Origin of the sequence: Ensifer sp. 22460, from assembly GCF_052044935.1 — a bacterium.
Classification (GTDB): domain Bacteria; phylum Pseudomonadota; class Alphaproteobacteria; order Rhizobiales; family Rhizobiaceae; genus Ensifer.
Window position 1 is genome coordinate 2,501 of record NZ_JBQENZ010000014.1, and the last position, 56,226, is coordinate 58,726.

Consider the following 56,226-nt stretch of genomic DNA (forward strand, 5'->3'; position numbering starts at 1 on the left):
GCGTGGTTCCAATAAAGCGACCGTATCGAACACGTCGATGGCATCTCATAAGGATTGGGTTGTAAAAGGTAACCCTTTCTGCCGCGTCCCTTCGGGACGACGGCTAATGGATGAGCATTGGCAATGAGAACGATCAAGTGAAAGAAGGGCATTTGGTGGATGCCTTGGCATGCACAGGCGATGAAGGACGTGATACGCTGCGATAAGCCGTGGGGAGCTGCGAATGAGCTTTGATCCATGGATCTCCGAATGGGGGAACCCACCTTAAATGCTTGGAAAATTTAAGTCGTACGCAAGTACGGCTTAGGTTTCCAAGTATTGTTTAAAGGTATCTTACTCTGAATACATAGGGGTAAGAAGCGAACGCAGGGAACTGAAACATCTAAGTACCTGCAGGAAAGGACATCAACCGAGACTCCGCAAGTAGTGGCGAGCGAACGCGGACCAGGCCAGTGGCACTGAGGAATAAAGTGGAACGACATGGAAAGGTCGGCCGTAGAGGGTGATAGCCCCTTACACGTAGAACACTCAGTGTCCTTGAGTAAGGCGGGACACGTGAAATCCTGTCTGAACATGGGGAGACCACTCTCCAAGCCTAAGTACTCGTGCATGACCGATAGCGAACAAGTACCGTGAGGGAAAGGTGAAAAGCACCCCGACAAGGGGAGTGAAATAGAACCTGAAACCGGATGCCTACAAACAGTTGGAGCCCGCAAGGGTGACAGCGTACCTTTTGTATAATGGGTCAACGACTTAGTGTGACGAGCAAGCTTAAGCCGATAGGTGAAGGCGCAGCGAAAGCGAGTCTGAACAGGGCGTTCAGTTCGTCGCATTAGACCCGAAACCGAGTGATCTAGCCATGAGCAGGTTGAAGGTTGGGTAACACCAACTGGAGGACCGAACCCGCATCTGTTGCAATAGATTGGGATGACTTGTGGTTAGGGGTGAAAGGCCAATCAAACTCGGAAATAGCTGGTTCTCCGCGAAAACTATTTAGGTAGTGCGTCGACCGAATACCCTCGGGGGTAGAGCACTGGATGGGCTATGGGGACTCACCGTCTTACTGATCCTAACCAAACTCCGAATACCGAGGAGTACTAGTCGGCAGACACACGGCGGGTGCTAACGTCCGTCGTGAAAAGGGCAACAACCCTGACCTCCAGCTAAGGTCCCCAAGTCATGGCTAAGTGGGAAAGGATGTGAGGATCCCAAAACAACCAGGATGTTGGCTTAGAAGCAGCCATCATTTAAAGAAAGCGTAACAGCTCACTGGTCTAATTAAGGGTCTTTGCGCCGAAAATGTAACGGGGCTAAAGCCATGCACCGAAGCTGAGGATACGTCGCAAGACGTGTGGTAGCGGAGCGTTCCGTAAGCCTGTGAAGGGATACCCGTGAGGGGTCCTGGAGGTATCGGAAGTGCGAATGTTGACATGAGTAACGATAAAGAGGGTGAGAGACCCTCTCGCCGAAAGACCAAGGGTTCCTGCTTAAAGTTAATCTGAGCAGGGTTAGCCGGCCCCTAAGACGAGGCGGACACGCGTAGTCGATGGGAACCACGTTAATATTCGTGGGCCTGGTGGTAGTGACGGATCGCTTAACTTGTTTGGACTTATTGGATTGTCCAGGCGGGGACGCGGTTCCAGGAAATAGCTCCACCATTATAGACCGTACCCGAAACCGACACAGGTGGTCAGGTAGAGTATACCAAGGCGCTTGAGAGAACTATGCTGAAGGAACTCGGCAAATTGCACGCGTAACTTCGGAAGAAGCGTGACCCTTTTTGACGCAAGTCAGATGGGGTGGCACAGACCAGGGGGTAGCGACTGTTTATCAAAAACACAGGGCTCTGCGAAGTCGCAAGACGACGTATAGGGTCTGACGCCTGCCCGGTGCTGGAAGGTTAAGAGGAGGGGTGCAAGCTCTGAATCGAAGCCCCAGTAAACGGCGGCCGTAACTATAACGGTCCTAAGGTAGCGAAATTCCTTGTCGGGTAAGTTCCGACCTGCACGAATGGCGTAACGACTTCCCCGCTGTCTCCAGCATAGACTCAGTGAAATTGAATTCCCCGTGAAGATGCGGGGTTCCTGCGGTCAGACGGAAAGACCCCGTGCACCTTTACTATAGCTTTACACTGGCATTCGTGTCGGCATGTGTAGGATAGGTGGTAGGCTTTGAAGCAGGGACGCCAGTTCTTGTGGAGCCATCCTTGAAATACCACCCTTATCGTCATGGATGTCTAACCGCGGTCCGTCATCCGGATCCGGGACAGTGTATGGTGGGTAGTTTGACTGGGGCGGTCGCCTCCGAAAGAGTAACGGAGGCGCGCGATGGTGGGCTCAGACCGGTCGGAAATCGGTCGTCGAGTGCAATGGCATAAGCCCGCCTGACTGCGAGACTGACAAGTCGAGCAGAGACGAAAGTCGGTCATAGTGATCCGGTGGTCCCGCGTGGAAGGGCCATCGCTCAACGGATAAAAGGTACGCCGGGGATAACAGGCTGATGACCCCCAAGAGTCCATATCGACGGGGTTGTTTGGCACCTCGATGTCGGCTCATCGCATCCTGGGGCTGGAGCAGGTCCCAAGGGTTTGGCTGTTCGCCAATTAAAGCGGTACGTGAGCTGGGTTCAGAACGTCGTGAGACAGTTCGGTCCCTATCTGCCGTGGGTGTAGGAATATTGACAGGATCTGTCCCTAGTACGAGAGGACCGGGATGGACATATCTCTGGTGGACCTGTTGTCCTGCCAAGGGCATAGCAGGGTAGCTATATATGGAATGGATAACCGCTGAAGGCATCTAAGCGGGAAACCAACCTGAAAACGAGTATTCCCTTGAGAACCGTGGAAGACGACCACGTTGATAGGCTGGGTGTGGAAGTGCGGCAACGCATGAAGCTTACCAGTACTAATCGTTCGATTGGCTTGATCGTTCCCATTGCTTGTGCTCATCACGTTCGGACGAATGCTTTTGCATTCGCCTTGAGATGAGCGACGTGTTCAAAACAACTGAAGTGAAAACTTCAACCAGCTTCTCATTCGGTTTGCGCCAAGCTAGGCGCAAATCTTGCGCTTTGCCGACCTGGTGGTTCTGGCGGGGTGGCTGCACCCGTTCCCATTCCGAACACGGCCGTGAAACGCCCCAGCGCCGATGGTACTTCGTCTTAAGACGCGGGAGAGTAGGTCGCTGCCAGGTCTGCAAAGCGCAAGAGAAACAACCGCCGCTCCCCTTCGAGGCATCGCCGAGAAGGATAAGGTAGCGGCGGAAACAAACCGAAATCTTCTCGACACACACTTCGGCCCTGCCGAACACGGGCCGCCACCAAGCGGCCCTTTTGTTTTGCTAGGCTGAAAATAATCAGTGCGTCCCTTACGCGAGACAAATCCTACCGATTTGCTCGGCACAGACAAACAACGGGATTTTGCTTCGCAAAACTCGGACCGGATTAAACGGGATTTTGCCTTCGGCAAAACCCGGAAAGAGCGGATAAATCCCATAGGGATTTACCGCGATGACGGATAAACCGCTTAGCGGTTTACCTAGATGGCGCGGGGTGGAGCAGCCCGGTAGCTCGTCAGGCTCATAACCTGAAGGCCGCAGGTTCAAATCCTGCCCCCGCAACCAAATCAAAAAAAGCCCGCGCGGAGAAATCCGCCGGGCTTTTGGCGTTCTAGCGCTACCCGGAGAGAACGGGCGAGGGCACGAAGCACAGCGAATATCAGGCGACGTCGGCGGCCGTGGCCCCTTCATGAGCCTCCGCCGAAAGCCAGCCGCGCGTCGCCTCGAGGATCTCGTTCGACAGGGCCGGATCGTCGGTCATCCTGGCCAGGATCAGCGCGCCGATCATGCTCGCCGAATTGCCGATCGCGGCACGGCGCCGCTGCTCTTCGTCCAAGCCCGGCGCTATTTTTCCCAGGCGCTCGAACTGACGTTTGAGAAACGCTGTCATTTCCGTGCGTGCTCCCTGGGGTTGCCGGCTCACTTCCGACGCCAGGGCGGCAAGCGGGCAGCCATGTGCGAAATCGTCTCGATGCTCCGCTGAAAGATAGCGCTGTGCGACGGCGGCCAAGTCCGTCGACTTTGGCTCGGCTTCTCCCCGGAGTCCGGCCAGGGTCTGGGCAATCAGATCATCCTTGGACTTGAAGTAGCCGTAGAAGCCGCCGTGGGTGAGCCCGGCCGACTTCATCACATCCGTCACTGTGACGGACTCGAAACCACGCTCCCGGAACAGCCGACCAGCCGCCTCCAGAATGGTTCGCTTGTTGTCTTCGACCTGTTGTCGGCTCACGCGCATCACCGTCTCCTAAATTTCGATTGACATTATACATGATGGCCGTCATATATCCAAATACATGATGACTATCATGAATAAATCAAAGGAGCACACCCGATGAGCAAGAAGCCTGCAGTCCTCGTAACCGGTGCTTCCACCGGTATCGGCGCCGTCTATGCGGAGCGATTTGCGCGCCGCGGTCACGATCTCATTCTGGTCGCACGCAATGCGGTGCGCATGGCAGAGCTTGCCGAGCGGCTGCGGAGCGAAACCGGCGTGAATGTCGACGTTGTGCCCGCCGACCTGACGGACGAGCAGGATTTGGCCAAGGTCGAGCAGCGCCTGCGCGAGGATGAGCGCATTGGTGTTCTGGTCAACAATGCCGGCACATCGATCCCGCGCGGCTTCCTTCAGCAAAAGGGCGAGGACATTTCGAAGCTCATCTCGCTCAATATTACTGCCGTCACCAGGCTGGCCCATGCCGTAGCGCCGCGTTTTGCCGAGAGGGGTGAGGGGGCGGTCGTCAACATCGCTTCCGTCGTCGGCCTTGCGCCGGAGATGGGTGCTACTGTCTATGGCGCGACGAAGGCCTTCGTGCTGTTCCTTTCCCAGGGGCTGAACGTCGAGCTGGCGCCCAAGGGCGTCTATGTGCAGGCGGTGCTGCCGGCTGCGACGCGCACCGAGATCTGGGATCATGCGGGCGTCGATGTCGAAACGCTTGCGGGCGTGATGGAGGCCGGCGATCTCGTCGATGCGGCACTAGTCGGCTTTGATCGCCGCGAGTTGGTGACGATCCCGCCGCTGCCGGACGCCGGCCAGTGGCATACGTTCGACGCCGCGCGCCAGGCGATGCTGCCGAATTTCGCACAATCCGAGCCGGCTGAGCGTTATCGGTCGGCTGCCTGATCAAACCGCTGGTCGTGGGCCGGGCGACCCTGTCGGCTCCCACGACAATAGGACAACAGCAAAGCGCTAGCGGGCAACCCGGCGCATTGCTCGTCTTCGCTACCCGCTTCGCACGATCGTCAACAATGCCCGAGGCGTTTGCCAAGCGCCCTCGGGCTGGTAGAGATTGAGGATCAAAGATTCGCTTCCGCAGCCAGTTGCGCCTGCGGGCGGAAATCCTCCTTCGAAACAATGTTGACGGTGCGAGCGTAATCCGATGAAAAAATTCAATCTGGGAACAACCGACCTCTCCGTTTCATCCGCCGTTCTCGGCCTGATGCGGATCGCCGATCTCAGTGATGACGCCATTGCCCGGCTCTATGGCAAGGCGCGGGACGTCGGCATCAACGTCTTCGATCACGCCGACATTTATGGCGGCGAACTGCATGCCTGCGAGCGTCGGTTCGGCGATGCGTTGCGGCTGAATCCTGCCGAGCGTGAACAGATCGTTATCCAGAGCAAGTGCGGTATCCGGCGCGGCTACTTCGATTTCTCCCGCGACCATATCCTCCAGTCCGTCGACCGCTCGCTTGCGGCACTGAAGACCGACTATCTCGATCTTTTGCTGCTGCATCGCCCGGATGCCCTGGTGGAGCCGGAGGAAGTGGCCGATGCCTTCGACAAACTGCAGGCGGGCGGCAAGGTCAGGCATTTCGGCGTGTCGAACCATACGCCGCGGCAGATCGATCTCCTGAAGACGGCCGTGAGCCAGCCGCTCGTCGCCAATCAGATCCAGCTCAGCATTGCCCACGCCCCCTCGGTCGCGTTTGGGATTGCCGCGAACATGGCGGGTCTCGAGCAGTCGATCGACCGCGACGGCGAGGTGGTCGTCTATTCGCGGATCAACCGCATGACGCTGCAGGCCTGGTCACCGTTCCAGCAGGGCTTTTTCGGCGGTGTCTTCGTCGGCGACGAAACCAATTTTCCCGAACTCAACCGGGTGCTCGACGAACTCTCCGGCAAATATGCGGTGTCGCCGTCGGCCATCGCCTACGCCTGGATCGCCCGGCATCCGGCCAACATCCAGGTGGTCCTTGGAACGACGAGCCCGGAACGGCTGGCAGACATCGCGCCCGGCGCGGATACCACGCTGTCGCGCGAAGACTGGTACCGCCTCTTTACTGCGGCCGGGCACGTGCTGCCCTGACGGCGATTTTGGTGCGCCGGACAGTAAAAAGGCCCGCTCGGATGTGAGCGGGCCTTTTCGTTTTTGGTTCTGGTGCCGATCGATCAGGTGCGCGGCTTCAGGTTCTCGGGGTCGTAGAGCGGCTTGTAGCCGATGCCGACGACTTCGACCGGATAGGTCTCGGCGAAGTATTCGACGTTCAACTTGCGGCCGACCTGGCAATGGGACCAGGGCAGATAGGCAAGCGCGATGTTCTTGCCGATCGTCGGCCCGAAGGCGATCGAGGTGGTGTAGGAGCGGCGGCCGAGTTCGTCGACCAGCACCTTGCCGGTTTCCGGATCCATCACCGGCAGGGTGCCGACCGGGTAGCGCTTCACGCCATTCTTGTCGGTATTCTCCGTCAGAACGAGCGTGCAGAGCATGGCGGGCTGGTGTTCGCGCGCCTTGTATTCGAGGTGCTTGGCCTTGCCGCGGAAGTCGACGTCCTTGACCTTCGGACGGGCAAGGTCGGCCTCGATCAGGTTGTACTGGGTGAGAAGATCGGCGTTCTGCAGGCGCAGGCTCTTTTCCATGCGGCGCGAGTTGGCATAGGTTTCGACGCCGAAGGCCATGACGCCGGTGGCGCGTAGCGCGTCCCAGACGGCAAGGCCGTCCTCGTACTTCATATGCAGTTCCCAGCCCTGCTCGCCGACATAGGAGATGCGGAAGGCGGTGACCTTTTTGCCGGCGATTTCGATCGGCTTGATGGCGGCGAAGGCGAAGTTCTCGAGATCGAGGCCCGCCGGATCGGCAACCACCTTCTTCAGCGTTTGGCGGGCATTGGGCCCCCAGATGCCGATGGTGATGAATTTTTCCGAAACGTCGGTGATGGTGACGTCAAGGCCGCGGTCTTCCGCGACGCGGCGCATGTACTGGAAGTCGCGCGGTCCGGCATCGGCGCCGTTCACGAGACGGCAGCGGTCGGCCATGCGGAAGACGGTGAAGTCGGCCCGCACCATGCCCTCGTCATCGAGGAAGTGGGTGTAGATGCCCTTGCCGATGTTGCCGTCGCCACCGATCTTGGCGGCGCAAAGCCACTCGAGCAGTTCGACATGGTCAGGACCTTCGATGTCGACCATGTGGAAGTGCGACAGGTTGACGATGCCGCAATCCTCGCTCATCGCCAGATGTTCGGCGTTGGACACGCGCCAGAAATGGCGGCTGTCCCACTCGTTCTCGCGCACCGGAACGCGGTCGCCGTATTTTTCGAGAAGATGTTCGTTGGCGGCGTAGCCGTGCGCGCGCTCCCAGCCGCCGAGTTCCATGAAGTAGCCGCCGAGCTCCTTCTCGCGCTCGTAGAAGGGCGAGCGCTTGACGTTGCGGCCGCTGGCATAGGGTTCGCGCGTGTGCACGGCGGGGTAATAGATCTTCTGCGCCGCCTCGAAGCAGCGGCCCTCGATGAACGTCTCCTCGAGCTGGTGCGGGTAGAAGCGGGAATAGTCGATCGAGGCATGGTCGATCTCGGTGCGGCCGTCGGTCATCCAGTCGGCGATCAGCTTGCCGTAGCCGGGGCCGTCCTTCACCCAGATGGCGACGCAGTACCAGAGGCCGCGCACCTTCTGGCTCTCGCCGCAGGAGGGGCCGCCGGCGGCCGATACCTGAAGCAAGCCGTTGAACGAGTGGCTCTCGTTATAGCCAAGCTCGCCGAGGATCGGCGTCAGCTCCATGGCGCGCTCGAGCGGCTCGATGATCTGCTCCATCTCGAGGTCGCGCTGTGACGGCGACAGGCGCGCTTCGTGCTTTTCGAGAATATGCCGGGGATGGCAGAGGCGCGGATTGGTGGTCTCGTAATAACCCCACTCGATCTGGCCGCCTTCGGTGGTCTTCGGGTCGCCGGTGTCGCGCATATAGGCGGAGTTGCCCTGGTCGCGCAGCAGCGGGAAACCGATTTCCTTGCCGGTGCCTTCGAACTCGTTATACGGGCCGAAGAAGGTGAGCGGATGGTCGACCGGCATGACCGGCAGATCCTCGCCGACCATTTCGGCGATCAAGCGGCCCCAGATGCCGGCGCAGACGATGACGTGGTCGGCCATGATCGTGCCGCGGTGGGTGACGACGCCCTTGATGCGGCCGTTCTCGACGATAAGCGACTTTGCCGGCGTGTTGCCGTAGACCTGCAGCTTGCCGGACTTTTCGGCCGCATCGACCAGCTTGCCAGCAACCGTCTGCGAGCGCGGGATGACGAGGCCGGCATCCGGGTCGAACATGCCGCCCATCACCTGGTCCTCTTCGATCAGAGGGAACATCTTCTTGATTTCGGCCGGCGAGACATAGTGCGCGCGGGTGCCGAAGGCCTTGGCGGAAGAAAGCTTGCGCTTGATCTCCTCCATCCAGACATCATCGCCGGTGCGGGCGACTTCCAGGCCGCCGATGCGGGCGTAGTGGCCCATCTTCTCGAAGAAATCGATCGAATACTGCGTCGTCCAGACCGAAAGATAATCGTGGCTGGTGGTGTAGCAGAAGTCCGAGGCATGCGCCGTCGAGCCGATGTCGGTCGGCACACCTGACTTGTCGATGCCGACGATATCGTCCCAGCCGCGCTCGATCAGGTGGTGCGCGATCGAGGCACCCACGATGCCACCCAGCCCGATGATTACGACCTTCGCCTTTTGCGGAAACTCTGCCATTGCTTGCGACCCTAGTTGGATTGGATGCCGGATTTTACGGCTTGAGACGCCCCGACTAGAGCCTGTCTACGACATAATCATCAAACTGCACGACCAGAGCCGAGCAATCTGTGGATCGTGGAACGAGAGCTATCGGGACGGTCATGCCACTGATTTCGTGAGAAAAAGCGCCGAGGAACATCGAAGCGATTTCTCTTAGCATACAGAAGACGCGGGCGCATTCGAATGCGTCATCGCATGGGGCACGAATGTCGGTTTTGCGGCGACGCCGCCCCCTCCGACGCAGGTGATTTACCTGGGGTGTCCCGGCATGCTCTGCGACCTGGCGATCAGGGTGCGGCGCCGAAGAAGGCGAGGCGGGTGAAGAGCACGTAGTGCGATTCCGAGACCATCAGCGCCACGAAGACCAGCACCAGCAGCGGCGGCAGCAGGATCGCGTAGATCAGTGCCAGTCGTTCCCAGGCCATGTGCATGAAGATCGCGACGATCAGGCCGGCCTTCAGCACCATGAAGAGCAGGATCAGCGACCATCTGAGATAGCCCTGCAGCCCGACATAGTCGACGAGATAGGAGAAGGTGCTGAGCACGAACAGCAGCACCCAGACGACCAGGTAGAGGCCGATCGGATGCTGCTGGTGTTGTTCATGCGCCGGTGCCCGCGACCCTGCCTGCGGTATCGTGTCGGTGTGTGCCGTCGTTTCGGTCATGGCCATGCCTCACCACAGATAGAAGAATGCGAAGATGAAGACCCAGACGAGGTCGACGAAGTGCCAGTAGAGGCCGGTGATCTCGACGATCTCGTATTGCCCCTTGCGGCTCGTGAAGAAGCCGCGCCTGCCGGTGTCGAAGTCGCCACGCCAGACCTTGCGGGCGATGATCAGCAGGAAGATGACGCCGATCGTGACGTGGGTGCCGTGGAAGCCGGTGATCATGAAGAAGGTCGAGCCGAATTGCGCCGCACCCCAAGGGTTGCCCCAGGGGCGTACGCCTTCGGTGATCAGCTTGGTCCACTCGAAGGCCTGCATGCCGACGAAGGTGGCGCCGAAGAGCGCCGTCACCACCATGAGCAAAGCGGTTTTCTTTCGATCCTGGCGGTAGCCGAAGTTGACGGCCATGGCCATTGTGCCGCTCGAGGTGATCAGCACGAAGGTCATGATGGCGATCAGGATCAGCGGCACGTCGGAACCGCCGATGTGCAGCGCGAAGACCTCGCTCGGATTGGGCCACGGAACGGCCGTCGACATGCGCGCCGACATGTAGGCGATGAGGAAACAACCGAAGATGAAGGTGTCGCTGAGGAGGAAGATCCACATCATCGCCTTGCCCCAGGAGACGTTCTTGAACGTCCTTTGATCCGAAGCCCAGTCGGCGGCGAAACCGGCAAGTCCCGCCGGGCGGTGGAGCGGTTCTCGGACAGGCGAATGTGTCTCGACGGACATGCCTTGGCTCCTTAGGTCAAGAGTTGCCGGCAGAGCTCGACGAAGTCGTTGGCCCAGCCGGAAAAGAGCGCGAAAAGCACCAGCCAAACGGCCAGCATGAAATGCCAATAGGTGGCGCAGAGCGTGATCGACAGCACGGCCCTCTCGTCCATCGGGCCGGCGCGCGTTCTCACGATCACTCGGGTGAGCGCGAAGAGGCCGCCGAGGATGTGCAGGCCATGCATGCCTGATATCATGTAGAAGAAGCTGTTGGCCGGGTTGTCGGCGATGAGAAAGCCGGCCTCGGTCAGTTCGCGCCAGGCGAAGACCTGGCCCGCGAGGAAGGCGAGCCCCGCGGCAAGCGCGGCGATCAGGGCCGTTCGGCTTGCCTCGTCACGGTGGTTCTCGGCGGTGACGCGCGCAGCGTGAAGCAAGAGGCTGCCGAGCCCGAGGATGGCGGTGTTCAGCCAGAGGACTTTCGGCATTGGCGTCGACCACCAGTCGGTGGATGCCATGCGCATGAAATAGGCGCTGATGAAAAGCGAGAAGAGTGCGGCGACGACGGCGAGGAAGACGCCGAGGCCGATTTTTGCGGGTGGGATCGAAGGACGACCATCTGGACGCGGGTCAAACGCGTGACCTACCTCCAGCCAGGGCTTTGAGAAGAGCCGCTGCCGGCTGAGCCACCAGCCGGCGATCGTGAGAATCACGGCCAGCAGGATCAAGGTGACGTTCATGAGGCACCCTCCGGCGCATGACCTGCGGAGCCCGGCTGGTTCTGCGGAATGAAATCCTCGGCCGCTCCCGGCACGCTGTAGTCATAGGGCCAGCGGTAGACGACCGGCAGTTCCTTCCAGTTGCCGTGGCGTGGCGGCGTCTCCGGTGTCTGCCATTCGAGCGTTGTTGCCCGCCAGGGATTGCCACCGGCCTCACGACCATGGCGAATGCTCCAGATGAGATTGAAGAGGAAGAGGAGCTGAGCGGCGCCGACGACCAGCGCCATGATGGTGATGAACTCGTTGAGCGTATGGGCAGAGGCCGGGACGAAGGCGGTTTCGCCCATTTCATAATAGCGCCGCGGCATGCCGATGAGGCCGAGATAGTGCATCGGGAAGAAAATCAGATAGGCACCGACGAAGGTGACCCAGAAATGGATCTGGCCCATCACCTCGTTGAGCATGCGGCCGGTGATCTTCGGATACCAGTGATAGATCGCGCCGAAGATGACGAGGATCGGCGCCACGCCCATGACCATATGGAAATGCGCAACGACGAACATCGTGTCGGAGAGCGGCACGTCGACGACGACGTTGCCGAGGAAGAGGCCGGTCAGCCCGCCATTGACGAAGGTGACGATGAAGGCGAGCGCAAACAGCATTGGCAGCGTCAGGTGGATATCGCCGCGCCAGAGCGTCAGCACCCAGTTGTAGACCTTGATCGCCGTCGGCACGGCGATGATCAGCGTGGTCGTCGCGAAGAAGAAACCGAAATAGGGGTTCATACCGCTGACATACATGTGGTGCGCCCAGACGATGAAGGAAAGCGCGCCGATGATGACGATCGCCCAGACCATCATGCGGTAGCCGAAGATGTTCTTGCGGGCATGGGTACTGATGAGATCGGAGACGATGCCGAAGGCCGGCAGCGCGACGATATAGACCTCCGGGTGGCCGAAGAACCAGAAGAGGTGCTGGAACAGGATCGGGCTGCCGCCGCCGTGCTGCAGCTGCTCGCCCATCTCGACGATCGCCGGCATGAAGAAGCTGGTGCCGAGCACCCGGTCGAACAGCATCATGACGCAGGCGACGAAGAGGGCGGGGAAGGCAAGCAGCGCCATGACCGTCGCGGTGAAGATGCCCCAGACGGTGAGCGGCATGCGCATCAGCGTCATGCCGCGGGTGCGGCCCTGCAGCACGGTGACGACATAGTTGAGGCCGCCCATGGTGAAGCCGATGATGAAGAGGATGAGCGAGGAGAGCATCAGGATGATGCCCCAGTCCTTGCCGCCGGGCGTGCCAGAGAGAACCGCCTGGGGTGGGTAGAGCGTCCAGCCGGCGCCGGTCGGGCCCCCGGGGGCGAAGAAGCTGGCGACGAGCACGAGCACAGCGAGCAGGTAAAGCCAGTAGCTCAGCATGTTGGCATAGGGGAAGACCATATCGCGCGCGCCAAGCATCAGCGGGATCAGGTAGTTGCCAAAGCCACCAAGGAAGAGAGCTGTCAGCAGGTAGATCACCATGATCATGCCGTGCATGGTGATGAACTGGTAGTAGCGCTCGGCGTCGATGAAGGCGAAGGCGCCGGGAAAGCCGAGCTGCAGCCGCATCAGCCAGGAGAGCACCAGGGCGACCATGCCGATGGCGATCGCGGTCGAGGCATATTGCACGGCGATGATCTTGGCATCCTGGCTGAAGACGTAGCGCGTCCACCAGCTATGGGGATGATAAAGCTCGACGTCCTCCACTTCCGCGGCGCCTATCGGTTCGCCCGTGCTATGCCGGATGTCGACCATCTGCGAGAACCTCCCAACACCGGATCATTTCGATCCAACGCATTGAACCACGCAATTCCGGACACCAACGCTGGAATTGCTTTCGCTCACGAGCGGGATGCGAGCGGAAAACCGCAAGCACTTTTCCTCATCCCGCTTTGGCCGTCGGGGCGCTTCTTACTGCGCCGGGGCGGCATTTCCTGCCTGCGCCGTTTCCTTCGTCCCTGCCTTTGCCTGCAGCTGCGAGAAGGTCTGCTGCTGCGAAAGCCAAGCCTGGTAGTCGGCGGCACTGTCGACGATGACGGTGCCGCGCATCTGTGGGTGACCGACGCCGCAGAGTTCGGCGCACAAGACCTCGAACGTGCCAGTCCGTGTCGGCGTCAGCCAGAAATAGGTGACCATGCCCGGCACCATGTCCATCTTGGCGCGGAACTCCGGCACGTAGAAATCGTGCAGCACGTCGACCGAGCGCAGGAGCATCTTGACCGGCTTGCCGACTTCGAGATGCAGCTCGCCGCCTTCGATGACGTAATCGTCAAGCGCCGCTGCGTCATTGCGGTTGAGGCCGAGCGAATTTTCCGGGGTGATGTCGCGGGTCTCGGAGGTGCCGAGCTTGCCGTCCGCGCCTGGGAGCCGGAAGCTCCACAACCACTGCTGGCCGACGACCTCGACCTCCGTTGCGCCATCCGGCACGGTCACGAACTGGTGCCAGACGAAGAGGCCGGGGGTCAGCATGGCGGCGACGCCGAGCGTCGTGCCGCCGGCAAGCCACCCTTCGAGCTTCCTGTTTTCCGGTTCATAGGCCGCCCGGTTTCCCGGGCGATGCCGAAAACGCAGGACGCAATAGGCCATGAAAAGCACCACGGCGACGAAGACGACGCCGGTAATCCAGAAGGTGATGATGAGCGTATTGTCTATGTAATTCCAGTTGGACGCGATCGGCGTCCACCACCACGGGCTCAACAGATGGAACAACACCGACCCAACGGCCAACAAAACCAGAATAACTACCACGGCCATTTCTGTCCCTCCTCGCCGCTGGCGGCTGTGGGCATGAATACGCAATCCGTAGAGCCTGCTGCATGTTTCCTTTAATCGTCTCCGATTAAAGGACAAAAACATGCAGGAATTCAAAGTTCTACAGCGACCTTTGCGCGTCTGATACGACGCGCGGCGCTGTACCTGCAATTATTGCACGAACGTTGAATAGTCGCAATTCGCCGTCTCCGTGCGGACGGCGCTTGCCTTTAGTCTTTTCAGCCTACTGCGAATACTGCTTGAGGTAGGCAATGAGGTTGGAGATATCCGTGTCGTCCTTCAGCCCGGCAAAGGCCATTTTCGTGCCTTTCACCTTGGTCTTTGGATTGTGCAGATAGTCGCGCAGATGCGCCTCGTCCCAGACGAGCCCACCCTTGCCGGCATCGATCATCGCCGGCGAGTAGCTGAAGTCGGCGTGGGTGCCGGCCGTTCGTCCGAACAGATGGTTGAGTGATGGTCCAACCTTGTTGGTATCGCTGTCGGCAACATGACAGACAGCGCATTTCTTGAAGACGGTGGCTCCGGCTGCGGCATCGCCCTCTTGCGCGAGGGTTGCGAACGGACAGAGCATCGTTGTCGAAAAGGCAAGGGCAACAACAAGAATTCGCATGACACTTCCTCAAAATCGCCGGGCGCAGGCAAGGAAGGCTATCGTCAATCTGTCGTTTTGGCGGTGCTTGCTTCTCTTAAGTTGGCGCCACGGCGGTTGATACTTGCGACAGGACGACCGTACGCCTCGCCTTGTGGAAGTCAACCGGCGCAGCCGGCAGGTCGCCGGTTGCGCCTAAATTTTCACCAGGGACGGTGCGCGCGATCAGACCCGATTGCCGGCGGCGTCGAAGAAATGCAGCCTGTCGACCGGCAGGCGCACGGCAAGCGAACCCGAAGCGGTGAGGAACCGGCGGTCGTTGGTAAAGGCCTTGAAGCCGGCGTGGCCGAAGGAGAGATGCAGGATGATGCCGAACCCGGTCGGCTCGACCAGGTCGACATTGGCGCTCAGCACATCCGGCCCTTCGACGCCGATCTCCACATGTTCCGGGCGAATGCCGAGGGTGGCGCGGGCGCCGTCGGCGAGCGGCGGATGCGGTTGTGCCGGGATGACAACGCCGCCTTCCGTCTCGAATCGCGGGGCGGTGCCGTTCAGGTAGGTGCCCTCGAAGAAGTTCATGCCGGGCGAGCCGATGAAGCCGGCGACGAAGAGGTTTGCGGGACGGTCGTAGAGATCGAGCGGGCTGCCGACCTGCTGGACGAAGCCGCCGTTCATGGCGACGATGCGGTCGGCAAGCGTCATCGCCTCGATCTGGTCGTGGGTCACGTAGATCGAGGTGGCGCCGAGGTCCTTGTGCAGCTTCTTGATTTCGGCCCGCATCTGCTCGCGCAGGCGGGCATCGAGGTTCGACAGCGGCTCGTCGAAGAGAAAGGCCTTGGGCTCGCGCACGATGGCCCGGCCCATGGCGACGCGCTGGCGCTGGCCGCCGGAGAGTGCACGCGGCCGCCGTTCGAGCAGCGGGTCGAGGCCGAGCTTGGCGGCGGCCCCTGAAACGATGCTCGCGATCTTCTCCTTGGCCGTCTTCCGGAGCCTGAGGCTATAGCTCATGTTCTTGGCGACGGACATATGCGGATAGAGCGCATAGGACTGGAACACCATGGCGATGTCGCGGTCCTTCGGCGCCAGCTCGTTGACGCGTTTTCCGGCGATGCGGATCTCGCCCGAGGTGACGCTTTCAAGCCCGGCGATCATGCGCAGAAGCGTAGACTTGCCGCAGCCGGATGGGCCGACGAGCACCACGAATTCGCCGTCGCCGATCTTGAGATCGACATCGTGCAGGACCGGGTGGATGCCGTAGGATTTCTGGATGTTGGCGATATCGATGGAAGCCATGAGAGCAATCCTCAGCCTTTGACCGCGCCGGCCGTGAGGCCCTGGACGAGATAACGTTGAATGAGCAGGAAGAAGAGGCAGGCGGGGATGAGCGCGAGCACGCCGGCGGCCATCATCTGCCCGAAGTCGACGGAGAACTTCGACACGAAGGACAGCAATCCAACGGGGAAGGTCGCCTGGTCGTTGCCGGAGATCAGCATCAGCGAGAACAGAAGTTCGCTCCAGGCGGCGGTAAAGACGAAGCCGAGCGTTGCGGCAATGCCGGGCAGCGTCAGCGGCAGGATGATCTGGCGGAAGGCGACGAATTGGGTGGCGCCGTCGATCATCGCCGCCTCTTCCAGGTCCTTCGGAATGCCGTCGAAGAAGGACTGCATCAGGAAGGTGGCAAACGGCACGTTGAAGGCGGTGTAGACGATGACGAGCCCGGTCAGGCTGTTGGTGAGGCCAAGCGGCGACAGGATCTTGAAGATCGGCGCCACCAGCATGACGAGCGGGAACATCTGCGTCAAAAGCATCAGCGCCACCAGCCAGTACTTACCGCGGAAGTTGAAGCGCGACAGCGCATAGCCCGAGAGCGAGGCGAGGATGGTGACGATAACGGCGGTGGAGCCGGCGACGATCAGGCTGTTCTTGAAGAACACCGGAAAGGCGCTGTGGCGCAGCACGAAATCGAAATGTTCGAGGCTGGCGCGCGACGGCCACATTCGAATGCCTTCCGAGTAGAGCAGGTCGTTGGGCGTGACTGCAACCTTCAGCAGCCAATAGAGCGGGAAGAGCGCGAAGGCGATGTAGGCAAGGATTGCCGATCGGTGCGCGATCATGAGGAAAAGCGGTTTGGCGCGCATCGGTCTCAATCCTTGCTCAACAGCCATTGCCGCAGGATGACGATCAGCATCGAATAGGCGAGCAGCAGTGCCAGAAGCACCAGCGCGATCGCCGAGGCGTAACCGAAATCCAGCCGCTTGAAGGCCTGGGTGAAGATATAGCTGGCGACGATCTGGGTGCGGTCGGCCGGTCCGCCATTTGTCATGACGATGATCAGGTCGGCGAAGTTCGAGATCCAGACGGTGCGCAGGAGGATGGTGATGGCGATGGTCGGCGCCAGGAACGGCAGCGTGATCGAGAGAAATCGCTGCACCGGGCCGGCGCCGTCGATGCTCGCGGCCTCATAGAGGTCGCGCGGGATCGCCTGCAGGGCTGCAAGCAGGGTAATCGCGAAGAAAGGAATGCCCCACCAGACATTGGCGATGATCGGCCCCCACATGGCAAGCTGCGGGTCCGAGAGGATGTTGTTCGGCTCACTCATGATGCCGAGCGCGTAGAACCAGTGCGGCAGGGGACCGACGACCGGATTGAACAGCCAGGCCCAGTTGAGGCCGGCAAGGAAACTCGGCACCGCCCAGGGCAGGAAGACGAGGGCCTGGGCAAGGCCGCGGCCGTAGAAGGGCTTGTCGAGCAGCAATGCCAGGATCAGGCCAAAGACGAACTGAAAGAAGACCGAAGCACCGGTCCACCACAGCGTATTGCGCAGCGCCCGATAGAAGGCCTGGTCCTCGGCAAGCGCGCGGAAATGATCAAGGCCGATATAGGCACCGGAGAACGGGTTTAAGAGCTGGATGTCGCGGAAGGCGTAGGAAACGCCAAGCACCAGCGGCACCAGCATGACGGTGACGATCAGGATCAGCGCCGGCGCGCTATAGAGATAGGGCGCGGCGCCGTCGGCGATGCGCTTCTTCAGCGGCGTCCTGCTTGCCGGCAGGCCGCTTTGGCGGGCGACATGGTCCATCGATCGAAATTTCCCCTGTGCGGCCGCCGGTTTTTTCGACGTGCCTCGTTTTCGTTCAGTCGGAGCGGGATGCAGGCGGAGACCGCGCCCACGTCATTCCGCTCAAGGTCACGAGGGCCGGCGGCGGCGAACCGCCGCCGGCCGAAGGCTTACTTCTTGCTGGCGAGGAACTTCTGCTGCGCCTTGGTCAGGTAGTCGGCCCACTGGTTGGCGAGCTCTTCCGGCGTGATGTCGCCGAGCAGGGCTTCCTGAGTCGTCTTGATGGCGAGCGAATCCTTGAAGAAGGCGAATTCCTCGAGGTAGGTCGGCATCACCGTCAATACGACGTCCTTGTCGGCAAGCTCGTCGAACCAGCCCTTGAACTGCGCGCTCGCATAGAAGGGATCCTTCTCGGCCGACTTGTGCACCGGCAGCGCGCCCGTGCGCTTGTTCCACTCGATGTTGCCTTCCGGCCCCTCGAGCGTCTCGATCAGCTTCCAGGAGAGATCCTTGTTCTGACTTGCCGACAGCATCGACCAGCCGGCAAAGCCGATGGTGGTAAACGCCTTGCCGCTCGGACCCTTCGGCATGGTGGTGACGCCGAAATCTTCCGACTTCATGCGCTCGGCAATGGCGATCAGCGCATCCGGATCCTGGTCGAGGAAGGCGCAGGTGCCGCTGTAAAAACCGGCGACGATTTCGTTAAAGCCCCAGTTGACGCTGTCCTTCGGCGCCAGCCCCTTCTTGTAGAGGTCGATCACCCAGGTCAGGCCCTTGACCCAGCCTTCGCTGTTCATGGTCGAGGTGCCATCCTCATTGAAGAATTTGTTGCTGCCGGCCATGGTGGCGCCGAACATCACCCAGCCGTTGAGACCACCCGGTCCCCCGCGCAGGCAGTAGCCGGATTTGCCCGGAAGCTTGGATACGGCTTCCGATGCCTTGACGAAATCGTCCATGGTCTTCGGCGGTTCGCTGACGCCGGCTTCCGAGAGCAGCTTCTTGTTGTAGAACATCGCCCGCAGATAGAAGCCGTAGGGCAGCATGTAGGCGGTGTCGTTGACGTCGCGGCCGAGTTCGAGCGCGCGTTCGGTCAGGCCGCCCGTGTGTTCCCACTTGGCGAGGTAGGGCTCCAGGCTTTCGAGCATGCCGTTGTTGGCATAGAGCGACAGCCAGGTGTCGGGCATTTCCATCACGTCAGGCAGTTCGCCGGCCGAAACCATGGTCGCGAACTTTTGGAATGCTTCGCCCCAGGGCAGCGAGATGATCTCGACCGTGGTGCCGGGGTTGGCGGCTTCGAACTTGGCAACGATCGATTTCAGCGTCTCGGTGCGCTCGGGGCTGGTGATGACCTCGACCAGTTTCAGCTTGGTATCGGCGAGTGCGCTTCCGGCCATCAGGCTGGCGAGAAGCGTGGCAGTGATCAGTTTCTTCATTCTTGTTCCCTCTTTTCTTCGTTGGTTTGGTTCAAAGTGGGGAGAGCGGGATGCCGGCGGAAAACCGCCTGCAGCCGCTCCTGTCAGCCAGTCGAAGCGACGGCGAGCGCCGCTTCAAGATCGCTCCAGAGGGCCTCCGTTCCCTCCAAGCCGACATGGAGCCGTACCGACCGCGGCGAGATGCCGAAGGCGGCCGCGGAATTGGGCTGGGCTTTCTGCGACAGCACGACTTCGCCCGGCACGATGAGGCTTTCATGTCCGCCCCAGGAAACGCCGAGCTTGAAGAGTTCGAGATGATCCGCAAAGCGCCTGACATCGACGCCCTCGCGGAAGATGAAGGAGAACAGGCCGGATGTGCCCGAAAGGCCCGGCGGCAGCGTGTTGCCGAGGCCGGGGTGGCAGACGGTCTCGACCAGCGGATGGGCCTGCAGCCGCCGCGCGACTTCAAGCGCCGAGCGCTCATGCGACTTCATGCGGATCGGCAGGGTGCGTAAGCCGCGGATCAGGAGCCAGGCATCGAAGGGCGAGAGCTTGCCGCCGAGATAAGGGTAGGATTCCGAGCGGATGCGGCCGATCAGTTCCTTCGAGCCGGTCACGACGCCGGCGACGACGTCCGAATGGCCGCCGAGATATTTGGACGCCGAATGGATGACGAGATCGACGCCGAGCGAAATCGGCTGCTGGAAGATCGGGCTTGCCCAGCTGTTGTCGATGGCGGTGATGATGCCCTGGTCCTTGGCAAGGCGGGCGAGGGAGGCGACGTCGTGGGTGTCCATCACCCAGCTTGTCGGGCTTTCCATGTAGAAGAGCTTGGCGCCGGGAAGGGCCTTGGCGACTGCTTCCTCGTCGCGACCGTCGACATAGGTCACCTCGATCTTCATGCGCTTCAGATGCGTGCCAAACAGGCGGAAGGCGTCGGGATAGACATGATTGACGGCGACGATGCGGTCGCCCGGCTCGACGAAGGACAGCACGGTCGAGGAGATCGCCGACATGCCGCTGGCAAAACCGATCGCGTCTTCGCCGCCTTCGAGCTTCGCCAGCATCTCCTCGAACATGCGCACGGTCGGGTTGAGACCGCGGGTATAGATCGGTCGCACACGCTCGCCCCGGTAGGACGCGACCATGTCGTCATAATCCTTGAAGGTGAAAAGCGAGGTCTGAACGATCGGCGGCACGACGGCATCGAAGGCGTGGCCTTCGTCATGCGCGACGGTCAGCGAGGCGTGGTCGAACGGATCGAGGCCGTTGGTCATTTGGACATTTCCTTGATGTCTTCCTCGACGATCGCGAGGATTTTCAGCGTTTCTTCGCGCGCGGTGTCAGGATCCTGGGCTGCGATCGCGTTGAACAGGGTACGGTGGAACGGGAAGGAGCGGCGGGCGAAGTCCGACCGATCGAACGGCTCCTCCCAGAAGCGCTCGAAGGCTTCGCGCATCTGTTCGAGGAGCTGGCGGAAGAGCGGATTGTGGGTGGCATCGTAGATCGCCAGATGGAAGGCAAGGTCTTCCGGACCTGACGTGCCCTTGGCGATATGCACCCGCTCCATCTCGTTGAGCTTCACTTCGATGATATCAAGGTCTTCGTCGGTGCGCCGGCGGGCCGCGACCATATTGGCCTCAACCTCGATGCCGCGGCGGACCTCGAGCGTCATCAAAAGCACGTCGCGCAGATGCGCAGCGTCGAGGGTGAGCGGCATATGGACGGTGGCGCCCGTGATCATGCGCAAGAGATAGGTGCCGCTGCCCTTGCGCGCCTCGACGACGCCGAGCGCCTGAAAGTGGCGGATGACTTCGCGAATAGTCGACCGACCGACGGCAAGCGCCGTCATCAGTTCGCGTTCAGCTGGCAGGCGTTCGCCGGGTCTAAGCCCCGATTGTTCGATGTAGTCAGCCAACGCGGCAATGACCTGCTGGGCCCGGTCGGCGGGCGGCAATGGCAGAAGCGCGGCTCTGGCTTGTTCAGTCATTCAGCCTCCCCCTCGGCGCCAAATTGGTCTGACATCTCACCACTATGGATAAGGCGCGAGAGGTCGTCAAGCAGGAACTGATGGAACGCGCAGGTGGTTGACCTCGCACGCTTCCGGCGTAGACAGGAGGCAAGGAGCTTGAAGATGTTGAAATCGGGATACCTGTTTGCCACCGCCATGGTGGGCGCGGTCTTTGCCGTGACGAGCGTCGCGGGCGATGCGGAAGCGCAGATGCGCACCAGAAAGGGCGAGTATTACGAAGGCGTCCAGCGCAAGCCCTATGGCTATTACTGGATCTGGCCGCCGGTCGAACAGCGGCAGCCAGCCTACAGGCAACGTCCCGGCCAGGATGGTCCAGCCGGCAATACGACGACGAAACCCCGCAAGCGGCCGACCCAATAGGCATTGCTGTGCTGCCAAGCGAACCGGACAAAGAGAAGCGGCGCCGCAACTTTGATCAGATCTTGTTTGATCAGGCCTTGGCGACGTGAACGTCGCGGGGAAGGGAAGAGAGAACCTCCGGCCCGTCCTCGCGCAGGATGACGATGTCTTCCAGCCGGATGCCGAAGCGGCCGGGCAGATAAATGCCGGGCTCGATCGAGAAGACCATGCCTTCTTCCAGCACGGTTTCCGAAGTGGCGGTGATGTAGGGCGGCTCATGGCCGTCGATGCCCATGCCGTGGCCGGTGCGGTGAACGAAGTATTCGCCGTAGCCGGCATCGCTGATCACCTTGCGGGCGGCCGCGTCGACATCCTTGGCGAGCACGCCGGGACGGGCCGCCTTCAACGCTGCCTGCACGGCCCTTTCCACGATGGTGTGGATCTGGCCGTATCCCTCAGGCGCGCGGCCGACGATTGCCATGCGGGTGATGTCGCTCGGGAAACCCTGCTTGCGGCCGCCGATATCGATGACCACGGCATCGCCTTCCTCGATCACCCGCTCGCTCGCCGAGTGGTGCGGGAAGGCGCCATTGCCGCCGGCGCCGACGATCCAGAAGGCCGGGGCCGCACCTTCCGAGGAGAAGTGTCCGCGGATCTCGGCGGCCAGTTCCTTCTCGGTCATGCCCGGGCGGATCTTGGAAAACGCCGCCTGCATGGTGCGGTCGGCGATGCCGGCGTTCATCTTCAAAAGCGCGTATTCGCTCTTGTCCTTGCGCATGCGCAGGGCGCCGAGCGTTGCCGGGGTGAATTCGCGCGCGGTATCCTCCGGCAGCGCATCGATCAGCAGCAGGGCGAAATCGGCGCGCATGGTCTCGTCGAGCACGACGCAGCCAGGTGCAGCCGCGCCGACATCGGCGAGGGCAGACGTCAGAGCATCGGTTGGGCCCACGTCATCAGCCCAGTTGTGGAAGGCGATGTCGGTGTGTTCGCGCGTGCCCTCGGCGTTGAGCGCCGGCATCAGGAAGGCTTCCTTTTCCGGGCCGATCAGAAGCAGGCAGGGGCGCTCGTCCGGATGCGGATGGTAGCCGATCAGCCAATCCATGTGCGATCCGGGCGCGAGCGCGACGAGGCCGACTTTGCTTTCGGCCATCTTGCGGCGGAGCGCAGCAAAACGGCTCTTGGTGAGTTCGTTCATGGTGTTTCCAGTTCTGGCTTGAGGATGCGCTCGCCATTCACACGGCTGTAGCGCTCATCGACGGGCGGATGGGGTGGCCGGGCGGACCGGCGTGATGTGGCGGTTTTGGGGAATGCTATAGGCCGGCGCAGGTGTTGCCCCAGGCTGAAAATCTTTGGCTCTTCAAGCGGACTCCTCCCCCTCGAATGCGCGGGCATTGGGCCGGAAGGCTCGCGCCTCCCGTCGCTATGCATCTGTATTTTCACGACTTTGGTGCCGTGCCTGAGCGTTGTCAATACGGAATTTTAGTCACACTAAAATTTATGAGGCCGTGGCCTGCCGTCGGCTCAGGCCGCCAGCCGCAGAAGGCGCGCGACCGCCTGCTGGTCGAAGCCGCCGATCCCTTCCCGGATGTCGGCAGCGATCGCATCGGCAACGGCCTCCTCGTCACGCCGCCTAAGGGCATCGATCGCCTCGCGGTGCCGATCCACGACATAGAGTTCGGTGACGTGCTCCATGGCGATGCCGAGGATGGGCCCGAGTTGCAGCCACACGCTTTCGATCAGCGGCATGGCGACCGGATCCGGATTGGCCGTGTAGATCATCCGATGGAACGCCTGGTTGGCGATCAGCGCTGCCACCTTGTTCCCCTTGCGGATCTCCGTCTCGATACTGTCATCGATTGCCGTGATTTTCTCGATCTGGCGCTCGGAGAGATGGGCGACAGCCCGGCGGGCGGCATGGCTTTCGAGCGCGATACGGAGCAAGATCAGCTCCTCGAAACGCGCGGGCGTGATGTGCGGCACGACGATACGGCGGTTCTCAAGGAATTGCAGCGCGCCGATCGACGTCAGCTGACGTAGCGCCTCGCGTACCGGCGTCGGGCTGCTTTCGAGCGCTTCGGCAAGGCCGCGGATGGTGACGGATGTGCCGGGGCGGAAGGCGCCGACCATGATCGCCTGGCGCAGCCGGTTGAAGGCATAGTCATGCGTGGTCATGCCGTCGGGTCGGGCAAGTGGCGGCAAAACAAGGGGTTTCACGATCGCATATCCTTCTGCCTGGCGTCCTTCATGCGCCTGATACCATTGCCGATGCTTGACTCCAATTCCTGAATTATGTCAACTATCACAAAATGTGATCACAAAAAGAGATTTGCGATATGTCGCTCGACGCGGAAGACCCCAGCGCATTCAAGGCATGGCTCGAGCAGAACGGGCCGATCGAAAGCATCCAGGCGGTGGTCTGCGACCTCAACGGCATCATGCGGGGCAAGCGCGTGCCGGTGGAGCAGGCGGCGAAGGTGCTCGGCGGCGGCATCCGCATGCCGCTCTCGATTGTCGGGGTCGATGTCTGGGGCGAGGATATCATCAACAGCGAGCAGGTGTTCGCCAGCGGCGACCGCGACGGTATCTGCGGTGTCACCGGCCGCGGCGCGCTGCCGGTCAACTGGACCTCCCGGCCGAGCGCCTTGGTGCCGCTCTGGCTGCAGCTTGAGGACGGCAAGCCGTTTCTTGCCGATCCGCGCCAGGCGCTGGCGGCGGTCGTGCGCGAATATCAGGAACTCGGTCTTCGCCCCGTCGTTGCGACCGAACTGGAGTTCTACCTGATCGATCCGGAGCCCGACAGCGCGGTGCCGCCGATCTCGCCCTATACCGGCAAGCGCCTCGATTCCGATGCGATCCTGTCGATCGACGAGCTCGACGATTTCGGCGAGTTCTTCTCGGACGTCTACAAGGAATGTGCCCGGCAGAACGTGCCGGCGGATGCGGCGATCGCCGAGAACGGCATCGGCCAGTTCGAGATCAATCTACTCCACACCGACGACCCGCTGAAGGCGGCCGACGACGCCATCTTCTTCAAGCGCATCGTCAAGGGTGTCGCGCGCAAGCATGGCCTCGCCGCCACCTTCATGGCCAAGCCCTACGGCACACGGTCGGGCAACGGCATGCATATCCATTTCAGCCTGCTCGACGAGGAGGGCAACAACGTCTTCAACGACGGCAGCGACGAAGGTTCGCCAATGCTGAAGAACGCCGTTGCCGGCCTCTTGCGCGGCATGGCCGAGACGACGCTGCTGTTTGCGCCGCATTTCAACTCCTATCGCCGCTTGAGGCCGGACACGCACGCGCCGACGGCCGTCTGCTGGGGCTATGAGAACCGCACCTCGGCAATCCGCATTCCAGGCGGCAATCCGGCCGCGCGCCGCATCGAGCATCGCGTCGCCGGCGCCGACGCCAATCCCTATCTCGTCATCGCCGCGATCCTCGGCGCTGCCCTCGTTGGCATCCGCAACAAGTGGAAGCCACCGGCGCCTGTTTCGGGTCGGGCCTATGCAGCGGAGAAACTGCCCAAAATTCCCTCGGAATGGGGGCAAGCGGTCGATAGCTTCGAGGCAGGACCGATTGCCGCCGAAATTTTCGATCCCGTGCTGCGCTCGATGCTGATCGCCTGCAAACGCCAGGAGATTGCAGGCTTTGCCGAGCAGGTCACGGATTACGAATTCAGCGCCTATCTGGAAATTGTCTGATGGTCACGAAACAGAACTCCTATGCCGGCGACGGCAGCTACCCGACCAGCTACTACGCCGCATCCCGCAACATCATCCGCACGCCGGTCCGGCTTCAGGGCCGCGTCGAGACCGACGTGTGCGTTGTCGGTGCCGGTTACTCCGGCCTGTCGACGGCGATCCACCTTGCGGAAAAAGGCTACAAGGTCGTCGTCGTCGAAGGCGCGCAGGTCGGCTGGGGGGCTTCGGGCCGCAACGGCGGCCAGGTGGTCAACGGCCTCAACGCCAGCCTATCGACGATCCAGCGCCGCTACGGCGACGACGCCGCGCGCTTCATCGGCGGGCTGGTGCAGGAAGGCGGCAAGATCATCCGTCGTCTCGTCAGCCAGTATCAGATCGACTGCGACCTGAAGCCGGGCAACATCTATGCTGCCTATACGCCGGCGCATATGAAGGAACTCGAAGCCAAGCAGGCGCTCTGGCGCAAATACGGCATGGACGATCACCAGCTTCTCGATCGTGACGCGCTTCGCAAGCTCGTCACGTCGGATGCCTATTGCGGCGGCATGCTCGACACGACCGGTGGGCACATGCATCCGCTCAATCTCGTGCTCGGCGAGGCGCGCGCGCTCGAAAGCATCGGCGGCACGATCTACGAACAGTCGCCCGTGACGCGCGTCGACCACGAGGCGGCGCGGCCGACCGTCTATACCGAAGGCGGCGAGGTTTCGGCGCGTATTGTCGTGCTTTGCGGCAATGCCTATCTCGGCGACGCGGTGCCGAAGCTCGTTTCGCGCGTCATGCCTGTTTCGACGCAGATGATCACGACGGCGCCGCTCGGCGAAGAGCTCGCCCATTCGCTGATCCCGAGCGACATGTGCGTCGAGGACGTGCGCTATATTCTCGACTACTTCCGGCTTTCCGCCGACAAGCGGATGATCTTCGGCGGCGGCACCGTCTATGGTGGCACCGATCCGGCCGATGTGGTCGCCAAGCTGAAGCCCAATCTTGAAAAGGTGTTCCCTGAGCTCAAGGGCGTGAAGATCGACTATGCGTGGAGCGGCAATTTCGCGCTCTCCTTCACGCGCGTGCCGCAGATGGGCCGGATCGGCTCCAACACCTATTTCGCCCACGGCTACAGCGGCCATGGGGTCACCGGATCGCATCTCTTCGGCCGCACACTCGCCGAAGCGATCGATGGCGACACCACGCGCTACGACGTCTTCGAAAAGCTGCCCTGGTATCCCTTCCCGGGCGGGCGCATGTTCCGGGCGCAATATTCGACGATCGGTTCCTGGTGGTACCAGTTCAAGGACGCGGTCGGATTGTAGGGCAAAAGGCCGATGCTCTGTGATGGGGTGGCTTGCCATAAAGCCGGCCACGCCCCTTGCGCGCGAGTCGAATGGCAGATTTCCCGCGGAGTGTAATTCCGCCTTGCCGGCTGATGCGCTAGTATTAATCCCTTACTGCACGGTTCCTCAAATCGTCGCCGATTTGAGGATGCAGAAAATCAAAAGTGCTACAGCGACCTTTGCGCGTCCGATAAGACGCGCGGCGCTGTAGCGCATCGGTTCGCCCGTTCGAAGGGCCCGTTGCATCTTTGGCATGCGGCCAATCCGTGGGAGCGGTGCTCGCGTGCAAACGGATACCAAGGAGGGCCCGCATTTCTGCGGGCAAGGCAGGCGGGGAGCATATGACTCCCGATTGATTTCCTGGGAGGCCTCGAGATGTTCGTGCGCTTTGGCTATGAAATCGGCATTCGTTGCCCGCAACCGACCCCGATGATGACCTATCTTTCCGTCGTGCCGGAACGGCGCGCAACTCTTCGGCGCGAACATGGGCCGGTTTCCATGCCAATCGTGAAGATGGAAGAGATCACCGATCCGCATGGCAATACATGTTTCCGGATGACCGTGCCCGAAGGCGACTTCAAGCTCTCCTATGACGCGGTGATTGAGGATGACGGCAGGCTCGACGCCTCCGATCCGCTGGCCGATGCTGTGCCGGTCGAAAACCTGCCGGCCGCTTGGCTACCCTATCTCGCGGCCAGCCGTTACTGCGAAACGGATCGGCTCGGTACGCTCGCGTGGCGACTGTTCGGAGATGTGCCTGCCGGTTGGCAGCGCGTGCAGGCGATTTGCGACTATGTGCATGAGCGCCTGGTCTTCAGCTACGGCTATGCCCAGGCAATGCGCACCGCGCTCGAAGCCCATGAGGATCGCGTCGGCGTCAGCCGCGACTATGCGCATCTGGCGATCACCTTCTGCCGCTGCATGAACATGCCGGCGCGCTATGTGAACGGCTACATGGCCGACATCCCGAAGAGCGATCATCCGGCGCCGATGGATTTCAACGCGTGGTTCGAAGTCTTTCTTGGAGATCGCTGGCATACGTTCGACGCCAAGAACAATCAGCGACGGGCAGGGCGGATTGTGGTCGCTCGCGGCCGTGACGCGGCCGACATTCCGCTGATCCAGACTTTCGGTAAACACGAACTGACCGCCTTCACCGTCTGGACCTGTGTCGAGGCCGACAGTGCGCTTACGCGCTCGCATCACGGCTCCGATGTTTCGTTGCTGACCCCGTGGTTCAGCGAAACCTGGTCGAAACACCTCCTGGACCGCGACCGCAATCGCCATTAACGACGGCGGTTTCGCCGAACCGATTTTTTACGACATGCGCATTTAGCGGAAAATAATATCTATAAACTCAATCGATAATATAGGAGAACAAGAGAGAAGGCGGACGATGATCCGCTACTGCATGTTTCCTTTAATCGATCCGATTAAAGGACAAAAACATGCAGCAATTCAAAGTGCTACAGCGACCTTTGCGCGTCTGATAAGACGCGCGGCGCTGTAGTGAACGACGGAGAGACGCGATGAACGCTTCGAGACCGATGGTCCAATCCCGATACGCGGCTTACGCATCAGCACCCCAGCGCCGGTCGTTCGTCCATCTGGTCCCGCACGCTATTGCAATCGTGGCCGCATTCTCCTTCGTCAGCGCCGTCGTCGTGGGCGCTTTCTGATCTTTCTTGATTCAGCTTTGGCGAGACAGATGTTCGTGCACGGCGATCCAATCGCCTGACGATGCCCGCCGGAACACGATCGTTTCCCGTTCGTCCGCCGTCGCCGGTTCGCCTTTGAATTCCAGTTCCGTCTCGACGCGGTGCGTGAAGACCGCGACGTCACCCACCGCCTGGACATGCCGTTCGCTCGACCGGCAGCTGCGAACGCGAAAGCCGTCCCGCTCCTCCCATAGCGACCATTCCGCCTCATAAGCCGCACGGCTCAGAAGCGGCCGGTCCAGCGTGTGGAAGATGAAGGTGGCATCCGGCGCGAAGGCCGAAAAGTAGGAAGTGCGGTCGTGCCGCGCGAAGGCGGCAACCAGCCGGTCGGCGGCGGAAAGCACCGACTGTTCGAGATCCTGCATCGTGTTTCCTCTTTTATCCGGGCGCAGATTTGCTCCGGTCGTGTTTTTGTGATGGTCAGCGGGCCGCGATCAGTGTCGCGAGCGGACGGTTCTGGCGGGAAACGCGGGCCTTCAGGTCGTCGAGCGTCATTGGTTCCCGCTTGGCGAACTCGGTGAACATCATATTGAGATTGTTGAAGAACATCTCGCCGACCGCCTCGGCGTCGATATCGAGCGCGACGACACCCTTGGCCTTCAGCTTGAGGATCAGGGTCGAGATCTGATCGCAGAGCCGGCGGTCGAGTTCCGTGTAGCGCTTGCTGAACGGGCTCTCCGGCTGCTGGATGGCGATCGCCATTGCGGTGCGCCACATCTCCTTGCTGAGATAAATGAGCGAGTGGTCGTAATATTCGCCGATCAGCGTGTCCAGGGCACCCATGACGGAGGCGGGCGGGTTGTCGACGATCGAGCGGCCGGCAGTGAGCACTTCCTCGACTTCCATCGACACGGTGGCAAGCAGGATGTCGCCCTTGTTTTCATAGTAATTGTAGAAGGTTCCGACCGAGATCTCGGCGCGCTCGGCGATGTCCTCGATGCGCGCGCTGTCATAGCCGACTTCGCGAAAGAGCACGGCGGCGGCGTCAAGAATCCGCCGGTTCCGATCGGCTTTTTGCCGTGCGCGCAGTCCCGTCATCTGATGTTTCCCCGAATTATGAATTGGTTCAAAATTGAGATTGACTTAAAAAATGAATTCATTCAATCTTTTTTTGAAGACGCCGAAACGAGCGTCAAAACCATGAGGGCAACAGCATGATGCAGTCAGTTCGTGACGGTGCGCCCCTGCGCCGTTTTCTCTCCTCCAGCGCCGCAATCGCGATCACCACGCTGTCGGCGGTTGCAGCGCCTGCACCCGTCTTCGCCCAGGAAGAGCTCAATGCGCTCGTCTGGTGCGACCACACCGATCCGGCGCTGCTCGAGCCGTTCGAGAAGGCCAATGACGTCAAGGTCAACGTCAAGGTCTATGAGGGCACCGGGGCAGGGCTCTCGATCCTCGACCAATCGCAGCCCGGCGACTGGGACGTGCTCGTCATCGACGGCGTTGATGTGCACCGCGCCATCGGTCTCGATCTTCTCGCCGAAATGCCTGCCGATGCGCTGCCGACCGCCGACATCTTCCCGGAAGTCCGCATGGAGGCCAACAACACCAAGGACGGGAAGACCTACGCCGTCACCGAGAAGTTCGGCTACAACACGATTTCCTACGACAAGACCAAGGTCGACCCGAAGGACATGCAGGACCTGTCGGTCATCTGGTCGGACAAGTACAAGGGCCGCATCGCGCTTTATGACTACTATCTGCCGATGATCGGTCTCGTCGGGCTTGGCCTCGGCAAGAAGACCTCCGAGCTGACCGAAGCGGACATGCCGGCGATCAAGGAAAAGCTTGCGGCGATGCGCGCCGTGTCGAAACAGGTGAGCGACGTCGTGTCCTCGCAGACGGCGCTTGCGACCGGTGAAGTCGACATTCTCGTCGGCGGCGGCGAGTGGATCACCGCGGTTCTCTCGGCCGACAAGCCGAGCCTCGACTGGACCATTCCGGAGCAGGGTGCGGTGCGCTGGGCGCAATCGATCGGCGTCATGAAGGATTCGACCAAGCAGGATCTGGCGCTGAAATTCGTGCAGTACATCTTGAGTCCGGAAGGCCAGGCGCGGCTTGCGACCTCGTCCTGCTACTGGGCGATGCCGGCCAACGCCAAGGCGGGTGAATTCCTGAACGACCAGCAGAAGACGGCGCTGCGCTTCAGCGAGCAGGCCGAATACCTGAAGAAGACGCAGCTCTATCCGATCCCGTCGGCCGAACTCGACCAGCAGTTCCAGGACGCCTGGACGGAGATGCTGCAGCAGTAACGACAAGGGCGGATGCGATCGGCATCGCGTTCGCCTGATCAACGCCGCCTTGGCGGCGAACGAGCGCAAACCATGCCCCGCAACCCTTGAGCCCCGGGATAGCCATGGCAGACGCCGGAACCCTGACATCAGCGACAGCGCTCGAAGACGCCGACCGGCGCAAGGCCTGGGGCTTCGTTGCCCCGGCGCTGCTCTGGACCGCCGCCTTCTTCGTCGTGCCCTTCGCCTTCATGGCGGCGATGAGCCTCTGGAAGCGGGAAGGGCGGGAGCTCGTCCGCGTCTGGAACTTCGACAACTACGCGCGCTTCTTCTCCGAGAACGCGCTGTTCCAAGGACTGGTCAATTCGCTGGAAATCACCGTCATCGTGACGGTGATCTCGGTGCTGCTTGCCTATCCGCTCGCCTGGATCATCGCCGAGCGGGTGCCGAAGCGGCTGCAGCGCATGGCGCTGATCCTGGCCATCCTACCGTTCTGGACCTCCTACGTGGTCCGCTCCTATTCCTGGCTGCTGGTTCTGTCGAAGAACGGCGTGATCAATCAGATGTTCATGAACATCGGGCTGATTTCCGAGCCGCTGGAGCTTGCCAGCACCCGCACGGCGACGGTCATCGGCTTCGTACATTTCTTCGTCATGCTTTTGACGCTGACGATCTATTCCAACCTGATCCAGCTGTCGCCCAACTACCGCCGCGCGGCCGCCGACCTTGGCGCCAATGCCTTCCAGACCTTCTGGCACGTGGTGCTGCCCTTGACCCTGCCCGGCATCATGACCGGCGCGTTTCTCACCTTCGTGCTCTGCATCGGCGACTATGTCACGCCGCAGATCCTCGGCGGCAACAACGAGCTGGTGCTGCCGCAGATCATCATGCTGCAGCTTGGGCGCAGGGCGGACTTCCCGATGGCGGCGGCGCTGTCGATCGTCCTGATGCTGGCTGTCACCGTCGCTTATCTCGCCTGCGCCCGCTGGCTGAAGATCGAGAGGGCCTGACGATGCTGCGCCAGATCTCCGCAAGTGTGCTGTCCTGGTCCTATCTCGTCCTCGTCTACGCCTTCATCTTCCTGCCGGTCGCCGTGCTGGTGCTCTTCTCCTTCCAGGATGGCCGGCTGCCGGTGCCGCCCTTCAACGGCTTTTCGCTGCAATGGTACGAGGCGGTCTTCGCCGACCGCAAGCTGATGGCGGCACTCGGCAACTCGATGGTCGTGGCGCTCGTTTCCTCGGTCATCTCGGTGCTGCTCGGCTTCCTCGCCGCCTATGCGCTGGCGCGCTACAAGCTGCCGGGCTCGGCGCTGCAGCGCGGATTGCTGATCGCGCCGATGACGGTCAGCTACCTGATCATCGCGCTCGGCCTCTTGTCGCTTATGAATGCGCTGCATATTCCGCTGTCGTTGATGACGGTTGGGATCGGCCATGTGGTGATCAACCTGCCGCTCTGCTTTGCCATCATCTATGCCTCGATGGGCGATCATCACATCAACATCGAGCGGGCGGCGCGTGACCTTGGCGCCAGCGATTTCAAGGTGATGGTGTTGGTGACGGCGCCGATGCTGATGCCGTCGATCCTGGCCGCCTTCTTCCTTTCCGTCACCTTCAGCTGGGACGAGTTCATCATCGCCTTCCTGCTGTCGCGCTTCGACGTGACGCTGCCTGTCGAGATCTGGAGCATGCTGCGCTCTGGCCTCAACCCCAAGACCAATGCCATCGGTTCGCTGGTGTTTCTCGCCTCCGTCGCCGTGCTCCTCATCCTTGAGCTTTCCCTGTTCGGAAGGACGAAAAAACAATGACCGCTTCCGTCACGATCGAAAACGTCAGCAAGATCTTCGGCGCCTTCACGGCGTTGGACAACGTCTCCCTCGACATCCGGGCCGGCGAATTCATCGTCCTGCTCGGGCCGTCCGGCTGCGGCAAGACCACGCTCTTGTCGATCCTCGGCGGCTTTCTGTCGCCAAGCTCGGGTCGGGTGACGATCGGCGGGCAGGACATGACCTATGTGGCGCCGTCTAAGCGCCCGACGACGACGATGTTCCAGGACTATGCGCTGTTTCCGCATATGCTCCTCGTCGACAATGTCGGCTTCGGCCTCAGAATGCGCGGCCTTGCCAAGGCCGAGCGTGACGAAAAGGCACTGGGCTTCCTCGACCTCGTGGGCTTAGAGGCGTCCGCCGGCAAGAGGCCGCATGAACTCTCGGGCGGCCAGCGCCAGCGTGTAGCCCTGGCTCGGGCGCTTGCCGTCGACCCGGATGTGCTTCTGCTCGACGAGCCGCTTGGCGCGCTCGATCTCAAACTCCGCCGCCAGATGCAGGACGAACTGAAGGCGATCCAGAAGCGGGTCGGCACGACCTTCGTGCACGTGACCCACGACCAGGAAGAGGCGATGGCGATCGCCGACCGCATCGTGGTGATGAACCAGGGGCGGATCGAGGATTTCGGCCCGCCCTCGGAGGTCTACATGCGGCCGCGTTCGCTGTTTTCCGCGGGCTTCATGGGCGAGGTCAACTTCGTTTCCGGCCGTGTTGCGGCGGCGGATGCGAGCTCCGCCCGGGTTGAGACCGCGCTCGGCAGCCTGGCGCTGCCTGCTCAGAATTTCACGGCATCGTCGCCGAAGGCCGGTGACCGCATCACGCTCACCATCCGGCCGGAGCATTTCCGCGCCGACGACCGGGCGGAAGGACCGACCGTGGCGCTCGGCGAGGCACGGGTCGCCGGCAGCGCCTTTTTCGGCACCCATTATCGCTGCCATCTGCAGCCCTGTGCCACGGATACCAGGGCGCTGGTGGCGCATCTGCCGCAATCGGCAAGCGTGCGCGAAGGCGAGATCGTGCCACTTGCAGTGCGCGCTGCCGACGTCGTAGCCTTGCCCGCCACAGGCGGACATGCGTAGCACCATGCAGAGAATTGCCCCCAAGGACTGGTATCGCGTGCGGCGGCTCGACGACGGCGTCACCGCCATCGACGAGCCCTACATCCAGGAGTTCTATCGCTGCAACATCTGGCACGTGCGCGGCCGCGACCGCGACATGCTTGTTGATAGCGGCATGGGCGTGGTGTCGCTGAGGGAATGGGTGCCGCTCGTCACCGAGCGTCCGCTGACCGCCGTCGCCAGCCACACCCACTTCGACCATATCGGCTGCCATCACGAGTTCGACTGCCGCTGCGTGCACGCGGCGGAAGCGCAGCTTCTCGCCCATCCGACGCGCAAGAACACGCTCGCCGACCCTTACGTCGCCGACGAGATCTTTGACGCGCTGCCGCCCGAACCCTATGCCTCCACCACCTACGCGGTGAAGGCGGCGCCGGCGACGCGGCTTTTGGAAGACGGCGATCATATCGATCTCGGCGACCGGGTCTTCGACGTGATCCATACGCCTGGCCATTCGCCCGGCGGTATCGCGCTCTTCGAGGCGAAGACCGGCATCATGTTCTCCGGCGACATCCTCTACGATGGGCCGCTGATCGAGGACACCTATCATTCCAATGCCGACGACTACCTGGCGTCGATGGAACGGCTGCTGAAGGTACCCGCGCGTATCGTTCACGGCGGACATTTTCCGAGCTTTTCCGGCGAGCGTTACAGAGCGCTTATCCGCGACTGGCTTGCTGAAAAACAAAAGACAAACTGACGGGAAGGAGGAGCGAATGCTCGACAAACGCAAGTTCTACATCAATGGCGCCTGGGTGGATCCCATCGTCGCCAACGACCTCGAGGTCCTGAACCCGGCGACGGAAAAGCCTGTTGCGGTGATCTCGATGGGCACGGCCGAAGACATTGACCGGGCCGTGGCCGCCGCCAAGAAGGCCTTTGTCACCTATAGCCAGACAAGCGTCGAAGAACGGCTGGCGCTGCTCGAAAAACTGCTCGCCGTCTACACGCGCCGTTATGACGAGATGGTCGACACCATCACCATGGAACTCGGCGCGCCGAAGACCATGACCCGCGAGCAGCAGGCCGATGTCGGCGTCGGCCACCTGCAAGGCTTCATCGATGCGCTGAAGCGCCTGAAGACCCGCGACCGGCTACCGAACGGCGACGTGATCCTGCGCGAGCCGATCGGCGTCTGCGGCCTGATCACGCCGTGGAACTGGCCGATCAACCAGATCGCGCTGAAGGTGGTGCCGGCGCTTGCGACCGGTTCGACCTGCGTCTTGAAGCCGAGCGAATTCACGCCACTCAACGCCATGCTCTATGCCGAGATGATCGATGAGGCGGGCTTCCCCGCCGGCGTCTTCAACCTCGTCAACGGCGACGGTATCAATGCGGGTGCTGCCCTTTCCAAGCACCGCGACATCGACATGATGTCGTTCACCGGCTCGACGCGCGCGGGCATCGCCGTCAGCAAGGATGCGGCCGAGACCGTCAAACGCGTGACGCTGGAACTTGGCGGCAAGTCGCCGAACATCGTCTTTGCCGATGCCGATCTCGAAGATCGCGTGACCGGCAGTGTGCTCGAATGCTTCAACAATTCCGGCCAATCCTGCGACGCGCCGACCCGCATGCTGGTCGAGCGCAGCGTCTACGACCAGGTGGTCGAGATCGCCAAGCGCGTCGGCCGCGAGGCAAAGGTGGGCGATCCGACCAAGGAAGGCAGCCATATCGGCCCGCTCGTCAGCCACGTCCAGTTTGGCCGGGTGCAGGCGCTGATCGAGGCGGGCATTGCCGAGGGCGCGCGTCTGCTCGTCGGCGGTGCCGGCAAGCCGGAGGGCTTCGAGACCGGCTACTTCGTCAAGCCGACGATCTTTGCCGACGTCAACAATGACATGCGCATCGCCCGTGAGGAGGTCTTCGGGCCGGTGCTTGCGATCATCCCCTTCGACACCGAGGAGGAAGCGATCGCCGTTGCCAACGACACCAATTACGGTCTCGCCGCCTATGTGCAGACGGGCGACCCGAAGCGGGCGGAGCGCGTCGCTGCACGCCTGCGGGCCGGGATGGTGCATATCAATGGCGGACCGCACCGCTACGGCAGCCCATTCGGCGGCTACAAGCAGTCGGGCAATGGTCGTGAGGGCGGCATGTTCGGTCTTGAGGACTTCCTCGAAGTGAAGACCGTGCACGTTCCGGACGCTGCCTGAGCGGCGGTGGAGCGCCACGCATTGAAAATCGGCCGTCGCATCCAGCGGCGGCCGTTTTTTCTTTCGGGCTTTGTGGTAGCAGGGGTTGTCGCCGGCCGCGCCCATCTGATAGCTGCGAAGCGCTCAGGGCCTCTTGCCTCTGGCTACCAAGCCCCTTCCGGATATCTCCCGTGACCCACGCATCGCATTCCACAGCCCACAATCGCGTTGCCATGGCGGCACTCCTCATCGGCGGCGCTGCAATCGGCGGTTCGCCGATCTTCGTGCGGCTGTCGGAGGTGGGGCCGATGGCGACCGCTTTCTGGCGGGTGGCGCTGGCGCTGATCCCGCTGCTCGCGTGGTCGTGGTTTCGCGGGGAGAGTGCCAATGACCGGCGCCCGCAAAAGCTCTCGGAATATGCGCTGCTCATTCTGCCCGGCGTGTTTCTCGCGATCGATCTTGCGGCCTGGCACTATGCGCTGACCAAGACGTCGGTCGCCAATGCCACGCTGCTTGCCAACCTCGCGCCCGTCTTCGTGACGCTCGCAAGCTGGCTTCTGTTTCGGGCGCGTATTAGCACCGTCTTCGTCATTGGCCTCGTGACGGCCGTTGCCGGGGTGGTGACCCTCAAGGGTGGCCCGATGGCGCTGGGCGAGGGCAACCTCGTCGGCGACGGCGTCGCCGTCGTCGCGGCGATGTTCTATGCCGGCTATATCCTGGCGATCGGCCGGCTGCGCAGCCTCTTTGGCACCGTGCGCATCATGATCTGGAGCACCGCTTCGGCGGCGATCTGCATGCTGCCGATGGCGGTTGTCTTCGAACAGTCGCTGTTCCCGGTGACGGCCTTCGGCTGGGCGATGCTCTTCGGACTCGCCTTCGTCAGCCATGCCGGCGGGCAGGTGGCGATCACCTATGCGCTCGCGTATCTGCCGCCTGCTTTTTCGTCGCTAACCCTGCTCTTGCAGCCGGTGGTGGCGGCGATCCTCGCCTGGATACTGCTTGCCGAGCCGGTCGGCCTGATGCAGGCGATCGGCGGGGCGATCGTATTGATCGGCATCCTCATTGCGCGGCGCGGATAACGCCGCGCGCTTTCTGCTGACTTCTTAGAGGCCCGGCGGTGTGAAATTTGCCAGCCGCTCTTCGAGCTTGCGGATCGTCTCGGCGTCCGCATTGGCAAAGGCGAAGCGCAGGTAGTTCTCTTGGCCTTCGCCGAAATAATCGCCCGGTAGGCAGACGACGCCGGCGAGCTTTGCCAGCTTCTCGGCAATGAACTGTGAGTCGATATCGGGGAAGGGGTGGCGGACGTAGGCGAAATAGGCGCCGACCGCCTGCAGCTTCCATTTCGGCAACCGGCTCATGACATCGCGCAGCGCATCGGCGCGCGCGGCAATCTCGGCGCGGTTGGCCTGGCGCCAGTCGGCAAGCGCGGGGATGGCCTTGGCGACGGCGGCCTGGGCCGAGCGCGGCGCGCAGATCTGCAGGTTGTCCATGATCTTCGTCACCTGCTCGATGACAGCAGGGCCGGCGGTGATGGCACCGAGGCGATGGCCGGGTATGCAGAAGGACTTGGAGAAGCTGTAGAGGCCGATGAAGCTCTCCTGCCAGCCTTCGCTCGAAAGCAGGCCGTGCGGCGCGACGGACGCGTCGGGCAGGAAGTCGCGATAGGTCTCGTCGAGGATCAGCCAGACACCCTTGGCGCGGCAGGCCTCGTGGATGCGGGCGAGCAGCTCCGGCGGATAGACGGCGCCGGTCGGGTTGTTGGGCGAGACCAGCGCAAGTGCCCGGATGCCGGGGCGAAGCACTGCAGAAATCGCGTCGACCTCGGGCAGGAAGCCGGCACCGGCGTCGCAGGGTACGAGCTCGACATTGATGCCGAGCATCGAAAGCGTGGTTTCCTGGTTGAAGTAGTAGGGGTTGGTCATCAGGATCGTATCGCCCGCGCCGGCAATCGCCATCGCCGTGCAGATGAAGGCCTGGTTGCAGCCCGAGGTGATGTGAATGTTGTCGGCCGTCACCGCCGCGCCATAGAGCCCGGCGACATGAGCCGCATAGGCTTCGCGCAGCACTGCTTCGCCCTCGATCGCGCCATAGCCGGTATAGGCGGTGGAGGCGGCGGTCTCGCCGAGCCATGCCAGCATATCCGGATGCGCAGGATAGCCGGGCACGGCCTGCGACAGGTCGATCAGCGGGCCACGGGAGCCGTCGTAGGACTTCGCCCAGGCCAGCACCGAGGGCACGGGCGGCGGCGAGAGCTTTTCGACGAGCGGGTTGAAATGCGGCATGGCGGGTGTTCCTGCGTTAGATCACGATGGTTTGAAGCAGGATGCGGGCGGAAAACCGCGTACATTTTCCTCATCCTGCCTCAGGCCTTGGCTTTACGTTTCTGCGGGCGATCGGCGCGGCGGGCGCGGCTCGGCGCCGAGACCGGCTGAAAGCTGTCCTTGCCCGATTTACGATCTGTTGGCTCCAATTTCGAGGCCCGGCTGCGAATAATCGTGCGGGCCGAAGTCTGCAGTTCCGGCATAGGGTCGCTTTCGAGCGTCGAAAACATCCAGTCGATGAAGATGCGCACGATCGGGGCGGCCAGCACCTCGTTGCGGCAGGCGACGAAGAAGGCGTCGTTGGCAGGCACGGTCAGGTCGAAGGGGGCGATCAGTTCGCCGCGCGCGATCAGGCTGCCGGCGGTGATAGTGTCGCCGAGTGCCACGCCCTGATTGTGCAGCGCGGCTTCGGTCGAGAGCCGCGCATCGCTCATGAAATGCTGCCGCCCGCGCTGCAGGTCACTGGCATCGGCTGCGGCGAGCCAGGTGTTCCACTCGCGGCCGTCGTCGCCATGCAGCATCACGTGGTCGCGCAGATCCCGCACGGAGCGCAGCGGCCGCATGTTGAGCAGTGTCGGGCTCACGACCGGAAAAAGCTCCAGCCGACTCCAAAGCTTCGCCCACGCGCCCGACCAGTTGCCGTCGCCATAGATCAGGCAGACGTCGACATCGGGCGAATGCAGATAGGCCTCGTCATTGGAAGCGATCAGCGTCAGGCGCACGTCCGGATACTGTTCGGTGAAGAGATGCAGCCGCGGGATCAGCCAGAAGGAGAGAAGTGCGGGAACGCAGGTAATGCGCAGTTCGCCGCTCGTCGTCGGACGCGTCATCGCCGCCGTCGCCGCGGCGATCTCGGCAAAGGCATGGGTGACGGCCGGCAGGAGCAGCGCGCCCTGCGGCGTCAGCTTCAGCCGCTTGCCGCCCCGTTCAAAGAGGGCCGCCTTGACCGAGAGTTCAAGCGCGCGGATCTGGTGGCTGATCGCACCGTGAGTGACGTTCAGCTCACGCGCGGCAGCCGATACGGAGCCCCGTCGCGCCGTCGCTTCGAAGGCTCGCAAAGGGTTCAAGGGCGGCAGGCGGCTGGACAAATCGAGCGGTTCCGGCAATTGCTGTTATGTGAATTTTTCTCACACGAAACGCTATAACAATGTCAATTGATTTTCTAGGGGAATTGCCGCCTAATAATCGTCAACAAAGGCGAAAAAGCCTGGGGAACATGATCGCGCCGGACGAGCCGGCCCCATCCGCAGACAAAATTCTGTGGCGCCTCGCGCGCATGCCTCGGGCTATGGATGACGGAGGATTGAACCGATGGCCTGGGACGACAACAAGCTTGCCGAACTGAAGGCGAAATACGGCGAAAGCCATGGCGGCGAGCTGTTCGACCCCACCTTCCGCAAGGTTGCCGACAAGATCTTCAACAAGAGCGGAACGCGGCTTGCGCCTTACTCCGGCATCCCGACCTTCCTGACCGCGCCGCATATGCCGGTCGATGCGGAGAACCCGGATTTCGGCAATCTTCAGGTGGCGATTGTCGGCATTCCCATGGATCTCGGGGTCACCAACCGTCCGGGCTCGCGGTTCGGACCGCGGGCGCTGCGTACGATCGAGCGCATCGGCCCCTATAACCATGTGCTCGGCTGCACGCCGGTGCAGGAACTGCGTGTCGCCGATATCGGTGACGTACCGTTCCAGAGCCGCTACCGGCTGGAGCTCAGCCATGAGGATATCGAAAAGCGCATCAACCAGATCGTTGATGCCGGCGTTCTTCCGCTCTCGGTCGGCGGCGACCATTCGATCACCCATCCGATCCTGAAGGCGGTCGGCAAGAAGCGTCCGGTCGGCATGATCCACATCGACGCCCATTGCGACACCGGCGGCGCCTACGATCTTACCAAGTTCCACCATGGCGGTCCGTTCCGCAACGCCGTGCTCGACGGCGTGCTCGATCCGACCCGCGTCGTGCAGATCGGTATCCGCGGCTCGGCCGAATATCTCTGGGAGTTCTCCTACGAGTCCGGCATGACCGTCGTCCACGCCGAAGAAGTGACCGGCCTCGGCATTCCCGCGATCATCGAGAAGGCGAAGAAGATCGTCGGCGACGGCCCGACCTATCTCTCCTTCGACATCGACAGCCTCGATCCGAGCTTTGCGCCGGGCACCGGCACACCGGAAGTGGGCGGTCTCACGACCCGCGAGGTACTGGAACTGATCCGCGGCCTCAAGGGCATCAACCTCGTCGGCGGCGACGTCGTCGAAGTGGCGCCGCAATACGATTCGACGACCAACACGGCCCATGCCGGCGCGCAGGTGCTCTTCGAGATTTTGAGCCTGATGGTCTATAGCCCGGCCATTACCGGCAAGTCCGCCTGACACAAACGTTTGTCGGCTGCCGGACCGGAAACGGCGGCCGACCACCAGACTGCACAATCACAAAGCTTCCGGGTAGGGGAATAACCATGACGATCCATGCAAAACTGAAGACAGCATTCGCTGCCGCCCTGATGCTCGGTGCGGCCGCCGGCATCGCCAAGGCCGATGCGCTTGCCGATATCAAGTCCGCCGGCCAGATCAATGTCGGCATCTTCTCCGACTTCCCGCCCTTCTCCTCGGCCAGCGCCGACATGAGCATCAAGGGCTATGACGTCGATGTCGCCCAGCAGATCGCCGACGACCTCGGCGTCAAGCTCAACCTCGTCAGCGTCACCGGCCAGAACCGCATTCCCTATCTCAACGACAAGCGCGTTGACATCCTGATGAGCGTCGGCTTCTCCAAGGAACGCGCCGAGGTGATCGACTTCGCCGCCGCCTACGCACCTTACTACATCGCCGTCATCGGTCCGGCCGAGCTCAAGGTCGCCGGTAAGGAAGACCTTGCCGAGAAGACCATTGCCGTCAACCGCGGCACGCTCGAGGACACCTCGCTCACCGAGGCGGCTCCCGCCAACGCCGACATTCAGCGCTTCGACAACTACAATGCCGTGATCCAGGCCTTCATCTCCGGCCAGGCCCAGCTGATGGTCGTCGGCAACGACGTCGGCGCCCAGGTGCTGGCGCGCCAGGAGGCGCTGAAGCCGGAGCAGAAGTTCCAGCTTCTGACTTCGCCGTCGCATATCGGCCTCAACAAGAACGAAGACGGCCTGAAGAAGGCGGTCAACGACGTGGTCGCCAAGATGCTTGCCGATGGCAAGCTGAACGCGAGTTCCGAGTCCTGGCTGAAGACGCCGCTCAACCCCGACAACCTCAAGGACTAATTAGAGCCTGATGGCCGCGAGGAGCCCTGCTTCTCGCGGACCTGTTCGAAAGGTTGCGACGATGGGCTACGGCCTCAGCTTCGGTTGGCTCAAGGACGCCGCGGGCGCAATCGCCCATGGCGCGGCTATGACCGTGTTTCTGATCGCCTGCACGACGGTGCTCGGCATCCTGATCAGCATTCTCTTCGCGGCCGCCCGCCGCAGCCGCTATGCCGTGCTGCGCAAGGCCGTGGCCGTCTATGTCGAAGTCGTCAGGAACACGCCGTTTCTGGTGCAGTTGTTCTTCATCTATTTCGGCCTGCCGAGCCTGGGTATCCGCCTCGACCCGATCGTCGCGGCGATCGTGGCGATGACGCTCAACATGGCCGCCTATACGACCGAGATCGTCGGGGCCGGGCTCGATGCGGTGCCGAAGGGGCAGAGCGAGGCGGCATTTGCGCTCGGGCTGAAACCGCGACAGGTCTTCATCAAGATCATCCTGCCGCAGGCGCTGAAGGTGATCTTCCCGGCGCTCACCAGCCAGGTCATCATCATGATGCTGGAATCGGCGGTCGTCTCGCAGATCGCGGTGCGGGAACTGGCGCACGAGGCGGATCTCCTGCAGGCGCGCACCTTCCGTTCGTTCGAGACCTATTTCGTCGTCACGCTGATTTACCTCGCCCTCTCGATGGCCGTCCGGCGGCTCTTCGTTGCCGGCGGCCGGCGTGTACTGGGAGCCGGCGTGTCATGATCGAATTCACCTTCTGGGACATCCTGCGCAACCTGATATTCGCCACCCGCTGGACCGTGCTGCTGTCGGCCGTCGCCTTCGCCGGTGGTGCCGCGGTTGGGCTCGCGATCCTCGCGGCCCGCATTTCCGAACGCCCGTGGCTGCGCCGTTTCGGCTCCGGCTACATTGCGCTCTTCCAGGGCACGCCGCTCCTGATGCAGCTCTTCCTGATGTTCTTCGGTTTGCCGATGCTGGGCTTCCGGATCGAACCCTGGACGGCAGCCGCACTCGGGCTCACTTTCTATGCCAGCGCCTACCTCGCCGAGATCTGGCGTGGCGGCGTGGAAGCGCTGCCGCGCGGGCAATGGGATGCCGGTGCAAGCCTCGGGCTGCATCGGCTTCAGGAGTTGCGCCTCGTGATCCTGCCGCAGGCCTTCGCCATTACCCGGCCGGCCGCCGTCGGCTTCCTCGTGCAGTTGATCAAGAGCACCGCGCTCACCTCGATCATTGGCTTCGAGGAGCTTCTCAGAGCCGCCAATGCGATCAATAATGCAACCTTCGAACCTTTCACGGTCTATGGGCTGGTTGCGGTGATCTTCTTCGTGCTGTGTTATCCGCTGACGCAATATGCGCGCATGCTCGAGCGGAGGGCGCCGGCGCACTAGGCCACGGATTTTGGGGCGGATCCTGATCGCGCCCCGGACTGAAAACATGTAAGGAATCAAATACAACAGGGAACGAGGCGGGCAACGCCGAAACAAAAAGGAGAACGAGAATGATCACCACTCCCATCAAGCGCCGCACGCTGCTTGGCGCCGGTCTTGCCGGCGCCTCCATGCTGGCGATGCCGTCGATCCTCAGGGCGCAGGACAAGTCGCTGAAGGTCGGCGTCTACGGCGGCTACTTCAAGGATTCGTTCGACAAGAACATCTTCCCGGAATTCACCAAGGCGACGGGCATTGCGGTCGAATCGATCGCCGAGCCGACCGGTGAAGCCTGGCTGGTCCAGCTCGAACAGGCCGCCCGCGCCGGCCAGGCGCCGGCCGACGTCTCGATGATGTCGCAGGTGGCAATGCTGAAAGGCCAATCGACCGATCTCTGGACGCCGATCGATACGGCGAAGATCAAGAACGCATCGGACCTGCTCGATCGCTTTGTCAACAAATACCCGGATGGCCGCATTGCCGGCATCGGCGCCGTCTCCTGGTACATCACGCTGGTGACCAACACCGACGTCTACAAGGAAGCGCCGACTTCCTGGTCCGCCTTCTGGGATCCGGCGAATGCCGACAAGCTCGGCCTTCTGGCGCTCGTTTCCAACTCGTTCCTGCTCGAAGTGACGGCCAAGACCTTCATGGGCGGCACCAACGCGCTCGACACGGAAGAAGGCTTGCTCAAGGCATTCGACAAGCTTGCCGAAGTGAAGCCGAACGTTCGCCTGTGGTATCGCGACGAGGCGCAGTTCGAACAGTCGCTGAAGTCGGGCGAAATCCCGATGGGCCAGTACTATCACGACGTGACCGGCCTTGCCGCCGCCGACGGCCATCCTGTTCGTTCGACCTTCCCGAAGGAAGGCGGCATTCAGGATTCCGGTTGCTGGGCGCTGTCGCGTGCCTCGCAGAAGTCGGAAGAGGCCCATATCTTCATCGACTATATGTGCCAGCCCTCGATCCAGGCGACGCTGTCGCGTAAGGTCGGGACGTCGCCGACCGTCAAGCGCGAGGTCACGGATCTCACCGACAAGGAATTCGCAGCGGTTTCGTCCGACATCGAGCCGATCGTTCCGCGCTACGATCTCTACCAGACGAAGTCGGATTGGCTGAATCAGAAGTGGACCGAGCTGATCGTCGGCTGATCCTGCCTGCTCCCCGGTCATCGGGGAGAACCACCGACCTAACGACGGGGAGAGGCCTTGCGGCCGCTCCCCGCCCGAAACCCTCCCATGAGGTGGAGGGGACCATCCTCGCGGAGAAACAATGTCCGGACTTGCCCTTCAAAACGTCGTCAAGGAATTCGGAACCTTCAGGGCCGTCAACAATGTCGACCTGACGGTGCCGCACGGCACCTTCGTCTGCATGCTCGGACCTTCCGGCTGCGGCAAGACCACACTCCTCAGGATGATCGCCGGTCTCGACCTGCCGACCGGCGGCGCGATCCGGCTTGACGGCGAGGACATTACCCGGGTGCCGACGCACAAGCGCAACCTCGGCATGGTGTTCCAGTCGCTGGCGCTGTTCCCGCATCTGACCGTCGGCGAAAACATCGCCTATCCCTTGCGCATCCGCGGTGCGGCAAAGGAAGACCAGAAGAAGCGCGTCGACGAACTGTTGTCGATGATCCATCTGACTGGTTATGCGGACCGGCCCGTTGCCAAGCTTTCCGGCGGCCAGCGCCAGCGCGTGGCGATCGCCCGGGCGCTGTCGATCTCGCCGAAACTGTTCCTGCTCGACGAGCCGCTTTCGGCGCTCGACGCCAAGCTGCGCGAAGCGATGCAGGTGGAACTTCGCCAGCTTCAGCAGAAGCTCGGCATCACCACGATCGTCGTCACCCACGACCAGCGCGAAGCAATGACCATGGCCGACACCGTCGTCGTCATGAGCGGTGGCGAAATCCGCCAGGCCGCGTCGCCGATCGAGATCTACCGCCGTCCGGCCGACAGCTTCGTCGCCGACTTCATCGGCCAGACGAACCTGCTCGATGTTGCGGGCGACAGCTCTGGCCGCGCCGTCGTTCTCGGCCAGGCGATCCCCGGCCTTGAATTGCCGGCCGGTGCCGCCAAGGGCACCCTGTCGGTGCGCCCGGAAGACGTGCACCTGACTGCCCCTAGCGCCGGCGCGCTCACTGGCAAGGTCACCTTCGTGCGTGATCTCGGCGGCACGATCGAAACCTTCGTCGATGTTGCCGGACACCAGATCGTCGCCGTCTCCACCCCGCGTGAGCGACCGGAGGTCACCGTCGGCCAGGAGGTCGGCATCGCGCTCACCCCCGATGTCTGCGTGGTGCTGAAGAAATGAGACGCGAACCGCCCCAGACCCTTGGTGACTACCTGCCGCTTCTCTTTCCTGCGGCGATGCTGACGATCTTCTTCGTCGTGCCCTTCGGCACGATGATCGCCGTCAGCTTCTTCCAGCGCCAGCAGGGCGGCTTCTATACGCCGGCGTTCGTCTTCGACAATTACGCCCGCTTCCTCTCGGTCTTCTTCGGCGGCGTGCTCGGCTTCTCGCTGATGCTCGCCATCATCGTGGCGATCTGCTGCGTCGTGCTCGCCTTGCCCTTCACCTACATGCTGACGCGCATGGCGCGGAAGGTGCAGGTCGTCTGGCTGGTGGCGCTTCTCTCGATCCTGTCGCTGTCGGAAGTCATCATCGGCTTTGCCTGGTCGACGCTGTTTTCGCGCACCGCCGGCATCACCAATATCCTGGTCGCGCTCGGCATCATGGCCGAGGCCAAGGCATTGACGCCGAGCTTCGGCGCGGTGCTGACCGGCATGGTCTACCAGGCCTTCCCCTATACGGTGCTGGTGCTTTTCCCGGCGCTCGTGCGCCTCGATCCGACCCTGACGGAAGCGGCGCGCACGCTCGGCGCCTCGCCGCTGAAAGCCTTCTTCACGGTGGTCGTGCCGGCTCTTCGCAACACCATCACAGCCACCTTGATCATGGTCTTCATCTTCGCGCTGGGCTCCTATCTGTTGCCGCAGCTTCTCGGCCGGCCGCAGCACTGGACGTTGTCGGTGCTGATCACCGACCAGGCGATCTACCAGTCGAACATGCCGTTCGCCGCCGCCATGGCCGTTTTCCTCGTGCTGGTGACGCTCGGGCTCGTGGCACTCACCGTGATTGCCGGACGCAAGGGAGAAGCGGCATGACCTCGATCTTCCGCAAGGCCTATTTCTTCCTGATTGGCCTGTTCCTGTCGTTGCCGCTGATCGTCGTTGCCGGCGTCTCGGTCAATCAGAAGCAGACGCTCGCCTTTCCACCCCAGGGCTTTTCGCTCTCCTGGTACGGCGAGATCTTCCTCAATCCGGAATGGCGGAACGCCCTTTTTGCCTCGGTGACGCTGGCGGTGCTTTCGGCAGCGCTTGCGGTTGCGATCGCGCTCCCGCTCTCCTGGTTTCTGTGGCGGCGTATCGCGCCCTGGGCGAACATCTTCCAGCTTCTCGGCGTCGCCCCCTTCACGCTGCCGCCGGTCATTACCGCGCTCGGCATGCTCACCTTCTGGGCAACCGTCGGCTTCTACGGCCAGCCCTGGACCGCGGTGGTCAGCCACGCGATCTTCTTCGTGACGCTGCCGCTGGTGACCCTTTCGCTCGGCTTCACCTCAATCGACCGCTCGCTGGTCGAGGCCGCTTCGACCATGGGGGCCGATGAGCGCACGATCTTCCGCACCGTCGTGCTGCCGTTGATCCTGCCCTATATCGTCTCCGGCTATGCTTTCGCCTTCGTGCTGTCGCTCAACGAATATATCGTTGCCTACATGACGGTTGGGTTCACCGTGGAAACGCTGCCGATCAAGATCTTCAATGCGCTTCGCTACGGCTATACGCCGACCATGGCCTCGGTGACGGTTCTCTTCGTCACGACGGCCGCGGTGATCTTCGGTCTCGTCGCCCGCTTCGGTGACCTGCCGAAGCTGCTCGGCGCCATGTCGTCGGATGGAAAATGATGAAGCTCGCCGCCTTCCAGATGCAATCGGTGGCGGGTGACGTCGCCGCCAATCTCGACCGCATCGCGCGCGCCGCCAAGGAGGCTGCGGCCGAAGGCGCGACGCTTTTGCTGACGCCGGAACTCGGGGTCACCGGCTACGGCGTCGGCGAGGCGCTAACGGCACTCGCCGAGGCGCCCGATGGTGCAATCGTTCAGCGTCTCAAGGCGATTTCGGCGGAGATTGGCATTGCGATCATCGCCGGTTTTGCCGAGCGCGACGGCACCGACGTCTATAACAGCGCCGTCTATGTCGATGGCGAGGCAACACCGGTCGTCTATCGCAAATCCCATCTCTACGGCGACTACGAGCGCGCAATCTTCAGCGCGCCGGAGCCGTCGACCCGGCTCTTCGTCCACCGCGGCGTCACCTGCGGCATGCTGATCTGCTACGACGTCGAGTTTCCGGAGAACGTCCGGCGACTGGCGCTGGCCGGTGCCGAAGCGGTTCTGGTGCCGACGGCGCTGCCGGCCGGCTGGTCCGGCGACTTCATCGCCGAGCACATGATCCAGACGCGCGCCTTCGAAAACCAGGTGTTCGTGGCCTACATCAACCATCACGGATCGGACCCGCTGTTTTCCTTCGCCGGCCTGTCGCGCATTGCCGCACCCGACGGGCAGTTGCTCGCCAAGGCGGGGGCAGGGCAGGAAACCATGCTGCTGGTCGAGATCGACCCGCGGGCCTATGCAATCTCCCGCCTTGAAAACACCTATCTCGGCGATCTCAATCGGCGTTGAGGGTGTGCGGGTTGCGCCCGATCTCGCTGGTGGCAACCATGAACTAGGTGCTTTTTCAGCGACGATGCGGGGGTGATTGTTCACCGTGAGGGAACGTTCCGTTCTTTATTGATCCACTGTCGGAAACGATCCGACATCCCATATGGTGCTCAACAGAAATGCCACGCTTTGGAGGCAATCATGAGCTTGCAACTGACTGGGATCCATCACCTGACGGCGATCACCGCGAACGCGCCGGAGAACCTGCGCTTCTATACCGAGACGCTTGGTCTGCGGCTGGTCAAGAAGACCGTCAATCAGGACGATACCACCGCCTATCACCTTTTCTACGCTGACGGCCGTGCCACGCCCGGAACCGACCTGACCTTCTTCGATTGGCCGGTCGGGCCCGAGGGCCGCGGCACGCACAGCATTTCGCGCACGGGCCTGAGGGTCGGCAGCGCCGAGAGCGTACGCTGGTGGAAGCGTCGTTTCGACGAGCTGAAGGTAACGGTCGGCGAAGTCTCCGAAATCGACGGACGCCTGTCGCTTGATTTCGAGGACGGCGAAGGCCAGCGCTTCCGGCTGATCGACGACGGCGGACTTCAGCCCTCGCATCCTTGGGAAAAGAGCCCGGTTCCAGCCGAACATCAGATCAAGGGCCTCGGGCCGATCACGATCAGCGTGCCCGACATCACCAACACAGAACTGGTCCTGACTCATGTGATGAACATGAGCGCGGCGCGGACCTATCCGTCGCCGGATGGTGAGGGTGAGGTCCATGTCTTCACGATGGGCGAAGGGGGACCAGCGGCGGAACTGCATGTCGCGGTCCAGCCGGGTCTGCCGATTGCCCGGCAGGGCGCTGGTGCGGTGCATCACGTCGCCTTCCGGGCGCCCGACAATGCGGCGCTGACGGAATGGACCGAACGTCTCAATGGCTTCCGCCTGCCGTCGAGCGGCGAGGTCGAACGCTTCTATTTCCGCTCGCTCTATTTCCGCGAGCCGAATGGCGTTCTCTTCGAGATCGCGACCGATGGTCCCGGTTTCGCCGTCGACGAGCCGATGGAAACGCTTGGCGAGAGCCTGTCGCTGCCGCCGTTCCTGGAGCCGAAGCGCGCCCAGATCGAGGCACGGCTGAAGCCGCTGGTCTAACAGTCTGGTCCGAACGACAAGCCGGGGGTTCGTCCCCGGCTTTTTTGTCTCTATCCCTCTGGTCCTGTTGGACATCGGTCGCGCACGGACCCATCATGACGGCTGTCGCGTTCTGCATCAGAGCGGGGTGAGGAAAACATGTGCAGCTTTCCGCCCTTAACCCGCCCTCACCTTGTCGAGGCGCGCCCGCAAGGACCTGTAGAGTAGGAAGGATCAGATCTCATGACGAAAATCCTCGGCATATCCGGGAGCCTGCGCAAAGCGTCGTTCAACACGGGCCTGATGCGGGCGGCCGCGGAAAATCTGCCGGATGACGTCAAATTCGACACCGCGACACTGCACGGTATTCCGCTCTATGATGGCGATATCGAAAAAGAGAGCGGTATTCCGCCGGCTGTGACGGTTCTGAAGCAGCAGGTGATGGCCGCCGATGGCGTCATCCTGTTCACGCCTGAATACAACAACTCCATTCCGGGCGTGTTCAAGAACGCGATCGACTGGTTGAGCCGGCCATCGGCCGATATCGCCAAGGTGTTTCGCAACCGACCTTTCGCGCTCGCCGGCGCCTCGCCCGGCAATTTCGGCACCATTCTCAGTCAGAACGCGTGGCTGCCCGTCATGCGCACGCTCGGTGCCGAGCTCTGGTCGGGCAAGCGGCTGATGTTGCCCAAAGCGGACACGCTTTTCGACGACGAGGGGACGCTGACGGATGCGGCTGCCCGCGACCGACTGGCAGCCTTCGTCAAGGCGTTCGCGGATTTTGCCAGGGCGGAAAAAGAAGCGTAGGCGGCTGACATCGTCGTAACGCGACGCTCTCGTCATCCTCGGGTTCGACCGAGGATCCACGATGCGGCACCGGCTTGGCAATGGATGCTCGGGTGAAGCCCGACCAGAGGGGGTGCCGGACAGTCGGAGGCGGGGCGGGGGGACTTACAGCCCCTTCTCCTCCAGCCATTGCTGGATTGCAGCAATATCAGGTGCGCCGATCTCGTGCCCCATGTCGAGTTCTGTCGTCGTCAGATCCGCGCCGGTGCGTGACAGCTCCGCCTTCAGGCGAGGCGCGAATTCTCCGTAGCTGTCGTGCTGGCCCGTCAGCAGCAGGATGTTCGTGCCCGAGAGATCAGGAGGCGGCACATCGTCGAGCACGAGCATCGAGCGCATCAGCACGACGTTGCGGATCAGTCCCGGATGCAGGAGCATCAGCGCGACCAGCAGGTTGGCGCCGTTGGAGTAGCCGATGAAGACGGTCTTCTCGAGATCGATGCGGTAGCCGTCTTCGGCTCCCTCGACGAAGGCAGCGAAGGCATCGGCCTCCGCGCGCACGTCCTTCTGGTCGAAGGTCGTCGGTGAATAGCGGCGGAACCAGCGCGGCAAACCTTCTTCGTTCGCCCGGCCACGAATGCCGACGAATGTCGCTTCGCGGTCGACCTGGTGCGCAAGATGGAGGAGCTGCGTCTCGTTGGCGCCGCTGCCGTGCAGCAGCATGAAGGTGCGGTCGTTCAGGTGCTCCGGATGGTAGAAACGGTGCACGAAGGGCAGATCCCTTTGCGTCAGGCGCGGTTCTCCCGGCAGTGCGAACTGCGGCATGGCGAGCAGCAATTCTTCCCTGGCGGCGCCGAAATGTGCGGGGACGAAGAGTTCGGTGCCGAGGGTTTCCTCGGGTTCGTCGACGGTGAAGCCGGGCACGTCGCTTGCCAGTTCGTAGAGCGAGCCGCCGGGCTCGCGCACGTAGAGCGAATAGAAGTATTTGCGGTCATGCGCGTTGATGGCGCCGGCGCCATCGCGTCGCAGGTCGACCCCCACTTGTTCCACGGCAGCCCGATCCGGCGCGCGGAAAGCAACGTGGTCGATCGTCCCGGTTCCAGGCGCAGACGTCCAGAAGCCAGTCGCGTCGCGCACGTCGATAACGTCGCCGGAGGCGGAGGTGAGGCGACGGATGGTATCGCTGGAGGCCGTTTCACTGTAACCGAAATGGGTCTTCAGGAAGCGAACGGATTCTGCCGGCTTCTCGGTAAGGATTGTGGCGCCGCGCAGGCGTCGGATCGCATCCTCTTCCGGGATATCGCGCGTGCTCCAGGGAGCCGTGGCCGAAACCGCCTCGGTGCCGACGAGCTTGACGATGACGCCGTCCGGATCCTTGAGGCGCAGCACCGGTTCGCCGAACTCCTGCGACGGCCCTGAGGTGGCGATGTTGAATTGCAGCGCCCGAGTCAGCCAGAAGCCGATGCTCTCCGGCCGGATAGCGAAGGCGATTTCGCTCGGCTGGCTGTGGCCCACCCGGCCGCGACCGCCGTCCTCCCACATCAGGAAGGTGACGAGCGATCCGGGCGAGCCCTCGGCGTCACCATAAAAGAGGTGCAGCTGGTTGGCGTCTTCGTATCCGCCCGTCCGCTTGACGAGGCGCAAACCCAGGAACCCCACATAGAAATCGACGTTTGCCTGGACCTTCCGGGCAATCAGGGTGATGTGGTGGATGCCGCTCGTCATTCTTGATTCCTCATTGGTCTCTGCTCACAAAACACGGAGCGCGGCGCCAGCACCAGAAGCGCTGCGGCGAACGCTGTGTTTACGTCCGGGGATCAGTCGCGATCCTTTTCGAGGAACGCCTTGAACGCTTCCCCGTACTTCGGATGCCAGCGAGACAGCGGCGGCCGGTTCTCGACGATGTCGCCGGCAGCCCAGAGAATGCGTCGCTCATCGGTGGCGCGGGCGACGTCGTTGTCGGGGCAGAGGATATAGAAATCGCCGCGGGCGAGACTTTCCATCATGAAGTCGACGGTCTGCTCGGCCGTCCAGGCGCCGGCGGGCTTCTCGGTGCGGCCATGGGCCGTCAGCGACGTATAGACGAAGCCGGGGATCAGGAGGTGGGCGTGAACCTGGCTGCCGGCGGTGTTGCGCAACTCGTGTTCCAGCGCTTCGGTGAAGACCTTCACACCCGCCTTCGAGACATTGTAGGCCGGGTCGCCCGGCGGCGTGGTGATGCCCTGCTTCGAGCCGGTGTTGATGATGACCGCCGCCTTGCCATGGGCGACCATGCCCGGCGCGAAGGTGCGGGCACCATTGATGACACCCCAGAGATTGACGCCGATCGTCGCCTCCCAGGCTGCCAACGCACCGAGTATGTCGCTGCCGGGCTGGATACCGGCATTGTTCATGAGTACGTGCACCTCGCCGAACCGTCGACGCGTCTCGCGTTCGAGCGCTTCCAGATCTTCGAGGCGCGAGACATCAGTCGGGACCGCAACGACGTGCTGCGCACCCGCCGGCGCGACGGCAGCGACCTCGGCGGCCGCTTTGTCCAATCTCTCGCCTGCGAGGTCGGCGAGCACGACGCGCAGGCCGAGCGAGGCGAAATGGCGCGATGCTGCCAATCCAATGCCGGAGGCGGCGCCGGTGACGACGGCAACATTGTTGGGGGCGAAGGCGGGGTGCAGCATGGCGGAAGCTCCAGCGGTGGGATCGAATGCAAGAGATAGGGCGCCAAGGACGGCCTGTCCATTGGCGTCTCGGCAAGAGGCTCCTGAAAACCATGTGTTTTCAAGGCCGTCCCTTGTCCCGGGCAGCTCCGGCGCTACTTGCAGTTTTGCATTGAACGCGTGGCCGAAGGCATTTTCGCGGATGGAACGATGAACGGAACTGCAACTCGAAACGAAAAACGCACACCTTGCGAAAGCTGTCCATTGCGGAAGCTCGACCATTTTCGCGCCTTCACAAATGAAGAACTCGCCTTTGTGTCGCAATTCAAGACCGGTGAACTCGCAGTCGATGGCGGCGCAACCATCCTCGTTGAAGGCGCGCACAGCGCCCACCTCTTCACGGTGCTTTCCGGCTGGGGCTTTCGCTACAAGATGCTCGATGACGGACGCCGCCAGATCCTGAATTATGTGATGCCGGGTGATCTGATCGGCCTGCAGGGCAGCCTGATGGGGGAGATGCAGCATTCGATTGAAGCGCTGTCGCCGGTGACCCTTTGCGTTTTCGAGCGCGGCAAGCTGAACCGCCTGTTCGCCAACTATCCCGAACTCGCCTATGACCTCACCTGGATCGCGGCGCGCGAGGAGCGCATTCTGGATGAGAACCTCCTGAGCATCGGTCGCCGCTCGGCGCTGGAACGGGCCGCCTACCTGCTTGCCTTTCTCTACCAGCGTGCAAAGGCACTCGACCTTTTCAGCAGCAGTCGCGTCGCCATTCCGGTCACGCAGCAGCATGTGGCCGATACGCTGGGTCTTTCGATCGTCCATACCAACAAGACGTTGAAGAAGCTTGCCGAGCGCGACCTGATCCGCTGGGCGGACAAGGGCTGCAATGTCCGCGATATCGATGGATTGCTTGCGATTTCGGGCTGGGAAGGGTTGAATGAACCCAAGCGGCCCTTCATCTGAAATGCCGTTGAAGGGCGCCGTATCCTTTCCTTTCCGATGCGGCGAACGTCGCCGCATCGATGCCGGACCCCGATAGGATCAGGCTGCGACGATCGCTCGCAGCATCCAAAGCGCCTTTTCGTGGAAGTTGAGGCGATCGGTCAGCATGTCCGTGGTGACAAGGTCGTCGTTCTCGTCCGCCTTGGTGCCGGCATCGCGCATGCGGCGCACGGCCGCCTCGTGATCGGCAATCAGGTCGGCCACCATGTCGGCCGCGCTCGCGTGGTTGACGGAGCCGCCGCTCGGGGCAAATGCCGCCGCCTCGGTGAGTTTGGCTGGGGCGAGGTGACCCAGTGCACGTATCCGCTCGGCAATCACGTCAGTCGCCTGAAAGAGCGTGTTGTAGTGCTCTTCCGTCAATTCGTGCAGCGGCTTGAACAATGGGCCGACCACATTCCAATGGTAGATGTGGCTCTTGATCACCAGCTTGTAGGTATCGGCAAGGATGTCGGACAGTGCCGCTGCCATCTGCTGACGGTAGGCCCTGGTCAGGCCGATGTCGAATTCTTCGTCCTTGACCTTCGGTTTAAGCACGGAGGCTGTCTGCTTCATTCTCCTGCTCCCGTTCTATCTTGAGAAAGCCGCGAAACAGCGATCGCTTGCGATCGTGATCCGCGTACCGGTGTTGAACGTCAGTACCGGTCGGTTGTCCGCGCTTGGCCCCAATCGACGCTACATGTCTTATTTAAATGCCGGGCCGCCTCGAGGCGCCTATAGCTTGCTCTTATCGGCGCAAATGCCCTGTCGGTGCGCGCAAAAGGTGGAGTAAGCTGGATGGACGAAGTTCCGCCGCAGGTCCGGACCGTTCTTGTTCTCGAAGACAATTTCCTCATTGCATCGGATGCCGAAGAAATCCTGACGTCGCTCGGTATTGCCGAGGTGACGATCGCGGCGAATGCGGACCAGGCGATGGAGATCCTGTCTCGACAGAGCTTTGACTTTGCAATCCTCGACGTCCGTCTCGATAACCATACGAGCTTCGGCGTTGCCGATGCGATGCTTGCACGCGGCATGCCGTTTGGGTTCACCAGCGGCTACAGCGACATGGAGCTTTTCCCAGGGCATCTGCGGGACGTCCCGCGGATAGACAAGCCGTTCAACGAGAGGACGCTCGGCCAGCTGATCGCGGCCGGAATTCGGCAAGAGTGATGGGTTCCCGGCGGGGTCCTTACGGCTTGCCACGCGAAACGAACCAGGGGTTGGCGAAGTCGCTGTCGTTCTTCTGGTTGCGCTTGCCGTAGGTGAGCGGCGCACCGTCCATCGTCAGTGTTTCGCCGCCAGCCGCCCGGAGGATGGCATCGCCCGCGGCCGTGTCCCATTCCATCGTGCGGCTGAAGCGCGGATAGACGTCGGCGAGCCCCTCGGCGAGAAGGCAGAACTTGAGGGACGAGCCGACCGCTCTGTAGTCGGCTATGCCGTGCTCGGCGAGGTAGGCGATCGTCTCGGCGCTGTTGTGCGAACGGCTGGCCAGACCCACCATGCGATCGCCGCAACTGCGGCAGCCAATGATCGTTTCATGGTCGAGGCGAAAGGTCTCGTCGATGACCGCCTTCACTGCCTTGCCGTGGTTCGCCGCATAGAGGATGCCGAGCGCCGGTGCGTAAACGACGCCGGCCACGGGCGCGCCGTTTTCGATCAACGCGATATTGACGGTAAAGTCGTCATGCCGGCCGATGAATTCCTTCGTGCCGTCGAGCGGATCGACAAGGAAGAAGGATTTGCCGGCGATGTCAGGCACGAAGCCTGCGGCGACAGCCTCTTCGGCGACCACAGGCACCTCCGGGAAGGCGCGGGCGAGGTCCGCCAGGATGATGCGCTCGGCGCAGGCATCGGCGTCGGTGACCGGCGAAAAGTCCGGCTTGTAGGTGACCGCCGGGCCTGCGTTGTAGATGTCGAGAATGGCCCGACCCGCTGATATCGCCGATTGTTGCAGTATCTCCAGCATTCGCCCTTACTTTCCGTCCATCACCAAGCCCATAGCATATCGGGAACAGGATGGTACCCGTGCTTTTGGCGGTAGGCGCATTCGATTGGAGACGAACATCGATCCACTCCGCTGCGCAGCGAAGTGCACGATGAGCCAGCGAACGGTTTTTTGCACCTGCGCCAGGCTTGCGTCTTGGCTTCCGCCTCACGGCTGTGCAAATGTGCCGACGCAACTCACCTGGATGCCTTCATGCGTTATTCCGCCTTCTCGCTCGTCAGGAACGCCCTTTCCGGAAACCTGAATTGGAAGCCGCAATGGCGCCAGCCCCAGCCGAAACCGCATTACGACGTGATCATCGTCGGCGGCGGCGGGCACGGTCTTTCGACCGCCTACTACCTCGCCAAGGAATTCGGCGTGAAGAACGTCGCGGTGCTGGAGAAGGGCTATCTCGGCTCGGGCAATGTCGGGCGCAACACGACGATCGTGCGCTCCAACTACATGCTGCCCGGCAACGAACCCTTCTACGAGTTTTCAATGAAGCTTTGGGAAGGGCTGGAGCAGGACCTCAACTACAATGTGATGCTGTCGCAACGCGGCGTCATCATGCTCTATCACAGCGACGCCCAGCGCGACGCCTATGTCCGGCGCGGAAACGCGATGTGGATGGAAGGCGTGGCGGCCGAGCTCATCGAGCGTGAACAATTGAAGAAGATGATCCCCTTTCTCAATTACGACCACGCCCGTTATCCGATCCTCGGTGGGCTGTTGCAGCGGCGCGCCGGCACGGCGAGACACGATGCGGTCGCCTGGGGCTATGCCCGCGGTGCCGACCGACATGGCGTCGACATCATCGAACATTGCGAAGTGACCGGCATCCGCCGAGAAAACGGCGTCGTCACCGGCGTCGAAACGAGCAAAGGCTTCATCGGCTGCGGCAAGCTGGCGCTGGCTGCGGCCGGCAATTCCTCGCGCGTCGGCGAGATGGCGGACCTCAAGCTGCCGCTTGAAAGCCATGTGCTTCAGGCCTTCGTGACCGAGGGGCTGAAGCCCTGCATCGACCACGTGATCGTCTATGGCGGCGGCCACTTCTACATCTCGCAGTCGGACAAGGGCGGCCTCGTCTTCGGCGCCGAGATCGACGGCTATTCCTCCTATGCTCAGCGCGGCAATCTTGCGACGGCGGAACACGTGATGGAGGAGGGGGTGACGATGATCCCCGGCCTGTCACGCGTTCGGGTGCTGCGCGCCTGGGGTGGGGTCATGGACATGAGCATGGACGGTTCACCGATCATCGACCGCACCTCGATCGACAATCTCTACCTGAACTGCGGCTGGTGCTATGGCGGCTTCAAGGCGACGCCGGCCTCCGGTTATTGCTTCGCTCATCTGATCGCCAGGAACGATACCCATCCGGTGGCGCGCGCTCTCAGGCTCGATCGCTTCGCCCGCGGCTATGCCGTCGATGAGGCCGGCGCCGGCCCGCAGCCCAACCTTCACTGACAGCACTTTGCCGGCCCGCCCGGCAGTACGGAATGAACGGGGGCCGAGGTCGGCTTCAGGATACGGAAGAGAATGGCAAGCCTGATTACCTG

General features: G+C 62.1%; 52 protein-coding genes, 1 tRNA gene and 2 rRNA genes (1 of these 55 running past the window's edge). 31 read left to right on the top strand and 24 right to left on the bottom strand.

Going from position 1 to position 56,226, the window contains the following annotated elements; genetic code table 11:
- Positions 1-131 precede the first annotated feature (131 nt).
- The 3 genes from ACTJKM_RS18135 to ACTJKM_RS18145 all read left to right on the top strand — a co-directional run bounded on the left by ACTJKM_RS18135 (position 132) and on the right by ACTJKM_RS18145 (position 3,620).
- Positions 132-2,928, top strand: a 23S ribosomal RNA gene (locus ACTJKM_RS18135).
- A 148-nt stretch (positions 2,929-3,076) separates the two neighbouring features.
- Positions 3,077-3,191, top strand: a 5S ribosomal RNA gene (gene rrf, locus ACTJKM_RS18140).
- 352 nt (positions 3,192-3,543) lie between these two features.
- A tRNA-Met gene (locus ACTJKM_RS18145) sits at positions 3,544-3,620 on the top strand.
- Between the two features lie 94 nt (positions 3,621-3,714).
- On the opposite strand, the gene ACTJKM_RS18150 is transcribed toward ACTJKM_RS18145, so the two are convergent.
- On the bottom strand, positions 3,715-4,290 hold the full coding sequence (locus tag ACTJKM_RS18150; RefSeq protein WP_113514936.1) for a TetR/AcrR family transcriptional regulator: 576 nt from the start codon (positions 4,288-4,290) through the stop codon (positions 3,715-3,717).
- A 96-nt stretch (positions 4,291-4,386) separates the two neighbouring features.
- Between ACTJKM_RS18150 and ACTJKM_RS18155 the strand changes: the two genes are divergently transcribed.
- Positions 4,387-5,175: an SDR family NAD(P)-dependent oxidoreductase gene (locus ACTJKM_RS18155; RefSeq protein ID WP_058326492.1), complete on the top strand. Its 789-nt coding sequence runs from the start codon at positions 4,387-4,389 to the stop codon at positions 5,173-5,175.
- A 256-nt stretch (positions 5,176-5,431) separates the two neighbouring features.
- Positions 5,432-6,361 carry an aldo/keto reductase gene (locus tag ACTJKM_RS18160; protein WP_440660715.1) on the top strand — a complete coding sequence of 310 codons (930 nt, stop codon included), beginning with the start codon at positions 5,432-5,434 and terminating at the stop codon, positions 6,359-6,361.
- Between the two features lie 83 nt (positions 6,362-6,444).
- Here ACTJKM_RS18160 and ACTJKM_RS18165 read toward each other — a convergent pair whose 3' ends face one another.
- The 13 genes from ACTJKM_RS18165 to ACTJKM_RS18225 all read right to left on the bottom strand — a co-directional run bounded on the left by ACTJKM_RS18165 (position 6,445) and on the right by ACTJKM_RS18225 (position 20,999).
- Entirely contained in the window at positions 6,445-9,006 is a 2,562-nt protein-coding gene (locus ACTJKM_RS18165) for a GcvT family protein (protein ID WP_058320723.1), read from the bottom strand.
- A gap of 329 nt (positions 9,007-9,335) precedes the next feature.
- The gene (locus tag ACTJKM_RS18170) at positions 9,336-9,713 is read right to left on the bottom strand and encodes a cytochrome C oxidase subunit IV family protein (protein WP_057248974.1); all 378 of its coding nucleotides are present in this window, start codon (positions 9,711-9,713) and stop codon (positions 9,336-9,338) included.
- 9 nt (positions 9,714-9,722) lie between these two features.
- Positions 9,723-10,445: a heme-copper oxidase subunit III family protein gene (locus ACTJKM_RS18175; protein WP_058320724.1), complete on the bottom strand. Its 723-nt coding sequence runs from the start codon at positions 10,443-10,445 to the stop codon at positions 9,723-9,725.
- An 11-nt stretch (positions 10,446-10,456) separates the two neighbouring features.
- Entirely contained in the window at positions 10,457-11,161 is a 705-nt protein-coding gene (locus tag ACTJKM_RS18180) for a cytochrome c oxidase subunit 3 (RefSeq protein WP_058320725.1), read from the bottom strand.
- Positions 11,158-12,933, bottom strand: a complete 1,776-nt coding sequence (gene ctaD / locus ACTJKM_RS18185; protein WP_057248977.1) for a cytochrome c oxidase subunit I — start codon at positions 12,931-12,933, stop codon at positions 11,158-11,160. The genes ACTJKM_RS18180 and ctaD overlap by 4 nt, the downstream gene beginning before the upstream one ends.
- A gap of 156 nt (positions 12,934-13,089) precedes the next feature.
- Entirely contained in the window at positions 13,090-13,932 is an 843-nt protein-coding gene (locus ACTJKM_RS18190) for a cytochrome c oxidase subunit II (protein ID WP_058326490.1), read from the bottom strand.
- Positions 13,933-14,173: 241 nt separating this feature from the next.
- Positions 14,174-14,560: a c-type cytochrome gene (locus ACTJKM_RS18195; protein WP_058320726.1), complete on the bottom strand. Its 387-nt coding sequence runs from the start codon at positions 14,558-14,560 to the stop codon at positions 14,174-14,176.
- 204 nt (positions 14,561-14,764) lie between these two features.
- Positions 14,765-15,832, bottom strand: a complete 1,068-nt coding sequence (locus tag ACTJKM_RS18200) for an ABC transporter ATP-binding protein (protein ID WP_058320727.1) — start codon at positions 15,830-15,832, stop codon at positions 14,765-14,767.
- Between the two features lie 11 nt (positions 15,833-15,843).
- Positions 15,844-16,677 carry a carbohydrate ABC transporter permease gene (locus ACTJKM_RS18205; RefSeq protein WP_058320728.1) on the bottom strand — a complete coding sequence of 278 codons (834 nt, stop codon included), beginning with the start codon at positions 16,675-16,677 and terminating at the stop codon, positions 15,844-15,846.
- 5 nt (positions 16,678-16,682) lie between these two features.
- Positions 16,683-17,618: a carbohydrate ABC transporter permease gene (locus ACTJKM_RS18210; RefSeq protein ID WP_058326489.1), complete on the bottom strand. Its 936-nt coding sequence runs from the start codon at positions 17,616-17,618 to the stop codon at positions 16,683-16,685.
- A gap of 149 nt (positions 17,619-17,767) precedes the next feature.
- A complete protein-coding gene (locus ACTJKM_RS18215; RefSeq protein WP_057248983.1) occupies positions 17,768-19,030 on the bottom strand; it encodes an ABC transporter substrate-binding protein in 1,263 nt (420 codons plus the stop codon).
- A gap of 83 nt (positions 19,031-19,113) precedes the next feature.
- On the bottom strand, positions 19,114-20,286 hold the full coding sequence (locus tag ACTJKM_RS18220; RefSeq protein ID WP_057248984.1) for a PLP-dependent transferase: 1,173 nt from the start codon (positions 20,284-20,286) through the stop codon (positions 19,114-19,116).
- Positions 20,283-20,999: a FadR/GntR family transcriptional regulator gene (locus tag ACTJKM_RS18225; RefSeq protein WP_057248985.1), complete on the bottom strand. Its 717-nt coding sequence runs from the start codon at positions 20,997-20,999 to the stop codon at positions 20,283-20,285. Before ACTJKM_RS18225 ends, ACTJKM_RS18220 begins: the two co-directional genes overlap by 4 nt.
- 144 nt (positions 21,000-21,143) lie before the next feature.
- Here ACTJKM_RS18225 and ACTJKM_RS18230 point away from each other — a divergent pair, with 144 nt between their 5' ends.
- Positions 21,144-21,401 carry a hypothetical protein gene (locus ACTJKM_RS18230; protein ID WP_143033016.1) on the top strand — a complete coding sequence of 86 codons (258 nt, stop codon included), beginning with the start codon at positions 21,144-21,146 and terminating at the stop codon, positions 21,399-21,401.
- Between the two features lie 70 nt (positions 21,402-21,471).
- Here ACTJKM_RS18230 and ACTJKM_RS18235 read toward each other — a convergent pair whose 3' ends face one another.
- The gene (locus ACTJKM_RS18235; protein ID WP_082663447.1) at positions 21,472-22,575 is read right to left on the bottom strand and encodes a M24 family metallopeptidase; all 1,104 of its coding nucleotides are present in this window, start codon (positions 22,573-22,575) and stop codon (positions 21,472-21,474) included.
- A 326-nt stretch (positions 22,576-22,901) separates the two neighbouring features.
- Positions 22,902-23,594, bottom strand: a complete 693-nt coding sequence (locus ACTJKM_RS18240) for a GntR family transcriptional regulator (RefSeq protein ID WP_058326486.1) — start codon at positions 23,592-23,594, stop codon at positions 22,902-22,904.
- A gap of 119 nt (positions 23,595-23,713) precedes the next feature.
- Between ACTJKM_RS18240 and ACTJKM_RS18245 the strand changes: the two genes are divergently transcribed.
- The 3 genes from ACTJKM_RS18245 (at position 23,714) to ACTJKM_RS18255 (ending at position 27,702) form a co-directional block, all read left to right on the top strand.
- On the top strand, positions 23,714-25,081 hold the full coding sequence (locus ACTJKM_RS18245) for a glutamine synthetase family protein (protein WP_057248989.1): 1,368 nt from the start codon (positions 23,714-23,716) through the stop codon (positions 25,079-25,081).
- A complete protein-coding gene (locus ACTJKM_RS18250; RefSeq protein WP_057248990.1) occupies positions 25,078-26,391 on the top strand; it encodes an NAD(P)/FAD-dependent oxidoreductase in 1,314 nt (437 codons plus the stop codon). Before ACTJKM_RS18245 ends, ACTJKM_RS18250 begins: the two co-directional genes overlap by 4 nt.
- A gap of 396 nt (positions 26,392-26,787) precedes the next feature.
- Positions 26,788-27,702 (top strand): transglutaminase-like domain-containing protein, encoded by a 915-nt coding sequence (locus ACTJKM_RS18255; RefSeq protein ID WP_058326484.1) that lies wholly within the window; start codon positions 26,788-26,790, stop codon positions 27,700-27,702.
- A 400-nt stretch (positions 27,703-28,102) separates the two neighbouring features.
- On the opposite strand, the gene ACTJKM_RS18260 is transcribed toward ACTJKM_RS18255, so the two are convergent.
- Complete coding sequence (locus ACTJKM_RS18260; protein WP_058326483.1) at positions 28,103-28,495, bottom strand: YybH family protein; 393 nt, start codon at positions 28,493-28,495, stop codon at positions 28,103-28,105.
- A gap of 55 nt (positions 28,496-28,550) precedes the next feature.
- Positions 28,551-29,168, bottom strand: a complete 618-nt coding sequence (locus tag ACTJKM_RS18265; RefSeq protein ID WP_058326482.1) for a TetR/AcrR family transcriptional regulator — start codon at positions 29,166-29,168, stop codon at positions 28,551-28,553.
- A gap of 119 nt (positions 29,169-29,287) precedes the next feature.
- Here ACTJKM_RS18265 and ACTJKM_RS18270 point away from each other — a divergent pair, with 119 nt between their 5' ends.
- The 7 genes from ACTJKM_RS18270 to ACTJKM_RS18300 all read left to right on the top strand — a co-directional run bounded on the left by ACTJKM_RS18270 (position 29,288) and on the right by ACTJKM_RS18300 (position 36,509).
- A complete protein-coding gene (locus ACTJKM_RS18270; protein WP_058326499.1) occupies positions 29,288-30,382 on the top strand; it encodes a polyamine ABC transporter substrate-binding protein in 1,095 nt (364 codons plus the stop codon).
- A gap of 104 nt (positions 30,383-30,486) precedes the next feature.
- Positions 30,487-31,371 carry an ABC transporter permease gene (locus ACTJKM_RS18275; RefSeq protein WP_058326481.1) on the top strand — a complete coding sequence of 295 codons (885 nt, stop codon included), beginning with the start codon at positions 30,487-30,489 and terminating at the stop codon, positions 31,369-31,371.
- Between the two features lie 2 nt (positions 31,372-31,373).
- Complete coding sequence (locus ACTJKM_RS18280) at positions 31,374-32,165, top strand: ABC transporter permease (protein ID WP_058326480.1); 792 nt, start codon at positions 31,374-31,376, stop codon at positions 32,163-32,165.
- A complete protein-coding gene (locus tag ACTJKM_RS18285) occupies positions 32,162-33,262 on the top strand; it encodes an ABC transporter ATP-binding protein (RefSeq protein WP_058326479.1) in 1,101 nt (366 codons plus the stop codon). Before ACTJKM_RS18280 ends, ACTJKM_RS18285 begins: the two co-directional genes overlap by 4 nt.
- Before the next feature lie 4 nt (positions 33,263-33,266).
- The gene (locus tag ACTJKM_RS18290) at positions 33,267-34,001 is read left to right on the top strand and encodes an MBL fold metallo-hydrolase (RefSeq protein ID WP_058326478.1); all 735 of its coding nucleotides are present in this window, start codon (positions 33,267-33,269) and stop codon (positions 33,999-34,001) included.
- 16 nt (positions 34,002-34,017) lie between these two features.
- Positions 34,018-35,451, top strand: coding sequence for an aldehyde dehydrogenase family protein (locus ACTJKM_RS18295; RefSeq protein WP_058326477.1), 1,434 nt, complete (start codon positions 34,018-34,020; stop codon positions 35,449-35,451).
- A 212-nt stretch (positions 35,452-35,663) separates the two neighbouring features.
- Positions 35,664-36,509 carry a DMT family transporter gene (locus tag ACTJKM_RS18300; protein WP_082615760.1) on the top strand — a complete coding sequence of 282 codons (846 nt, stop codon included), beginning with the start codon at positions 35,664-35,666 and terminating at the stop codon, positions 36,507-36,509.
- Between the two features lie 24 nt (positions 36,510-36,533).
- Here ACTJKM_RS18300 and ACTJKM_RS18305 read toward each other — a convergent pair whose 3' ends face one another.
- Complete coding sequence (locus tag ACTJKM_RS18305; RefSeq protein ID WP_057249000.1) at positions 36,534-37,712, bottom strand: aminotransferase; 1,179 nt, start codon at positions 37,710-37,712, stop codon at positions 36,534-36,536.
- Between the two features lie 80 nt (positions 37,713-37,792).
- Positions 37,793-38,839, bottom strand: a complete 1,047-nt coding sequence (locus tag ACTJKM_RS18310; RefSeq protein ID WP_057249123.1) for a LysR substrate-binding domain-containing protein — start codon at positions 38,837-38,839, stop codon at positions 37,793-37,795.
- A 223-nt stretch (positions 38,840-39,062) separates the two neighbouring features.
- On the opposite strand from ACTJKM_RS18310, the gene speB reads away from it, so the two are divergent.
- From speB to ACTJKM_RS18365, 11 genes are all read left to right on the top strand, one after another.
- Positions 39,063-40,124, top strand: coding sequence for an agmatinase (gene speB, locus ACTJKM_RS18315; RefSeq protein WP_058326476.1), 1,062 nt, complete (start codon positions 39,063-39,065; stop codon positions 40,122-40,124).
- A gap of 86 nt (positions 40,125-40,210) precedes the next feature.
- Entirely contained in the window at positions 40,211-41,005 is a 795-nt protein-coding gene (locus tag ACTJKM_RS18320; RefSeq protein ID WP_057249002.1) for a transporter substrate-binding domain-containing protein, read from the top strand.
- Between the two features lie 61 nt (positions 41,006-41,066).
- Positions 41,067-41,735, top strand: a complete 669-nt coding sequence (locus tag ACTJKM_RS18325; protein WP_057249003.1) for an amino acid ABC transporter permease — start codon at positions 41,067-41,069, stop codon at positions 41,733-41,735.
- A complete protein-coding gene (locus tag ACTJKM_RS18330) occupies positions 41,732-42,379 on the top strand; it encodes an amino acid ABC transporter permease (RefSeq protein WP_058326475.1) in 648 nt (215 codons plus the stop codon). The genes ACTJKM_RS18325 and ACTJKM_RS18330 overlap by 4 nt, the downstream gene beginning before the upstream one ends.
- 110 nt (positions 42,380-42,489) lie before the next feature.
- A complete protein-coding gene (locus ACTJKM_RS18335) occupies positions 42,490-43,569 on the top strand; it encodes an ABC transporter substrate-binding protein (protein WP_058326474.1) in 1,080 nt (359 codons plus the stop codon).
- Positions 43,570-43,690: 121 nt separating this feature from the next.
- On the top strand, positions 43,691-44,728 hold the full coding sequence (locus tag ACTJKM_RS18340) for an ABC transporter ATP-binding protein (protein WP_440637798.1): 1,038 nt from the start codon (positions 43,691-43,693) through the stop codon (positions 44,726-44,728).
- Positions 44,725-45,579: an ABC transporter permease gene (locus ACTJKM_RS18345; protein ID WP_057249007.1), complete on the top strand. Its 855-nt coding sequence runs from the start codon at positions 44,725-44,727 to the stop codon at positions 45,577-45,579. The genes ACTJKM_RS18340 and ACTJKM_RS18345 overlap by 4 nt, the downstream gene beginning before the upstream one ends.
- Complete coding sequence (locus tag ACTJKM_RS18350; protein ID WP_057249008.1) at positions 45,576-46,376, top strand: ABC transporter permease; 801 nt, start codon at positions 45,576-45,578, stop codon at positions 46,374-46,376. Before ACTJKM_RS18345 ends, ACTJKM_RS18350 begins: the two co-directional genes overlap by 4 nt.
- Positions 46,373-47,152, top strand: a complete 780-nt coding sequence (locus ACTJKM_RS18355) for a carbon-nitrogen hydrolase family protein (protein ID WP_440660717.1) — start codon at positions 46,373-46,375, stop codon at positions 47,150-47,152. Before ACTJKM_RS18350 ends, ACTJKM_RS18355 begins: the two co-directional genes overlap by 4 nt.
- Positions 47,153-47,332: 180 nt before the next feature.
- A complete protein-coding gene (locus ACTJKM_RS18360; RefSeq protein WP_058326472.1) occupies positions 47,333-48,286 on the top strand; it encodes a ring-cleaving dioxygenase in 954 nt (317 codons plus the stop codon).
- A 222-nt stretch (positions 48,287-48,508) separates the two neighbouring features.
- A complete protein-coding gene (locus tag ACTJKM_RS18365) occupies positions 48,509-49,072 on the top strand; it encodes an NADPH-dependent FMN reductase (RefSeq protein WP_057249011.1) in 564 nt (187 codons plus the stop codon).
- 144 nt (positions 49,073-49,216) lie between these two features.
- Here ACTJKM_RS18365 and ACTJKM_RS18370 read toward each other — a convergent pair whose 3' ends face one another.
- Positions 49,217-50,773, bottom strand: coding sequence for a VOC family protein (locus ACTJKM_RS18370; RefSeq protein ID WP_058326471.1), 1,557 nt, complete (start codon positions 50,771-50,773; stop codon positions 49,217-49,219).
- Positions 50,774-50,865: 92 nt separating this feature from the next.
- Positions 50,866-51,723, bottom strand: a complete 858-nt coding sequence (locus ACTJKM_RS18375; protein WP_058320747.1) for an SDR family NAD(P)-dependent oxidoreductase — start codon at positions 51,721-51,723, stop codon at positions 50,866-50,868.
- Between the two features lie 189 nt (positions 51,724-51,912).
- On the opposite strand from ACTJKM_RS18375, the gene ACTJKM_RS18380 reads away from it, so the two are divergent.
- On the top strand, positions 51,913-52,668 hold the full coding sequence (locus ACTJKM_RS18380; protein ID WP_057249124.1) for a Crp/Fnr family transcriptional regulator: 756 nt from the start codon (positions 51,913-51,915) through the stop codon (positions 52,666-52,668).
- A gap of 78 nt (positions 52,669-52,746) precedes the next feature.
- Here ACTJKM_RS18380 and ACTJKM_RS18385 read toward each other — a convergent pair whose 3' ends face one another.
- Positions 52,747-53,259: a Dps family protein gene (locus ACTJKM_RS18385; protein ID WP_058320748.1), complete on the bottom strand. Its 513-nt coding sequence runs from the start codon at positions 53,257-53,259 to the stop codon at positions 52,747-52,749.
- Between the two features lie 222 nt (positions 53,260-53,481).
- On the opposite strand from ACTJKM_RS18385, the gene ACTJKM_RS18390 reads away from it, so the two are divergent.
- A complete protein-coding gene (locus ACTJKM_RS18390) occupies positions 53,482-53,856 on the top strand; it encodes a response regulator (RefSeq protein WP_058320749.1) in 375 nt (124 codons plus the stop codon).
- 19 nt (positions 53,857-53,875) lie between these two features.
- Here ACTJKM_RS18390 and cysQ read toward each other — a convergent pair whose 3' ends face one another.
- Positions 53,876-54,652, bottom strand: coding sequence for a 3'(2'),5'-bisphosphate nucleotidase CysQ (gene cysQ / locus ACTJKM_RS18395; protein ID WP_058320750.1), 777 nt, complete (start codon positions 54,650-54,652; stop codon positions 53,876-53,878).
- Positions 54,653-54,883: 231 nt separating this feature from the next.
- Here cysQ and ACTJKM_RS18400 point away from each other — a divergent pair, with 231 nt between their 5' ends.
- Positions 54,884-56,134, top strand: coding sequence for a sarcosine oxidase subunit beta family protein (locus ACTJKM_RS18400; RefSeq protein ID WP_058326470.1), 1,251 nt, complete (start codon positions 54,884-54,886; stop codon positions 56,132-56,134).
- A gap of 72 nt (positions 56,135-56,206) precedes the next feature.
- Positions 56,207-56,226, top strand: partial view of a sarcosine oxidase subunit delta gene (locus ACTJKM_RS18405; protein ID WP_058326469.1) — the start only. It continues 259 nt past the right edge of the window; the window shows 20 of its 279 coding nt (coding positions 1-20); its start codon is at positions 56,207-56,209; its stop codon lies beyond the right edge, outside the window.

Excerpts from the sequence above, each read along its gene's own strand:
- ACTJKM_RS18265 (WP_058326482.1), bottom strand. The coding sequence starts at position 29,168 with ATGACGGGACTGCGCGCACGGCAAAAAGCCGATCGGAACCGGCGGATT.
- ACTJKM_RS18360 (WP_058326472.1), top strand. The coding sequence starts at position 47,333 with ATGAGCTTGCAACTGACTGGGATCCATCACCTGACGGCGATCACCGCG.
- ACTJKM_RS18155 (WP_058326492.1), top strand. The coding sequence starts at position 4,387 with ATGAGCAAGAAGCCTGCAGTCCTCGTAACCGGTGCTTCCACCGGTATC.
- ACTJKM_RS18275 (WP_058326481.1), top strand. The coding sequence starts at position 30,487 with ATGGCAGACGCCGGAACCCTGACATCAGCGACAGCGCTCGAAGACGCC.
- ACTJKM_RS18245 (WP_057248989.1), top strand. The coding sequence starts at position 23,714 with ATGTCGCTCGACGCGGAAGACCCCAGCGCATTCAAGGCATGGCTCGAG.
- ACTJKM_RS18385 (WP_058320748.1), bottom strand. The coding sequence starts at position 53,259 with ATGAAGCAGACAGCCTCCGTGCTTAAACCGAAGGTCAAGGACGAAGAA.
- ACTJKM_RS18160 (WP_440660715.1), top strand. The coding sequence starts at position 5,432 with ATGAAAAAATTCAATCTGGGAACAACCGACCTCTCCGTTTCATCCGCC.
- ACTJKM_RS18380 (WP_057249124.1), top strand. The coding sequence starts at position 51,913 with ATGAACGGAACTGCAACTCGAAACGAAAAACGCACACCTTGCGAAAGC.
- ACTJKM_RS18350 (WP_057249008.1), top strand. The coding sequence starts at position 45,576 with ATGACCTCGATCTTCCGCAAGGCCTATTTCTTCCTGATTGGCCTGTTC.
- ACTJKM_RS18270 (WP_058326499.1), top strand. The coding sequence starts at position 29,288 with ATGCAGTCAGTTCGTGACGGTGCGCCCCTGCGCCGTTTTCTCTCCTCC.
- ACTJKM_RS18255 (WP_058326484.1), top strand. The coding sequence starts at position 26,788 with ATGTTCGTGCGCTTTGGCTATGAAATCGGCATTCGTTGCCCGCAACCG.
- ACTJKM_RS18190 (WP_058326490.1), bottom strand. The coding sequence starts at position 13,932 with ATGGCCGTGGTAGTTATTCTGGTTTTGTTGGCCGTTGGGTCGGTGTTG.
- cysQ (WP_058320750.1), bottom strand. The coding sequence starts at position 54,652 with ATGCTGGAGATACTGCAACAATCGGCGATATCAGCGGGTCGGGCCATT.
- ACTJKM_RS18210 (WP_058326489.1), bottom strand. The coding sequence starts at position 17,618 with ATGGACCATGTCGCCCGCCAAAGCGGCCTGCCGGCAAGCAGGACGCCG.
- ACTJKM_RS18235 (WP_082663447.1), bottom strand. The coding sequence starts at position 22,575 with ATGAACGAACTCACCAAGAGCCGTTTTGCTGCGCTCCGCCGCAAGATG.
- ACTJKM_RS18295 (WP_058326477.1), top strand. The coding sequence starts at position 34,018 with ATGCTCGACAAACGCAAGTTCTACATCAATGGCGCCTGGGTGGATCCC.
- ACTJKM_RS18150 (WP_113514936.1), bottom strand. The coding sequence starts at position 4,290 with ATGCGCGTGAGCCGACAACAGGTCGAAGACAACAAGCGAACCATTCTG.
- ACTJKM_RS18205 (WP_058320728.1), bottom strand. The coding sequence starts at position 16,677 with ATGCGCGCCAAACCGCTTTTCCTCATGATCGCGCACCGATCGGCAATC.
- ACTJKM_RS18375 (WP_058320747.1), bottom strand. The coding sequence starts at position 51,723 with ATGCTGCACCCCGCCTTCGCCCCCAACAATGTTGCCGTCGTCACCGGC.
- ACTJKM_RS18170 (WP_057248974.1), bottom strand. The coding sequence starts at position 9,713 with ATGACCGAAACGACGGCACACACCGACACGATACCGCAGGCAGGGTCG.
- ACTJKM_RS18290 (WP_058326478.1), top strand. The coding sequence starts at position 33,267 with ATGCAGAGAATTGCCCCCAAGGACTGGTATCGCGTGCGGCGGCTCGAC.
- ACTJKM_RS18215 (WP_057248983.1), bottom strand. The coding sequence starts at position 19,030 with ATGAAGAAACTGATCACTGCCACGCTTCTCGCCAGCCTGATGGCCGGA.
- speB (WP_058326476.1), top strand. The coding sequence starts at position 39,063 with ATGGCCTGGGACGACAACAAGCTTGCCGAACTGAAGGCGAAATACGGC.
- ACTJKM_RS18365 (WP_057249011.1), top strand. The coding sequence starts at position 48,509 with ATGACGAAAATCCTCGGCATATCCGGGAGCCTGCGCAAAGCGTCGTTC.
- ACTJKM_RS18370 (WP_058326471.1), bottom strand. The coding sequence starts at position 50,773 with ATGACGAGCGGCATCCACCACATCACCCTGATTGCCCGGAAGGTCCAG.
- ACTJKM_RS18285 (WP_058326479.1), top strand. The coding sequence starts at position 32,162 with ATGACCGCTTCCGTCACGATCGAAAACGTCAGCAAGATCTTCGGCGCC.
- ACTJKM_RS18200 (WP_058320727.1), bottom strand. The coding sequence starts at position 15,832 with ATGGCTTCCATCGATATCGCCAACATCCAGAAATCCTACGGCATCCAC.
- ACTJKM_RS18340 (WP_440637798.1), top strand. The coding sequence starts at position 43,691 with ATGTCCGGACTTGCCCTTCAAAACGTCGTCAAGGAATTCGGAACCTTC.
- ACTJKM_RS18305 (WP_057249000.1), bottom strand. The coding sequence starts at position 37,712 with ATGCCGCATTTCAACCCGCTCGTCGAAAAGCTCTCGCCGCCGCCCGTG.
- ACTJKM_RS18330 (WP_058326475.1), top strand. The coding sequence starts at position 41,732 with ATGATCGAATTCACCTTCTGGGACATCCTGCGCAACCTGATATTCGCC.
- ctaD (WP_057248977.1), bottom strand. The coding sequence starts at position 12,933 with ATGGTCGACATCCGGCATAGCACGGGCGAACCGATAGGCGCCGCGGAA.
- ACTJKM_RS18230 (WP_143033016.1), top strand. The coding sequence starts at position 21,144 with ATGTTGAAATCGGGATACCTGTTTGCCACCGCCATGGTGGGCGCGGTC.
- ACTJKM_RS18225 (WP_057248985.1), bottom strand. The coding sequence starts at position 20,999 with ATGACTGAACAAGCCAGAGCCGCGCTTCTGCCATTGCCGCCCGCCGAC.
- ACTJKM_RS18300 (WP_082615760.1), top strand. The coding sequence starts at position 35,664 with ATGGCGGCACTCCTCATCGGCGGCGCTGCAATCGGCGGTTCGCCGATC.
- ACTJKM_RS18220 (WP_057248984.1), bottom strand. The coding sequence starts at position 20,286 with ATGACCAACGGCCTCGATCCGTTCGACCACGCCTCGCTGACCGTCGCG.
- ACTJKM_RS18280 (WP_058326480.1), top strand. The coding sequence starts at position 31,374 with ATGCTGCGCCAGATCTCCGCAAGTGTGCTGTCCTGGTCCTATCTCGTC.
- ACTJKM_RS18390 (WP_058320749.1), top strand. The coding sequence starts at position 53,482 with ATGGACGAAGTTCCGCCGCAGGTCCGGACCGTTCTTGTTCTCGAAGAC.
- ACTJKM_RS18355 (WP_440660717.1), top strand. The coding sequence starts at position 46,373 with ATGATGAAGCTCGCCGCCTTCCAGATGCAATCGGTGGCGGGTGACGTC.
- ACTJKM_RS18345 (WP_057249007.1), top strand. The coding sequence starts at position 44,725 with ATGAGACGCGAACCGCCCCAGACCCTTGGTGACTACCTGCCGCTTCTC.
- ACTJKM_RS18260 (WP_058326483.1), bottom strand. The coding sequence starts at position 28,495 with ATGCAGGATCTCGAACAGTCGGTGCTTTCCGCCGCCGACCGGCTGGTT.
- ACTJKM_RS18165 (WP_058320723.1), bottom strand. The coding sequence starts at position 9,006 with ATGGCAGAGTTTCCGCAAAAGGCGAAGGTCGTAATCATCGGGCTGGGT.
- ACTJKM_RS18320 (WP_057249002.1), top strand. The coding sequence starts at position 40,211 with ATGACGATCCATGCAAAACTGAAGACAGCATTCGCTGCCGCCCTGATG.
- ACTJKM_RS18325 (WP_057249003.1), top strand. The coding sequence starts at position 41,067 with ATGGGCTACGGCCTCAGCTTCGGTTGGCTCAAGGACGCCGCGGGCGCA.
- ACTJKM_RS18335 (WP_058326474.1), top strand. The coding sequence starts at position 42,490 with ATGATCACCACTCCCATCAAGCGCCGCACGCTGCTTGGCGCCGGTCTT.
- ACTJKM_RS18180 (WP_058320725.1), bottom strand. The coding sequence starts at position 11,161 with ATGAACGTCACCTTGATCCTGCTGGCCGTGATTCTCACGATCGCCGGC.
- ACTJKM_RS18175 (WP_058320724.1), bottom strand. The coding sequence starts at position 10,445 with ATGTCCGTCGAGACACATTCGCCTGTCCGAGAACCGCTCCACCGCCCG.
- ACTJKM_RS18195 (WP_058320726.1), bottom strand. The coding sequence starts at position 14,560 with ATGCGAATTCTTGTTGTTGCCCTTGCCTTTTCGACAACGATGCTCTGT.
- ACTJKM_RS18400 (WP_058326470.1), top strand. The coding sequence starts at position 54,884 with ATGCGTTATTCCGCCTTCTCGCTCGTCAGGAACGCCCTTTCCGGAAAC.